We start from the raw sequence: 57422 nt of genomic DNA, 5'->3' as shown, positions 1-57422 counted from the left end.
AGCATCTGAAGGTACGGCTGCTGCAGCGGACGACGCGTCGCGTCGGGCTGACCGCCGAAGGCACGACCTACTACGAGCGCTGCGTGCGGCTGCTCGCCGATCTCGACGACGCGGAAACGCTGTTCGAGGAGGCTGGCGCGTCGCCGCGCGGCGTCGTTCGCGTCGATCTGCCCGAGCGTTTCGCGCTGCATCGCGTGATCCCGGCGCTGCCGGATTTCCACGCGCGCTACCCGGACCTGCGCGTCGTGGTCAGCACGACCGACCGCTTCGTCGACCTCGTCGCGGACGGCATCGACTGCGCGGTGCGCGTCGGCATGCTCTCCGACACGTCGCTGGTCGCGCGGCGCATCGGCGAGATGGCGCAGCTCAACTGCGCGTCGCGCGACTATGCGGCGCGCCACGGGTTGCCGCGTACGCCCGACGAACTGCCGGACCACGTCGCGGTCGGCTATTTCTCGAGCCGCACGGGCCGCGAACTGGACTGGGAATACACGGACATGGACACCGGCGACGTCCACACGGTGAAAATGCGCAGCATCGTGTCGGTGAACAGCTCGCAGGCGTATCTCGCGTGCTGCGTCGCGGGCCTCGGGATGATCCAGGCGCCGCGCGATGGCCTCGAGCCGCTGCTCGCGGACGGCACGCTGGTCGAGGTGCTGCCGGAATGGCAGGCGCCGCCGCTGCCGGTTGCGGTGGTGTTTCCGCACGGCCGCCATCTGGCGCCGCGCGTGCGGATCTTCGTCGACTGGCTCGCCGAGACGCTCGGCGACGTGAGCCGCGCGACCTGACGGGCCGCGTCGCGCGGCCGCCCGTCAGAACTTGTGACGAATCGCGGCGCGCACCGCGAACTGGTTCGAGGACGACGACGGGCCGTCGGTCCCGACCACGTAGCCGCCGTCGGCCGCAGTACCCGTGCGATCGCCGGCCACCTTTTGCCACGCGCCCTGCAGGTAGACGTCGGTGCGCTTCGACAGGCTGTAGTCGGCCATCAGCCCGACCGTGTGGTACTTCGGCTTGATCGACCCGGTCGCCGCATCGAACTTGCCGTCCGTATACACGTACTGCGCGCCGACGTAGAACGCGGGCGTCAACTGATACTTGCCGTTGACCTCGAAGTTGTCGAACTTCGTCGCGCCGAGCCCGAGGCCCGCGAACGTCGACGCCGGCAGATAAACGGTCGACACCGGGTTCTTCACGTCGGTCTTCGTGTAGACGAAGCCGACCGTCGCGGGCCCGAACGTGTAGTTCAGGCCGCCGCCGAAGACCCGCAGCCGCTCGGCGACGAAGTTCGCGTCGTCTGCGGCGATCGCACCCGCACCGCCGGCGCCCGGATGGTTCGCCTGCAGGTACGCGGCCGCGACCTGCAGCCCGGCGAGCGAATACTGCGCGCCGAGGCTGTACTGACGGTTGTTCGAGAAGCCCGTGCTATTGCTGAAGCTGTACGTGCCGCCGACCGACAGCCCGTTCCAGTCCGGGCTCGCGTACTTCACCGTGTTGTTCACGCGGAACGAGTTGTCGGTGTTGTCGTTGTCGAACGGATGCGAGAACAGCGTGCCGCCCCAGTTGCCGTTCGCGGTCAGCGGCGCGAGATAGTCGACGACCGAATCGTACTGGCGGCCGAACGTCAGCGTGCCGAAACGCGACGCGCTGAGGCCGACGAACGCCTGTCGGCCGAACATCCGGCTGCCCTGCCCGAGCCGGCCGTTGTTCACGTCGAACCCGCTTTCGAGCGTGAAGATCGCCTTCAGCCCGCCGCCAAGATCCTCGCTGCCCTTGAGCCCCCAGCGGCTGCCCTGCGCATAGCCGCTCGCGAGCTGGTAGTCGGCCTTGCCCGCGCCGTTGACGCTCACGTTGTTCGTGTAGTTGAAGCCCTCGTCGATCACACCGTACAGCGTCACGCTGTCCTGCGCGAAGGCCGGCGCGGCAAACGCGGCGAGCGCGGCGGCAAAAATGACGTGCTTCCTCATGTCGGATCTCCGGAACCCGGCACCGGGCTGGCATGTGCCCGGCAATTGTTGGTTTGTTGTATGGCTGGTCCGCGCGGCGGACCGCGCGGCGTGCAGCCGCGCGACGACGAAATGGTGTCACGTCGAAATCCGGCCGTCCACCGACGCGCATGCCTGGCGGACAAAGCGTTGCGCCCTTCCAACTGCGTGTCAGGCCGCCCGCCGCGGCTGCCTTGCGGGCCGCGGCGCGGCGGGCCGCCATTCGCGTAAACCCGGACGCGGCCGCATCGGTGGCACAATGCGCATCCATCATCATTTCGTCACGCAGTCATGCTTCACCCCGAACCCCGCGCGGCCCGTTGCCGCCGTGCCTGCGCCCGCGCCGGCCGCGAGGACGCGCGATGACCGCGCCCGCCCGGGCCGGCCGCTATGCCGAACTCGATTTCTTCCGCGGCCTCGTGCTGCTCGTGATCGTCGTCGACCATATCGGCGGCAGCATCCTGTCGCGCGTGACGCTGCACGCGTACGCGCTGTGCGACGCGGCCGAGGTGTTCGTATTCCTCGGCGGCTTCGCGACCGCAATCGCCTACAACTCGCTCGCCGAGCGCCACGACGAATCGGCAGCGCGCCAGCGCTTCATCCGGCGCGCGTTCGAGATCTACCGCGCGTTCCTCGTGACGGCCGGGCTGATGCTGCTGATCACGGCCGTGCTGAACGCGTTCGCGATCGACGGGCCGAACATGCCGACCAACGATCTCGACGGGCTGCTGCACCGGCCGCTCGCCGCGCTGCGCGACATCCTGCTGTTTCGCCGTCAGCCGTATCTGGCGTCGGTCCTGCCGATGTACGCGTTCTTCGCGCTGCTCGCGCCGCTCGCGCTGCCGCTCGCGCGCACGCAGCCGTGGCTGCTGCTCGCGTTCAGCGGATCGCTCTGGTACGCGGCGCCGCACGCGGCGCGCTTCCTGCCGACCGTAGACGGCGTACCGTGGGACTTCAATCCGTTCGCGTGGCAGTTTCTGTTCGTGCTCGGCGTGATCTCGCGCTGCCAGCCCGTCTACCAGACGCTCGCGCCGAAGCCGCAGGGCTGGCTGCTGAGCCTCGCGGCGGTCGCGATCGTCGCGGCGGGCGCGTATTACCGGCTGCGCATCGAGCCGTTCCCGACCGATCCGTCGATCAAGCAGAACCTCGGCGCGCTGCGGCTCGCGAACTTTCTCGCCATCGCGTGGCTCGCCGCGAAGCTCGTGCACCTCGGCTGGATGAAGAAGGTCGCGCACGCGATGCCGTGGATCGGCACGATCGGCCGGCAGGGGCTGCTGTGTTTCGTTGCCGGCACCGGGATCTCGCTCGCGGTCGACTCGGTGCTGTATCAGGCGACCGACGGCTATCTGAACGTGCCGCTCGGGCTCGCCGCCGACGTCGTGGCGATGGGGCTGCTGTATCTCGTCGCGAAACTCTATGCGCCGCTCATCGCGCGGCTGCCGTTCGGTTCGCGGCGCTGACATGCGGCGCCCTCGTCTGCTGCTACGATAGGCGGCGCCTTTTCTGACCCGATTCGCCATGCGTCGACTCGCCGTTCCGCTCGCCCTTGCCCTGATCGCCGGTTCCATCGCCACCGCGCGCGCCACGCCCGTCGCGTCCACCGCGCCATCGGGCGCGGCTGCGTCGTCGATCGCCACGCCGGCCGCGTCGGGCGCGACCCTCAACCCCGGCAGCAGCATCGTGCTGCGCACGTTCCGTTCGGCGTCGCTGCAGCGCGACTGGTCGTATACGGTCTACCTGCCGCCCGGCTACAACGCGGAAGGCGCGCGCTATCCGGTGATGTATCTGCTGCACGGCAACGCGGGCAACGCGAACGACTGGATCACGCAAGGCCGGCTGCAGGCGACCGCCGACACGCTGATCGAACGCCACGAGATTCCGCCGGTCGTGATCGTGATGCCGCAAGGCGGCACCGACTGGTACGTCGATCGCAAGGAGAAGATGCAAAGCGCGTTTCTGAACGACCTGCTGCCCGAAGTCGAGATGCACTTCGCGGTATCGAACCAGCGCGCCGGCCGCGCGATCGGCGGCGTGTCGATGGGCGGCTTCGGCGCGCTGCGCTTCGCGCTGCTCGAGCCGGGGCTGTTCTGCGGCGCGATGCTGCTCAGCCCCGCGATCTACGCGAACGAGCCGCCGCTCAATTCGGCGGCGCGTTACGTCGGCGTGTTCGGCGATCGCCAGTTCGACGCGCGCGTGTGGCACGAGCTGAACTATCCCGCGCTGATGCGCGGCTATTTCGCGCGCACGTGGCGCGTGCCGATGTTCATCGCGGCCGGCGACGACGACCTGACGATCCAGGCCGAATCGAGCCTGCTCTATACGCATCTGCGGCGCGCGCAGAATCCGGCCGAGCTGCGCATCGTCGACGGCGGCCATACATGGGACGTGTGGCGCGGGTTGCTCGCGCCGGGGCTCAAGTACACGCTCGACTGCGTGAAGTAACGCGATGCGGCGCGTGCGCGATACGGCCGCATGCGCCGCGCTGCGCGTCGCCACGCGATGTCAGTTCCACGCGTGCCGCGCGGGCCGCACGCCGTTCAGATAGTAGTTGCCGACCAGATGGTATTTCCAGCGCACCGGATCGTGCAGCGTGTGCGTGCGCGCATTGCGCCAGTGTCGGTCGAGACCGTGCTCGGCGAGTGTCGACTGCGTGCCGGCCAGTTCGAACAGCTTCTCGCCCGCACGCAGGGCGATTTCGGTCGTCAGCACCTTCGCTTCGCCGACCGCGACCGACGCGCGTGCGACGTCGTCGTCGGTCACCGTGTCGCGCGCGCGAATTTCGTCGAGCGTGCGCGCCGCGCGCTCGAGCAGCGCTTCCGCCGCATGCAGCTCGATATGCAGACGGCCGACTTCGCGCAGCAGCAGCGGATCGTCCGACGCACGCTCGACGCCGCTGTCGACCCACGGCCGCGTACGCGTGCGCACGAACGCGAGCGTATCGTCGATCGCGGCCTTCGCGATGCCGGCATCGATTGCCGCCTGGATGATCTGCGATAGCGGACCGTTGAGCGTCGGCTCGTCCGACACACGATGCGCGGGCAGCACATGCGACGCAGGCACGCGCACGCCGTCGAGCACGACAGTGCCGCTCGCGGTCGTGCGCTGCCCGAACCCCGACCAGTCGTCGATCACGGTGAGCCCGCGTGCGGGCTGCGGCACGTAGGCGAGCCACGCGCGCTGCGCATCGTCGAGGCCGAGCACCGGCACGTAATGCGCGAACAGCGCACCGGTCGAGTAGAACTTCGTGCCGTCGACCACATAGTCGTCGCCGTCGCGACGCACGCGTGTCTTCAGATCGAGCACGTGCTTCGTGCCCTTCTCCGAGAAGCCGTTGCCGAACCGTTTGCCGCGCAGCACTTCGCCGAAGAAGTAGCGCTTCTGCGCGTCGGTTCCGGTCAGCGCGATTACGTCGACGAGCCCGAAATGGTTCTGCGGCAGTTGCCCGAGCGACGCGTCGGCTGCCGCGACGATTTTCACGACTTCGGTCAGCGTCAGATGCGACACGCCTGCACCGCCGTATGCCTTCGGCACCGTGATCGCCCACAGCCCCGACTGCGAGAACCATTCGATTTCGTCGTACGGCAGCCGCCGCTCGCGATCGCGATCGGCGGCGCCTGCCGCGAGCCGCTGTGCGAGCGCATGCGCGGCAGCGATCGCCTGGCCATCGTCGGCGATCACGCGGGCGGTCTGCGCGTGCGTATCGGCCGGCGGTTCGTGAATCGTCGCGCTCGTGTCTGACATCGGGCACTCCTGTCGAATCGGGAAAGCCTTCAATCTAGCAGCGCGCGTCGGCACGGCCAACCGAGCGATCGTCGTAACGATATTCGTTCGGATCACAAACGACAGGCTGCCGTCCGCCTGCGCGCCATGACGTCGCAATCGCTGCTCGAGTGTCGCCGCGGCGCGCAGCGCGCGCGTCATGCCTGACGACGATAACGATGTGCGAATCCGTTATTGGAATGCGCGCGGCGCGCTTCCTATACTGGCCTGCCCGGCGCGACCGCGCCGCCTTTCGAGGAACGCCGCATGACTTCGTCGCACATCGACACCGACCTCTCCGCGGGCACCGACTACGACACGCTCGCGCGCCGCTTTCGCCCGATCTTCGACCGGATCGCCGCAGGCGCTGCCGATCGCGAACGCCGTCGCGAACTGCCGCACGAAGCGATCGGCTGGCTGAAGGCCGCGGGCTTCGGCGCGGTCCGGTTGCCGGTCGGCGACGGCGGTGCAGGCGCATCGCTGCCGCAGCTGTTTCGTCTGCTGATCGAACTCGGCGCCGCCGATTCGAATCTGCCGCAGGCGCTGCGCGGACACTTCGCCTTCGTCGAGGACTGGCTGAACGCGCCGCCCGGCCCCGCACGCGCGACATGGTTCGACCGCTTCGCGAGCGGCCAGCTCGTCGGCAACGCGTGGACCGAGGCCGGCGACGTGCCGCTCGGCCGGACCGTCACGACGCTATCGGCCCGCGACGGCCGGCTCGTGCTGAACGGCCGGAAGTTCTACAGCACCGGCAGCCTGTTCGCCGACTGGATCGACGTCTTCGCGCAGCGCGAGGACGGCAGCGACGTGATCGTCGCGGTCGCGACCGCACAGCCCGGCGTGATCCGCGAAGACGACTGGGACGGCTTCGGGCAGACGACGACCGGCAGCGGTACGACGCGCTTCGTCGATGCGGCGGTCGACGCCGACGACGTGATCGACTTCGCACGCCGCTTCAAGTATCAGACCGCGTTCTACCAGCTCTTTCACGTCGCGACGCTGGCCGGCATCGGACGCGCGATCGTGCGCGATGCGGGCGAGCTCGTGCGCGGCCGCACGCGCGTATACAGCCACGGCAATGCCGCGCGCGCGGCCGACGACGCGCAGCTTCAGCAGGTGATCGGCGAGATCGCGTCGTGGGCGTACGGCGCCGAGGCGCTCGCGTTGCGCGCCGCGCAATCGCTGCAGCTCGCGTACGACGCGCACTTCGGCGGCGACGATGCGGCCGAGCTGGCCGCGAACGTTGCGGCCGAAATCGAATCCGCGCAGAGCCAGCTCGTCGTGTCCGATCTCGTGCTGCGCGCAGCGACGCGGCTGTTCGACGCGCTCGGCGCGTCGGCGACACGCAGCGCGACCGCGCTCGACCGCCACTGGCGCAACGCACGCACGGTGTCGTCGCACAACCCGCTCGTCTACAAGGCGCGGATCGTCGGCGACTGGGTGATCAACGGCCGCACGCCGCCGTTCGTCTGGCGTGTCGGCAACGGCACGGATGGCGTCGCGGGAGCGGCGCGATGAGCAAGACCATTCGCTTCAACGCGTTCGAGATGAACTGCGTCGGCCACCAGTCGCCGGGGCTGTGGGCGCATCCGCGCGACCGCTCGTGGCAGTACAAGGATCTCGACTACTGGACCGACCTTGCCCGCGTGCTCGAACGCGGGTTCTTCGATGCGATCTTCATCGCCGACGTGATCGGCTACTACGACGTCTATCAAGGCAGTCACTACCATGCGCTGCGCCAGGCCGCGCAGATTCCGGTCAACGATCCGCTGCAGCTCGCCGCGCCGATCGCGATGGCGACCGAGCATCTCGGCATCGGCATCACGGCGTCGACGACGTTCGAGCATCCGTATACGTTCGCGCGCCGGCTGTCGACCGCCGATCATCACACGAAGGGCCGGCTCGCATGGAACATCGTCACGTCGTACCTCGAAAGCGGCGCGAAGAACGTCGGCGATCGCGGGCTGCGTACGCACGACGATCGCTATGCGGTCGCGGCCGAATACGTCGAGGTGCTGTACAAGCTGTTCGAGGGGAGCTGGGAGGACGGCGCGGTGGTCCGCGATCGCGACGGCCGCGTGTTCACGCATCCGGAGAAAGTGCACGACATCGGCCACAAGGGGCGGTTCTTCGAGGTGCCCGGCTGCCATCTGTGCGAACCGTCGCCGCAGCGCACGCCGGTGCTGTTCCAGGCCGGCGCATCGGGCCCCGGCAAGGCGTTCGCCGCTCGGCATGCCGAATGTGTGTTCGTCGCCGCGCCGACGCGCGCGCAGCTTGCGGGCTACGTCGCCGACATCCGCACGCAGGCCGTCGCGGCCGGGCGCGACGCGCGCAGCGTGCTGATCTACACGCTCGTCACGGTGATCGTCGGCGAGACCGACGCCGAGGCGCAGGCGAAGTTCGACGAATACCGCCGCTACGTCTCGTACGACGGCTCGCTGGTGTTCATGTCCGGCTGGACCGGCATCGACTTCGGTCAGTACGCGCGCACCGATCCCGTTAAGCGCGTCGACACGAACGCGATCGTGTCGGCGGTCGAGCATCTGGCCGGCGGCGATACGACGTGGACGATCGAGGAGCTCGCGGCGTGGGGCGGCATCGGCGGCATGGGGCCCGTCTTCGTCGGGTCCGCACAGACCGTCGCCGACATCCTGCAGGAGTGGGTCGACACGACCGACGTCGACGGCTTCAATCTCGCGTATGCCGTCGCGCACGAGACGTTCGAGGACGTCGTGCGCTATCTGGTCCCGGAACTGCAGCGACGCGGCGTGTACCCGAACGCATACGCGCCCGGCACGCTGCGGGAAAAGCTGTTCGGCGGCTCCGCACGACTGCCGGACACGCATCCGGCCGCGCGCTTTCGCGATCTCGCGCGCAGCGAGCGTGACGCACATGCATCCGTTTGACCGCCGCAGGGCATCGGCGGCCGCGGCCGCCGATGCCGCCGCTCATGCGTGCGGATCCGCATCGATGTCGCGCGCGGTCGGCTCGTAGCGCACGATCAGCAGGAACACGATCGGCGTGATTGCGCTGACCGCCACCACCCAGAACATGTCGGTACCGAGCCGCGCCTGCAGGATCGGCAGTACGAACAGCGCCAACGCCTGACCGATCCCGCACAGCGAGCGGCCGAAGCCGACGCCGGTGCCGCGGATCGTCGCCGGATACGACAGCGTCGGATAGATCATCATCTGCGCGCCGGGGCCGAAGCCTTCCGCGAACAGCCAGGTGCCGAGCATCAGCAGCACGAAGCCGACCGCGAGTGCACCGTGCGGATGCCCGGCCAGCGCGAGCGCGACGAGCGCGACGAACTGCAGCGCGAAGCCGGCGATCGCGACGTGCCGCGAGGGATAGCGGTACGCGAGCCGCATCCCGAGCAGGCCGCCGGTGAACGCGAACAGCACGTTCAGCGCGAGCGACGCGGCAATCGTCTCGAACACGCCCGCACCGAGGAACTGCGACAGGATCGACGGCAGGAAGAACGCGATCGCCGTGTATTCGAACGGGATGCACAGATTCATCACGCTCGCGACGATCGTGCGGCCGAGATACGGCCGCTCGAACAGTGCGCGAATCCGCACCGGCGGCGCGCTCGGCTCGCGCGGCCGGTCCTGCGCTTCGTGCGCGTGAATCCCGTACGACTCGCGCAGAATGCGCGCCGCGTTCGCGAGATCGCCTTGGTTGGCGGCCCACAGCGGCGATTCGTTCATGAAGCGGTTGCGCACGAGAATGATGGCGAGCGCCGGCACCGCACCGAAAATCAGCGACGCGCGCCAGAGCCACCCGGCATGCTCGGCCGGCAACAGAAAGTACAGGCCGAAGATCAGCAGAAAGCAGACCGACGACGCGACGTACCACATCGGGCACCACGCGGCCAGCCGCGACGCCTTGTTGCCGCGGCCGCCGAACTTCGAAAATTCGGCGAGAAACGCCATCGCGACCGGCAGGTCGATGCCGACGCCGAGCCCCATCACGAAGCGAGCGCCGATCAGCACCCACACGTTCGGCGCAAGGCCGGCCGCGATCGCGGCGATCACGAAAAACAGCATGTCGGCCATGAAGACCTGATAGCGGCCGATGCGGTCGGTCAGCCAGCCGCCGAGCAGGCTCCCGAAGATCGTGCCGATCATGATCGCGGAACCGACGAGCCCGGTCAGCGCGGGTGTCAACGCGAACTCGCGCGCGACGTCGTCGATGCCGTACGACAAGGTCGTCAGGTCGTACGCATCGAGAAACACGCCACCGAGCGCGAGCAGCACGATCATGCGCGCGTGGCTGACGGACGCATCCGTCGTGTTGATCAGACGCGCGACATCGCTTGCGGAGCGAATCGGCGCGGAAACCGGCGTGATGGCATTCAGATCGATCGAACTCATTGCACTCCCTCGTTGCACCGGCGAACCGGCGGTATCGGCACCGCGCGATCGGCGCGCATGCGCCGCGCGCGTGTGCGGGCAGCGAAGATTCTGGGCGGTCGGCGTCGGTATCCCAACCGATATAAATCGATAAATTTTTCGGCGTGCACGATAACGGCGCGCGCGTCGCGCTTAGCAGCCGCACGCATGTGCAATCGCGGATTTCTTGGTTATCGCCGCGCCGGCGCTTCGGTACAGTGCTCGGTCATCCTGCCTGTTCGCGGCACGTTGCCGCCCTTCCGGAGATCTCACGATGAAGCTGTCCTGGTTCCGCGCGTGGCAAGCCGCGGCCGCCTTCGCCGTCGCGCTCGCCGCTGTCGTGTCGCCGCGCGCGCACGCGGCCGCCCCCGCGGAAATTCGCGTCGACTACGCGTACTACTCGCCCGAAAGTCTCGTGATCCGCCATTTCGGCTGGCTCGAAGACGCGTTCAAGGCCGATCGCACGCCGGTGCGCTGGGTACTGAGCCTCGGCAGCAATCGCGCACTCGAATACCTGAACAGCGGCGCGGTCGACTTCGGGTCCGCCGCGGGTCTCGCATCGCTGCTCGCTCGCGCGAACGGCAATCCGATCCATGCCGTCTATGTGTTCTCGCGCCCCGAGTGGACCGCACTCGTCGTACGCAAGGATTCGCCGATCCGCTCGCTGGCCGATCTGAAAGGCAAGAAGATCGCCGCGACGCGCGGCACCGATCCGTTCCTGTTCACGCTGCGCGCCTTGCATACCGTCGGCTTGACGCGCGACGACGTGGAACTCGTGAACCTCCAGCATCCGGACGGCCGCACCGCGCTCGCGAACGGTCAGGTCGACGCGTGGGCCGGCCTCGATCCGCATATGGCGGCCGCGCAGCTCGACGACGGCGCGCGCCTGCTGTATCGCAACGTCGCGTTCAACACGTATGGGCTGCTCAATGTGCGCGACGCGTTCGCGCGCCAGTATCCGGAGGCCGTCACGCGCGTGCTGCAGGTCTACGAGCGCGCGCGCGAATGGATCGTCGCGCATCCGGACGAAACCGCGCGAATCGTCGCCGACGAATCGAAGGTGTCGCTGCAGGTCGCGACGCTGCAGCTGCAGCGCAACGATTTCGGCGACCCGGTGCCCGGCGAGCGCCAGCGCGCGGCGCTGAAGGCCGCCGCACCGGTCCTGACGGCCGAACAACTGATCAAGCCGGGCGTCGATCCCGCGAAGATCGTCGATACGCTGATCGATCCGGCGTTCGTGCGCCCGCTCGCCACCGCGTCGCACTGACATGTCGCGGCTCTCGCCTACCGTCGCGCGCGACGAAGCGCTCGTCCGCCGCCCTTGCGCGCCGCCGCGTGCGCCGTGCCGCGACCCGTTGCGCGCATGGCGCATCGCCGGCATCGCGCTGCCGTTCGCCGCGCTCGCGCTGATTGAGTTCGGCGTGCGGCGCGGCGGGTTGCCGGCCAATCTGGTGCCCGCGCCGAGCGAGATATTCGATACGCTCGCGCGAATGGGCGCGGCGCGCGTCGCGCGCCACGTCGGCGCGAGCGCGTTGCGGGTCGCCGCCGGCTTCGCGATCGGCGCGTCGCTCGCGCTCGTCGTCGGCGCGGCGATGGGCGTGAGCCGGCGCATCGACGCGCTGCTCGAGCCGACGTTCCAGGCGCTGCGCGCGATCCCGTCGCTCGCGTGGGTGCCCGTCCTGCTGCTCTGGCTCGGCATCGACGAAGCGCCCAAGATCACGCTGATCGCGATCGGCGCGTTCTTCCCCGTTCATCTCGCCGTGGTCGCCGGGATACGCAACGTCGATCGCAAGCTGATCGAGCTCGGCGCGCTGTACCGCCTGCGCCCGCTCGCGCTGTTCCGCCGGATCCTGCTGCCGGCCGCGCTGCCGCAGATCGTCACGGGCCTGCGCACGGGCCTGAGCCTCGCGTGGATGTTCATGGTCGCGGCCGAGCTGATCGCGGCCACGCGCGGCCTCGGCTTTCTGCTCAGCGACGGCCGCGAAACCGGGCGCCCCGATCTCGTATTCGGCGCGATCCTGCTGCTCGCGCTACTCGGCAAGCTGACCGACGGCGCGATGCGGCGTATCGAGCTGCACTGGCTCGACTGGCGCGACGCGGCCGCCGGCACGTCGCGGGACGCATCGCGATGAGCGCGCGCCTGCCGTCGCCCGATGCGGCCCGCGCGACCGATACGCCGCTGCTCGACCTGCGGATCGCGCACAAGTCCTACGGCGACCGCCCGATCCTCGCCGACATCGCGCTGCAGCTCGCGCACGGCGAGATCGTCTGTATCGTCGGCCCGAGCGGCTGCGGGAAGAGCACGTTGCTGCGGATCGTCGCCGGTCTCGATACCGCGTTTCGCGGCCGCGTGACGCTCGACGGCGTCGCGCTCGCCGCACCGTCGCCGCGTATCGGGCTGATTTTCCAGGAGCCGCGGCTGCTGCCGTGGCTGTCGATCGCCGACAACGTCGGCTTCGCGGCCGGGCCGCGCGGCGGACGTGCGCCGAGCGTCGCACGGCTGCTCGACGAAGTCGGGCTGGCGGATGTCGCGCAGCAGCTGCCGGCTACCTTGTCGGGCGGGATGGCGCAGCGCGCGGCAATCGCACGCGGGCTGTTCGGCGAACCCGATCTGCTGCTGCTCGACGAACCGTTCAGCGCAGTCGACGCGATCACGCGGATGCGCCTGCAGCGGCTGCTGCTCGACGTCGTCCGCCGACGCCGGATGGCGGCGATCGTCGTCACGCACGATCTCGACGAAGCGTTGTATCTCGGCGATCGCGTGCTGCTGCTCGCGCCGAATCCGGGCCGGCTCGACGACGCGTTTCGTGTCGATGTGCCGCGGCCGCGCGACCGCGGCGATCCGCGGCTCGGCGCGCTACGTGTGAGGCTGCTGCATGCGTTCGCGCGTTTCGACGAAGCTGCGCAGTTCGCCGACGACGCGGTTCGAGCGTTCGCATCGGGCATCCGCGCCGACTGAATGACGACGAGCGCAATTGCGCCTGACGCAGCGGATCCGTTTGCGCGCGATCGCCGGGCAGCCGCGTCACGCCGAGTTACGCATCGTCGAGGGCGGCCGTACATCGGACGTGCGGCGCGGGCTGCTCGGGCAGGGCTTGACGTCTGCGCTGGCGTGCGTGAAGCGAGACGGGCAGCGCTGGCCGCCCGTTTTTCATCGCGCCCGACGTCGATCGGCCATGCGCCGAACTGCCCATCCGGATAATGCCGGCCGCCGCGGCGCACCGCGGCGTCACGGTGCCGATATCGTGTCTGCCCGGCTCACAGCCACGTCCCGCCCTGCCGCTCGCTCGGCGTCTGTTCGAGCGCGTCGAAATCATGAATCCAGTCGAGGTGATGCAGCACGCGATCGCGCTCGGCGAGACGCGCATTGCGCGCCTGCGCGGCGGGCCCGTCAGGCAGATGCAGCACGTCGGCGGCAGAGATCGATGCGTACTGCACCTTGCGCGTACGACCGCGGCGCAGGCGCTCGTAGGCTTCCTGCGCTTCGCGCCAGTTGCCGGGCCCGGCCTTTGCCAGTTGTGCCGCCAGCACGACCGCATCCTCGATCGACTGGTTTGCGCCCTGCCCGTGGTGCGGCACGAGCGCATGCGCGGCATCGCCGATCAGCGTCACGCGTCCGCGGCTCCAGCGACCGAGCGGCGGCCGATGGAACAGGCCCCAGCGCTGACTGATCGGCACGGCGGTAATCATCTGCACGACCGCCGGATGCCAGTCGCGGAACAGTCGCAGCTGCTCGCCCTCTTCTGCCGGCATGACCCAGTCGCGCGACGGCCACGGCGACGGGTGGCGCTCGACCAGCAGGAAGTTCTGATCGCCTTTGTCGCCGATCGGATAGTGCAGCAGATGCCCGTGCGGCCCGATCCAGAACTGGATGGTCTCGGGATCCGGCAGCAGGTCCATGCGTTCGGCCGGCACCACGCCGCGAAAACCCGAGCAGCCCGAATACAGCACGTCGTCGTAACCGAGCATCCAGCGCCGCGTGATCGAGCGCGCACCGTCTGCGCCGATCACGAGATCCGCCTCGACGCGACGGCCGTTGTCGAAACTCAGCGTGACGTGATCCGGATGCTGCGCGAGATCGACGAGACGATGGCCGAGATGGATGCAGTCGAGACCGACCGCCTTCGACAGCACGGCCTGCAGATCGGCGCGATGGACGCCCCAGTACGCGCCGCCGAATTGCCGCCGATAGCTCGGCTCGCCGCGATGATGGCCGATCACCGCGCCGCTGCGTCCGTCGCGATAGACGAGAGCCGGAATCTCCGCACATACCGCGTCGAACTGCGGACGCAATCCCATGCGTTCGTAGAAGCGCGTCGCGTTGGCCGACAGCGCGACGGCCGCGCCGACTTCGCGCAACTCGCCGGTCTGTTCATAGAGCTGCGCGTCGATGCCGTGCTCGCGCAGCGCGAGCGCCAGCGTCAGGCCGCCGATGCCGGCGCCGACGATCGCGATCGTCAGATTCGTCTGCATGATGAAGGTGTCTCCGATATTCAGATTGTGGGTTCCGCAGGGATGCGGCGGACGCTGCGGTCAGGTCGAACGCAGGCGTCGTACCGGTATTGTCGGAAGCAGGGTTTCATCCCACAATAAAATGCAGGGAATCCGCTTCATCACTGAATGAAATAATCGGGAGCCACGCCAACCATGGAACTGAGCGACCTCGACCTCAATCTGCTGTTGCTGTTCCAGCGGCTGATGCAGGAACGGCGCGTGTCGACCGTCGCCGAGCAGATGAACATGAGTCAGCCGGGCGTGAGCAACGCGCTTGCGAAGCTGCGTCGACGGCTCGGCGATCCGCTCTTCGTGCGCGGGCCGGGCGGTGTCGTGCCGACGCCGTTCGCGCTGCGTCTGGCCGAACCCGTTTCGCACGCGCTCGCGACGCTGCACGCCGCGCTCAATCCCGAGACCGGCTTCGACCCGCAGCACGCCGTGCGCACGATCACGATCGGCATGACCGATATCGGCGAAGTCGTGTTCCTGCCGGCGTTGCTGGAACGCCTCTCGCAGACGGCGCCCGGCATCGTGCTGAACACCGTGCGCAACACGAGCGTGAACCTCGGCGACGAAATGGCCGAGGGCCGCGTCGACCTCGCGATCGGGCTGCTGCCGCAACTGCAGGGCGGCTTCTATCAGCGCAGGCTGTTCGATCAACGGTATGTGTGCCTGTTTCGGCGCGGGCATCCGCTCGAGGCCGCGCCGCTCACGCTCGACGCGTGGCGCGACGCCGGGCATCTGGTCGTGGTGTCGGCCGGGACCGGCCATGGACAAGTGGACGAATGGCTGAAGCGGCGTCGCGTGACGCGCAACGTGCGGCTGACGGTGCCGCACTTCATGAGCGTCGGCTATATCCTGCAACGCACCGACCTGATCGCGACGGTGCCGGAGCATCTCGCGCTGCAGCTCGCGACGCCGTTTTCGCTAAGCTGGCGTGCGCTGCCGGTGACGCTACCCGGCGCACCGATTCATATGCTGTGGCACGCGCGGGTGAATCAGGACGAGTGCAACCGCTGGCTGCGTGACGTCGTCGTCGAGTTGTTCGCGGAGGCCGGCGTGCGGCAGCGGAAATCGGGACCGGCGCGAAAGAAATAGGCGCGTGTACGATGTCGCGTCATAGGCGACGGGATCTTGCGACGACGTCGCGTGCGTCCGCGCCATCCCTCTTCAACCAGCAGGAATTCAAGCCATGTCTGTCTCGAAGCAATTCGCAGCCGTCACGGGCGCCGGATCCGGCATCGGCCGCGCAGCGGCCGTCGCGCTCGCCGGCGCGGGATTCACCGTCGCGCTGATCGGACGTACGGAAGCGTCGTTACGCGCAACGCAGGAAGCGATTCGCGCGGCGGGCGGCGACGCGCACGTGTTTCCCGCCGACGTCACCGACGAAGCGTCGGTCGACCGCGCGTTTGCGCAGATCGCGCAGCAGTTCGGCCGGCTCGACGTGCTGTTCAACAATGCCGGACGCAATGCGCCGCCCGTTTCCCTCGACGCATACGAGCTCGACGTCTGGAACGCCGTGGTGGCAACCAACCTGACCGGCGTGTTCCTTTGCGCGCGGGCGGCCTGGCGCATCATGAAGGCGCAGACGCCGCAAGGCGGCCGCATCATCAACAACGGCTCGATCTCGGCGTACTCGCCGCGCCCCGAGACGATCGCCTACACGGCCACCAAGCATGCGGTGACCGGAATCACGCGGTCGCTGGCGCTGGATGGCCGCGCGTACAACATCGCCTGCGGTCAGATCGACATCGGCAATGCGGCGACCGCGCTCACGGAACGCATGACGCAAGGCGTGCCGCAGGCGGATGGCAGCATGGCGCCGGAGCCGCGCATCGACGTCGCGCATGTCGCGAACGCGGTCGTGCAGATGGCGAGCCTGCCGCTGGACGCGAACATTCTGAACATGACGATCATGGCGACGGCGATGCCGTTTGTGGGGCGTGGGTAGGCATCGTGGCGGCGCCGGCCTTTCCTGCGAGCAGTTCTCATAGGCTCAACCGTCTCGTTCAACAACCCCCTCAAACATCCGCATCCGGAATCCGCGCCGACTGAATGACGACCAGCGTATCGCCCGCCTCGATCCGGCATGGCGGATCTTCGTAGAACGACTGGATCTTCCCGCAGCGATCGAGGCCGACGACGATCGCGCCCGGCACCATGTTCGTCATGCAGCCGACCTCGTGCGGCAGCGCCTCGCGCTCGACCAGCGTCGCGCGCCCGCGCGTCGACAGCATGTCGTTCACGAACGGCACGATATAGCGGCTATGCACGGCATCGGCCAGCAGCAGCGCGCCGATCTTCGTCGACGACACGATCACGTCCGCGCCGGCCTGCCGCAATTGCCGCTGATACAGATTCTCCTGGATGCGCACGACGATCTTCGTCTCGGGCGCGATGCTGCGTACCGACAAGGTCAGCAGAATCGCGGTCGGATCGTCGGTCACCGAGATGATCACGGCTTTCGCCGCGCGCACCTGCGCCTGGCGCAGCAGATCCTCTTGCGCGGGATCGCCGAGCAGCCCCGTCACGCCGAGCGCGGTCGCCGCTTCGAGCGCCTGCTGCTGCGCATCGATCACGATGATCGTCGAGGGCTCGACGCCGCTTTCGAGCAGCTCGCGCACCGCGATCGACCCGGACAGCCCGTAGCCGCACACGACGATGTGATCGGTCAATTGCTTTTGCAGCCGTTTCATGCGGAATTCCTCGATGACGCGCTGGATCACGAACTGATACGCCGTGCCCAGAAAGATGAACCAGATGACGATGCGGATCGGCACGATGAAGAACGCATCGATGAGCCGCGCACGCGCGGTGACGGGTACGATGTCGCCGTAGCCGACCGTCGCGACCGTCACCATCGTGAAATAGACGAGATCGGCGATGCTCATCGGCGTGCTTTTCGTCGAATCGCGCAGCCCGTCGCGATCGAGATACAGCGCGAAGAACGCGAGCACGCACAGCAGCAGCACCGCGCCGAGGCGAAACAGCAGCGTGCGGCGCGGCGACGTCGCGGGACGCGTAAACAACGTGCGTGTGCGCGGCGCCTGCCACGGATCGCGCGCGCGGCGCAGCCGCGAACGCAGTGAACGCAGTGAACGACGCTGGGCGGAAGGCGAAGCCAACGGGAAGTCTCCTGAACGATGCGGGCTCGATTCTACGATGCGGCGGCGCGCACGCGTCCGTCACAGCATGCTGCGCGGCGGCACCATCGTGCCGTCGACGAAACGGCGCGCGCGAAACGCCGACAGATCGAGCGACGGTGCGCCCGTGTCGATCCATTCGGCGAGCAGCCGCCCGACGATCGGCCCCATCGCGAAGCCGTGACCGCAGAATCCCGTCGCGATGGTGAGGCCCGCCGGCGTGTCGGGTGCGTCGATCACCGGAATCCCGTCCGGCAGCACGTCGATCAGCCCGGCCCAGGCCTCGACGATCTGCGCATCCTTCAGCACGGGGAAGATCGCCTTCAGCTTTTCGAGCGCGCGCGGCGCATGCGAACGGTTCGGTTGCGGCAACGGATCGCGCGGCTCGATCGCGTCGAGGCCGCCGCCGAGCCGCGCAAGCACGTCGCGCCACGCGGCGCCGTTCAGATGCAGACGGAATTTCTCGCGCTGCGACCAGAACGCCGGCCAGAACAGGCTAAGCCCGCGCAAGTGGCCGAGCGTCAGATCGACGTCGACCTGCATGTCGTCGGCGAGATTGATCGCGCCGTTCTTGCGCTGCCGGATGCCGAGGCCATGCCCCCAGATCGTCGACGCGGATACCGGCGGCACCACATTGGTGCGCATGCAGGTGCCGCGCACCGCCTGCTGCGGCAGCCGGATGCCGACGCCGTCGAGCAGCCGGAAACTCGTCGCGCCGGCCGCGCAGATCACGCGCCGCGTGCGGATGGTGCCGCGCTCCGTGGCCACGCCGGTCACCGCGCCGCCGCCCGTCTCGATCGCGGTCACGCCGCAGCCTTCGAAGAAGCGCGCGCCGGACTCGATCGCGCGCGCGGCGAACGCGGCGGCCACGCGGCGCGGTTCGGCCTGGCCATCGCTTTCGGTATAGAGGCCGCCGAGCGTGCGCGCATCGGTCGACAGCCCGCGCACGCGCTCGTCGATCTGCGCGCGCGTCAGCGTGCGCGTATCGAGCCCGTGCTCGCGTGCGACGGCGAGCCACGCCTGAAACGACTGCCAATCCGTTTCGTTGTCCGCAATATAGAGACAGCCGCCTTGCCGCCATTCGAGATCGAAACCGAGCGTTTCCTCTAATTTTTCCCAGATGCGCATGCCTGCCATCATCAGCGGCACTTCTGCCGATTCGCGCCCCTGCTGCCGCACGAAGCCCCATGCGCGCGTCGACTGCTGCCCGGCGATGCGCGACTTGTCGAGCACCACGGCCTTCAGGCCGCGCAGTCCGAGGTAGTACGCGGCCGCACACCCCATGATGCCGGCGCCGGCGATCACGACGTCGGCTTCGGTCGGAAACGGCGCGTCGGCGCGCGTGAGCGCATCGTGCAGCGGGTAAATTGTCGTCATTATTTCTTGTTCGGTAGGAATGTCCGGCTAACGCATGCCCGGCCGTAATGCCGGGATACACCTTTCACAGAAACGCACCGATCTGCACAAGGAGCGAAAGCCATTTTGCGGTAAAGTTATCTTTTCTGCGCGTGGCCGGTCGGCTCGCCACTGGACATCCGTCAGGACTGTCCGCCGAGACCGCCGCAAGGCGTCGTTCTGAACGTCATTCGATTCGACCCGATCCGCTCCCGTAGCATGACCACCGAAGCAATCACCACGGACTCCCTCGCGGTTGCCGAGCGCGTGCGCGAGCTGATGACCCGCAACGGCATCGGCAAGCGCCAGCAGACCACCGAGCTGTGCCGCATCCTCGACCTGAGTTTTTCACAAGGCCACCGCAAGCTGCGCGGCAGCAGCCCGTGGACACTCGCGCAGATCAAGAAAGTCGCCGAAGCGTACGGCGAACCGGCCGCCCAGCTGTTCGGCGCCCAGACGCTCGACCCCGGCATGGTCGGCGCGTGCTCGCAAGACGCGATTCTCTATGCCGGTGTCGCCGAGATCCCGTGCACCGCATGGATCGGCGCGCCGCTCGAAGCCGGCGCGCGCCCCGAATTCGTCGCGTACGAACAGAACGGCCGCTGGCGCGTGCTGCGCCACACCGGCGTGTTGTACCAGAACGCGTACGACGTGCACAAGATCGAAATCTATCCGCGCCGTGCGGAAAGCGACAAGCTCGTCGTCGCGGTCATCGATCCCGATCGCGTGAGCGCGACCGAGCTGTGCCGCTATCTCGAGCGCCAGGGCTTCGCGACGGCGTCGTTCGACGGCTTGACCGCCTTCGTCGATGCGCTGCAGGGTCAGGCGTTCGACGCGGTCGTCACCGAGTGGCTGTTCGACGACTGCACGGCCGCGACCGCGATCAAGGCCGTGCGCACCTCCGACAATCCGGGCGCGCCGATTTTCGTGCTGACCGGCGATCTGCTGACGGGCCGCGCGAGCGAAGCCGACATCAGCGAAGTGATCCGTACGTTCGACGTCGTCTGCTACGAGAAGCCGGCGCGCATGGCGATCCTCAGCGCCGATCTCGCGAAGCGGCTCGCACGCGGATAACACCGCACACGGCGGCCGCCCGCGGCTTCGTCAGTACAATAGCCGGACCCGTTCACGCGACGCCGGCATCCGCCGCCCGACTCCATGGCCCGCCTCATCCCCGACGACTGGAAAAATCTCGCCGCGACCGGCGCTGCCGAACGCGAACGCGAAACGCTCGCCGCACTCGAACACGCGCTGCCCGACGGCTACACCGTCTACCACGGCGTGCACTGGACGCGCGCCGACCAGGGTTTTTCGGTGTTCGGCGAGACCGCGTTCGTCGTCGTGAGCCCGGCCGGCCGCGTGCTGCTGATCGAACTGAAGGCCGGTTTTCTGCGCGAGACGCCGAAAGGGCTCGTGAAGGTGTATCTGCAGACCGAGCGCAACGTCGCGATCCAGCTCGCGCGCACGCAGGAAACGCTGCATCGCCGGCTGACGGCCGCGTTCGGCGCCGGCGTCTACGGGATCGACGCGCTGCTGTATTGCCCGGACTACGCGATCCGCCAGACCGCGATCGCCGGCGTCGCGGCCGACCGCATCGTCGACGCGTCGCGCAAGGCGCAGCTCGCGCAGGTGATTTTGCAGATCCTGCCCGAAGACGAAACGCCGCTGCCGAACGCCGCCAGGATCCACCACTTTCTCGCCGACGAGCTGGCGCTGACGCCCGACACGAGCGCGCTCGTCGGCCAGGCCGGCACGCTCGTCACGCGGCTGTCGGGCGGCCTTGCCGCGTGGGCGCGCCAGCTCGAGTTCACGCCGTTCCGGCTGCGCGTGACGGGCACCGCCGGCTCCGGCAAGACGCAGCTCGCCGTGCAGGCGATGCGCGATGCGGTCGCGGCCGGCAAGCGCGTGCTGTACGTCTGCTTCAACCGGCCGCTCGCCGACTACATCGCGCGGATCGCGCCGGCGGGCGCGACGGTCGCGAACTACCACCAGCTGTGCGACTGGGTCGCGCGCGACGGCGGCTATGTGCCGGACTTCCAGGCGCCCGGCGCGTTCGAGCAGCTCGAAGCGCGTTTCGCGCAGACGCCGATCGCCGGCCGCTGGCGCTTCGACGTGCTGATCGTCGACGAAGGACAGGATTTCCACGCGTCATGGGCCGCCGCGCTCGAGCGGCTGCTCGCCGCGGACGGCGCATGGTGGTGGCTCGAGGATCCGCTGCAGAACCTGTACATGCGCGAGCCGGTCGCGCTGTCGGGCTGGGTCACGCTGAAGGCGCTGACGAACTACCGCAGCCCGCGCGACGTGCTCGAATTCGTGCGCGACATCGTCGGGCGCGTCGAACCGCTCGCGAGCGAACTGCGCTCGGGCAGCCCGTTCGACGGGTCCGATCCGTCGGTGTCGGCATACGGGGAACCGGACGCGTCGGCCGACACGCTCGCCGACGCCTGCATCGACGCGACCAAGCGCGCGATCACGCACGCGCTGTCGCTCGGCTTTCGCAAGCAGGACATCGCGGTGCTGTCGTACCGCGGCCGCGAAGGGTCGGTGCTCGCGCCGCTCGACCAGCTCGGCCCGCACCGGCTCAAGCGCTTCACCGGCACGTACGACCTGTTCGGCAACCCCGAGTATCGCGACGGCGACGTGCTGCTCGATTCGATCCATCGCTTCAAGGGACAGTCGGCGCCGTGCGTGATCCTCACCGAGGTCGACTTCGCGTCGCTCGACGCGCGCGCGGCCCGCAAGCTGTTCGTCGGCGCGACGCGCGCGACGATGAAGCTGCTGATCGTCGCGTCGGCGCGCGCCGCCGCGCAATTGACGGCCGCCTGACGCGGCCGCGTGCGCCGGCTCAGGCGACGCGGAACGCGCCGACCGCGCGCCGCAAGCCCTCGGCCTGCTCTTCGAGCGACGCGGCGGCAGCCGCCGCCTGCTCGACGAGCGCAGCGTTCTGCTGCGATACCTGATCCATCTGCGACACGGCGCGATTGACCTGCTCGATGCCGTCGCGCTGCTCGTTCGACGCGGCCGCGATCTCGGTCATGATGCCGGCGACGCGCGCGATCGCCTGCTGAATGTCACGCATCGTTTCGCCCGCGACGCCGACGAGCCGCGATCCGTTCGCGACGCGCTCGACCGACTCGCCGATCAGCGTGCGGATTTCCTTCGCCGCGGACGCCGAGCGCTGCGCGAGCGTACGCACCTCGCCGGCGACCACCGCGAAGCCGCGGCCCTGCTCGCCCGCGCGCGCGGCTTCGACCGCGGCATTCAGCGCGAGGATGTTGGTCTGAAACGCGATGCCCTCGATCGTGCCGATGATGTCGGCGACCTTCTGCGAACTCTGGTCGATCTCGCCCATCGTGCCGATCACTTCGCCGACGACCGTCGCGCCGCGCGTCGCGATCTCGCGCGCGTCGTCGGCGCAGGCCTGCGCCTCGAGCGCGTGATCGGCGTTCTGCTTCACGGTCGCGGTCAGTTGCTCCATGCTCGCCGCAGTCTGCTGCAGCGCGGCCGCCTGTTCCTCGGTGCGTTGCGACAGGTCCGTATTGCCGGCCGCGATCTGGTGCGTCGCGGTCGAGATCGCGTCGGAGCCGTGCGCAACCTGCCGCACCGTATCGGCGAGGCTGCGCTGCATGCCGGTCACGCCCTTCACGAGTTCCGCCATCTCGTCGCGCGACGTCCAGCGCACTTCCGACGTCAGGTCGCCGTCGGACAGCCGGCGGAAATGCATGAGCAGCCGGTTGACCGGCTGCGTGATCGCGAAGTGCAGGCCGATCGCGCAGCCGAGACACGCGGCAACGCCGAGCGCGATGCCGGCGATCGCGCCGGCGCGCAGCCAGTCGTAGCGCGTTTGCGCGGCGTCGTAGACGGCGCGGCCGCGTGCGGCCTGAAACGTGTCCAGCGCATCGGTCGCGCGCGTCAGCGCGACCGACAGCGGCGGCGCGACCGACATCATCAGCCGGTCCGCGTCGTCTCGCCGGCCTTCGCGGATGGCATCGGCGAGCGGCGTCAGCGCCTGTCCGATCAGCGCCTGGCGCGCGGCGTCGAGCCGGCTCGCGAGCGGCGCTTCGTCGGCATCGTGCGGCATCGCCGCGTACGCGCCCCATGCGGCATTCGCCTTCGCGAGGTAGTTCTCGGCCTTCGCGACGAGCTCGGGCAGGTCGGGCGCCTCCGGATGCAGCACGGCGCGATCGAGCGTGGTGCGCACGATCGTCAGGTTCAGCGTGGCGGCCGCCAGCGCGGTCTTTGCGGCGAGCTGGCGCGTGTACGCCTCGTCGAGTGCGCGGTTCGAGCTTTGCATGCCGGCGAGGCCGATCAGCCCCGACACGACGAGCAGCCCCGCGACGAGGCCGAGCGTGGAAAAGATGCGGGTGCGGATCGAGAAACGGGAAAACAGGGCGTTCAGATTCATGACGGCACGGGATCGAGAAAAGCGCCGCGACCGGCGGACGCGGCACTCTGGATTACGGTTCGCCTTCAGAAAACTTGAGTCCGGCCCCGTTTCGCCCTGATCTCGATCAATTTGGCAAGTCGGCAACGCACCGTTACGACTGCAACAATTCGAGGGCAAGCAGAAATTGACCAGTCATCTATCGACGACTATATTTCGAGCAACTTCCTGCCATGGCAGATAATTCAATGCAAACCGATATCCTTCCCTCGCCGTCCGTCGACACCGTCGCGCGCCGCGATGCGCCGACGGCGCCGATCATGGCGGCGCTGCTGCTGGTGATGCTGTTGTCCGCGCTCGATCAAACGATCGTGTCGACCGCGCTGCCGACGATCGTCGGGGAACTCGGCGGGCTCGACCGGCTGTCGTGGGTCGTGACCGCGTACCTGCTGTCGTCGACCGTCGTGCTCCCGCTCTACGGCAAGCTCGGCGATCTGTACGGCCGCAAGATCGTGCTGCAGGTCGCGATCGCGCTGTTCCTCGCGGGATCGGCGCTCTGCGGGATCGCGCAGGACATGACGCAGCTGATCGCGCTGCGCGCGCTGCAGGGCCTCGGCGGCGGCGGCCTGATGGTCGTCACGATGGCTGCGATCGGCGATCTCGTCCCGCCCGATCGCCGCGCACGCTATCAGGGGATGTTCGGCGGCGTCTACGGGCTCGCGACGATCGTCGGGCCGCTGCTCGGCGGTTTTCTCGTCGAGCATCTGTCGTGGCGCTGGATCTTCACGATCAACCTGCCGCTCGGCTTTCTCGCGCTCGCCGTGATCGGCATCGCGTTCCGGCCGCATACGGCGCACGTGAAGCACCGCATCGACTACATGGGCGCCGCATTCCTCGCGACCGCCCTCACCTGTGTGATCCTGTTTACCAGCGAAGGCGGCTCGTTGCTGCCGTGGTCGTCGCCGCAGCTCTGGATGACGCTCGTGCTCGGGCTCGTCGCGATCGGCGGGTTCGTGTACGAGGAACGGCTCGCGGCCGAGCCGATCATGCCGCTCGAGCTGTTCCGGCATCGCACCTTCGTGCTGTGCTGCGCGATCGGCTTCGTCGTCGGCGTCGCGCTGTTCGGCTCGGTCACGTTCATTCCGCTCTATCTGCAGGTCGTGAAAGGCTCGACGCCGTCGCAGGCCGGCATGCAGCTGCTGCCGATGATGGGCGGGATGCTCGCGATGTCGGTCGCGAGCGGCCGGCTGATCGCGCGGCTCGGCTCGTACCGCGCGTTTCCGATCGCCGGCACGCTGATCGGCGGCGTCGCGATGGTGCTGCTGTCGACGCTGTCGCTCGACACGCCGCTGCACACGATGTACGCATACATGGCACTGCTCGGCATCGGCCTCGGGATGGTGATGCCCGTGCTCACGCTCGCCGCGCAGAACACCGTCGCGTTCCGGCACATGGGCGTCGCGACGTCCGGCGCGACGCTGTTCCGCTCGATCGGCGGCTCGATCGGCGTCGCCGCGTTCGGTACGCTGTTCTCGCACGGCCTGCGCGCGCGGCTGATCGATGCGCTGCCGGCCGGCACCGAGCTGCCGACCGCGCTCGGTCCCGGCACGCTCGGGGAGCTGCCCGAGACGGTCCGCAGCGCATACCTGCATGCGTTCGCCGGTTCGCTGCATGTCGTCTATCTGGCCGCGGCGACGGTGATCGCGATCGCGTTCGTGCTTGCCTGGTTCGTCGAGGACGCACCGCTGCGCACGCGCGGCTGACGGATGCGGCGGCGCCGCTTCGCACGGCCGCCGACACCCGGGCCAGCGCCGCGCCCGCCGATCGCGCAGCAGGCGCCGGTGCCGCCCGCTTTACCTGCCGGCCGCGCGCCCGCATAGTAGCGGTTTCGTCCGATCCGACTTCGCCATGTCCGCTGCTCCCGCCTGTACCGTCCGCGACGCGACCGACGCCGATCTCGCCGCGATCCAGGCGATCTACGCGCATCACGTGCGCCACAGCGTCGCGTCGTTCGAGGAAGTCCCGCCCGACGTCGCCGAACTCGCCGCGCGCCGCGACGCGGTGCTGCGCCACGGGCTTCCGTATCTCGTCGCCGAATGCGACGGCCGCGTCGCCGGCTATGCGTATGCGACGCCGTACCGCCCGCGGCACGCCTACCGATACACCGTCGAAGATTCGATCTACATCGACGACGCGCAGCGCGGCCGCGGCATCGGCCGCGCCCTGCTCGCCGCGCTGATCGCGCGCTGCGAGGCGGGCCCGTGGCGGCAGATGATCGCGGCGATCGCGGACGGCGGCACCGGCGGCTCGACGTCGCTGCATCGCGCCTTCGGCTTCGCGCCGGCCGGCACGCTGCAGGCGGTCGGCTTCAAGCACGGCCGCTGGATCGACATCGCGCTGCTGCAGCGCCCGCTCGGCGAGGGCGCGGCCACGCTGCCCGCCTCGCCCGCGCAAGGCGCGTCGCGCTAGAATGGCCGCATGCCGAAACAGACTCCTCCTCCGTCCGACACCGCCGCCGACGAAACCCGCAACGAGTACACGGTGGACGAACTCGCGCGCGTGTCCGACACGACCGTGCGCAACGTCCGTGCATACCAGGATCGCGGGCTGCTGGCGCCGCCCGAGAAACGCGGGCGCGTCGGCATCTACGACGATACGCACGTCGCGCGCCTGAAGCTGATCAATCATCTGCTCGCGCGCGGCTATACGCTGTCGAACATCCAGGATCTGATCAAGGCGATCGACGAAGGCCACGACCTGCGCTCGATCCTCGGCCTCGAAAACGCGATCGGCGGACGCTGGTCGCACGAACGCCCGAAAACCTATTCGCTCGCCGCGCTCGCGCAGATGTTCGGGCCGCAGACGCCCACGCAGCTCGCGCGCGTGACCGAACTGGGGCTGCTCGAGCGGCGCGGCATGTCGTTCGTCGCGAAGAGCCCCGCGCTGCTCGAAGCGGCGGCCGCGATGACGAAGGAAGGCATTCCGCCGCGCGAACTGCTCGACGTGATCAGCCTCGCGCGCCCGCACTTCGACGCGGTCGCGCGGCTGCTCGTCGATCTCGTCGTCAAGCAGCTCGACCGCTACGATGCGGGCACGCTGCCGCCGGCAACCGACGTGCCGGCGCTCGTCGACGCGATCTGGCGTCTGCGTCCGCTCGCGGCCGTATTCGTCGAGGCGGAGATGAACCGCGCGCTCGAAAACGCGGCCAGCGCGTACCTCGGCGGCCGCGTCGCGACGATTCTCGATCGCAAGCTCAGCGACGAAGCCGCGCGGCAGGCCGGTGCGCCCGAGGCGCACGGCAGCGGCGGCAAAGCATAAGCGCGCCGCTTTCATATTCATATCGGCATTGCTTCGTTGGCGGGCGCGAACGCCCATGCGACGATTCTTCCACCCGAGCGGCATGCCGCTCTCCGAAGACGTCACGCATGGAGTTCGTTCGATGATTCGTTTCCCCCGCTGGATCGCCCGCACCGTCGCCACCGCACTCGTCGCACTGTCGGCCGCGTCCGTCTGCGCGCCGGCGAGCGCCGGCCAGGTCGTACGCATCGGCTATCAGAAGGCCGGGCTGCTCGCGATCATCCACGCGCAGCATTCGCTCGAAGCCCGGCTGAAGCCGCTCGGCTACGACGTGCAATGGTTCGAGTTTCCGGCCGGCCCGCAGCTGCTCGAAGCGCTGAACGCGAACGGCATCGACTTCGGCTATACGGGCGCGCCGCCGCCCGTGTTCGCACAGGCGGCCGGCGTGCGCTTCGTGTACGTCGGCGCGGAACCGCCGGCGCCGCACAACGAGGCCGTGTTCGTGAAGGCCGATTCGCCGATCCGCTCGGTGGCCGAGCTGCGCGGCAAGCGCGTCGCGCTGCAGAAAGGCTCGAGCGCGAACTACCTGCTGCTCGAAGCGCTGAACAAGGCCGGCGTGCGCTACGACGAGATCCGCCCGGTCTACCTGCCGCCCGCCGATGCGCGTGCCGCCTTCGAAAGCGGGCACGTCGACGCGTGGGCCGTCTGGGACCCGTATTACGCGGCCGCGCAAAACGCGCTGAAGATCCGCACGCTGTCCGACTACACGGGCCTCACGCCGACCAACAACTTCTACGAAGCGACGCGCGATTTCGCGCAGCAGCATCCCGACGTGGTTGCCGCGATTCTCGCGCAGGCGCGTGAGACCGGTGCATGGGTGAACAGTCATCCGGCCGAGACGGCCGCGCTGATCGCGCCGACTGTCGGCATGCCGGCGCCGCTCGTCGAAACCTGGATCAAGCGCGTGCCGTTCGGCGCGGTGCCGGTCGACGAGAAGATCGTCGCGGTTCAGCAGCGTGTCGCCGATGCGTTTCTCGCGGCGAAGCTGATTCCGCAGAAGCTGAACGTCGCCGACAATGCGTGGATCGACCGCCGCGTCGCGGCCGCGCTCGCCGCGAAGTAGACCTGACGCGTGCCGACGGGCGGCACGACGCGCTCGCGAGCGCCCGGCGGCGGAAACCGGCGCACTAGAACGATTCGCCGGTTTCGGCCCGGCCGTTGTTGCGGATAATGGCCGTCGATCCACGCGTCGGCGCTACCGGCTGCCGCCACGCGTCGACAACGACGATCCGGAGACCGCGCTTGCTCGCCACGCTTCCCGCCACCTATCGCCGACTATGCCCGCTGGCCGTCGCCGCCGCGCTGCTGTACGGCGTGTCGCTCGCCGCTGCGCCGTATCGCGGACAGTTCGCCGCAAAAGCCGCGATGGGCATCCTGCTGCTGGCCGCCGGCAGCACGCTGCGCGCACCGCGCGACCGCGCGTGGCTCGTCGCGGCGCTCGCGGCCGCCGTGCTCGGCGACGTGCTGCTCGCGCTGCCCGACTCGCCGTTCACGTTCATGGGCGGCCTCGGCGCGTTCCTGCTGACCCATCTGTGCTACTGCGCGATCTTCTTGCGCTGGCGTGCCCGGCCGCACGGCGGGCGCGTGGCGGCGCTCGTCGTGCTCTGGATCGCGGCGCCCGCGTTCTATGCCGCGTTCTTCCCGCATCTCGGCGAGCTCGCGGTGCCGGTCGTCGTCTATATGCTCGTGCTCGGCGCGATGGCGAGCTTCGCGCTTGCCGCCGATACGCATGCGCCACTCGTCGCGATCGGCAGCCTGATCTTCGTCGGCTCGGATACGCTGATCGGCGTCGAGCGCTTTCTCGGCAGTTTTCCCGGCATCGGCCCCGCGATCTGGGCGCTCTATGCGCTCGCGCAAGTCGTCATCGTGACCGGGGTTTTCCATGAGGCGACCGCCCGAACGGTCCGTCCCTGATTCCGTTTCAAACAGCCATCCCGCCCGTTCTCCCGCGAAACCGCGGCCGTTTACCGGCCTACGCCGGGCGTCCGCGCGCTTTCCGCAGTGCGGAAAGCCGTCCGTTCCAAACCGCGCAGCGCCTTGCCGGGCGCGGCTTCCGGCCCTTAGAGCGGCACTTCTAGTGGCTTGCGATTTCCCGGCTCACCCACTATCGTTACATCAACCAATGTAACATTAAAAAATGAGCCCAATCGGAGACACCCGGATGAATGCTCGCACGTTGCCTTTCGGCCCGCCCGGCCATGACGGCCCGGACGAAACCATCGACATCGCCATCATCGGCACCGGCTTCGCCGGGCTCGGGATGGCCATTCGCCTGCGGCAGACGGGCGTCACGGATTTCGTCGTGCTCGAGAAGGCGGCCTCGGTCGGCGGCACGTGGCGCGACAACCACTATCCCGGGTGCGCCTGCGACGTGCAATCGCACGTCTACTCGTTCTCGTTCGCGCCGAATCCGCGCTGGACGCGCATGTTCGCGCCGCAGCCCGAGATCCGCGCGTATCTCGAAGACTGCGTGCAGCGCTTCGGGATCGGCCCGCATCTGCGGATGAACCACGAACTGCAGCGCGCCGAATACGACGAGCGCGCGCAGCGCTGGCGTCTGACGTTCTCGAACGGCAAGCGGCTGTCGGCGCGCGTGCTGGTGTCCGGCATGGGCGGCCTGTCGCGCCCCGCGCTGCCGGCGATTCCGGGCGTCGAGGATTTCCGCGGCCGCGCGTTCCACTCGCAGCAGTGGGATCACGCGTATCCGCTCGAAGGCAAGCGCGTCGCGGTGATCGGCACCGGCGCGAGCGCGATCCAGTTCGTGCCGCAGATCGCGCCGCGCGTGAAGTCGCTCGCGCTGTTCCAGCGCACGCCGCCGTGGATCATGCCGAAGCCCGACCGCAGCCTCACGCGGTTCGAACAATGGCTGTTCCGCACGCTGCCGTTCACGCAGAAGCTCGTGCGCAGCGGACTCTACTGGATGCTCGAATCGCGCGTGCTCGGCTTCGCGATCCATCCTGGGCTGATGAAGAACGTGCAGAAGCTCGCGCTGCGCCATATCCGCAAGCAGGTGCCGGACCCGGCGCTGCGCCGCGCGGTCACGCCCGACTACACGCTCGGCTGCAAGCGCGTGCTGATCTCGAACGACTATTACCCGGCGCTGTCGCGCAGCAATGTCAGCGTCGTGACGACCGGCATCGCGCGCATCGAAGCGGACGCGGTCGTGACGACCGACGGCACGCGTCATGAGGTGGACTGCCTGATCTACGGCACCGGCTTCCAGGTCGCCGATCCGTTCCCGCGCGGCGCGATCGTCGGCCGCGGCGGCCTCGACATCGTCGATGCATGGCGCGACGGCGCGCACGCGTATCTCGGCACGACGCTGCCCGGCTATCCGAACTTCTTCATGATCGTCGGCCCGAACACCGGGCTCGGTCACAACTCGATGGTGTTCATGATCGAGTCGCAGATCGAATACATCCTCGGCGCGCTGCAGGCCATGCACCGCGAGCGCGCCGATGCGATCGAGGTGCGCCCGACCGTCGAGGCGCAGTTCAACAGCGAGCTGCAGCGCAAGCTGAAGAAGGCGATCTGGTCGACGGGCGGCTGCAAGAGCTGGTACCTCGATCCGCGCACCGGCAAGAACACGACGCTGTGGCCGGGCTTCACCTGGCGCTTCCGCCAGGCGACCGCGCACTTCTCGATCGCCGATTACCACGCGTATCGCGCGCCGAACGATGCCGCGCACGCGGCCGCGGCGCCCGCCCCTCGCGCTTCCGCTTCGGCCGAAGCAGCCTGACCCGGACAAGGAGCAAGGACATGAAAGATTTCGCCAACAAGGTCGCGGCCATCACGGGCGCCGGCTCCGGAATGGGCCGCTCGCTCGCGGTGCAGCTTGCGCAGGCCGGCTGCCACGTCGCGCTCGCGGACAAGAACGGCGTCGGCCTCGCCGAAACCGAACGGATCGTCCGCGCGATCGCGCCGAACGTACGCGTGAGCTCGCGCGTGCTCGACGTCGCCGATCGCGACGCGATGTTCGCGTGGGCCGACGATACGGCGCGCGAGCACGGCAAGGTCAACCTGATCTTCAACAACGCGGGCGTCGCGCTGTCGAGCACGATCGAGGGGATGGACTACGCCGATCTCGAATGGATCGTGAACATCAACTTCTGGGGCATCGTGCACGGCACGAAGGCGTTCCTGCCGCATCTGAAGGCCGCCGGCGAGGGCCACGTGATCAACACGTCGAGCATCTTCGGCATCTTCGCGCAGCCCGGCATGAGCGCGTACAACGCGACCAAGTTCGCGGTGCGCGGCTTCACCGAATCGCTGCGGCAGGAACTCGACATGATGAAGTGCGGCGTGTCGGCGACTTGCGTGCATCCGGGCGGCATCCGCACCAACATCGCGCAGTCGAGTCGGATCGCGAAGAACATGGTCGGCTTCATGATCGAAAGCGAACAGCAGGGCAAGGACGACTTCGAGAAGTTCTTCATCACGAGCGCCGACGATGCCGCGCGCACGATCCTCGCCGGCGTGCGCAAGAACAAGCGCCGCGTGCTGATCGGCCGCGACGCGAAGGCCGCCGACTGGATGGCGCGGATCCTGCCGGCCGCCTATCAGGCGCTCGTCGTGCTCAAGTCGCGTCAGGAGGCCGCGAAGGCGCGCCGCCGCGCGGCACGCTTCGGCACGCCGGCAAGCGCCCCGCTCCACGCCACCTACAACAACGCAGGCAATCAAGGAGGAAAACAGTCATGAGCACTCCGCAAATGATGCCGGTGCGGCGCGACGTCCGCTTCGCGCTGCCGCCCGAGCGCGCGCGCGACTGGCACGTGCAGGGCGTGCCCGTCACGCATTTCATGAACGCGCTGTCGCTGCTGTTTCCGGCCGGCGAGCGCTTCTTCATGGATTCGGTGCGCAACTATCGCGACCGCATCGACGATCCGGAGCTGAAGAAGCAAGTGCTGGGCTTCATCGGACAGGAAGCGATGCATACGCGCGAGCACATCGAGTACAACGATCTGCTGCAGGCATCCGGTCTGCCGGCGCACAAGCTCGACAAGCGCCTGTGGACGATCCTCGGCTGGTTCAAGAAGGTGCTGCCGCATTCGATGCAGCTCGCGATCACGATCGCGCTCGAGCACTACACGGCCATTCTCGCGAACCAGCTGCTGTCCGGCCACGAGCATCGGATCGACGGCTCCGTCGAAGGCTATCAGCAGATGTGGATGTGGCACGCGATGGAAGAGACCGAGCACAAGGCCGTCTCGTACGACGTGTGGAACGCGGTGATGAAGCCCGGCATCGGCCGCTATCTGCTGCGCACCGGCACGATGCTGATCACGACCGTGATTTTCTGGACCATCGTGTTCGACTTCCATGTGCGGCTGATGCTCGCGCATCGTCGCCGTCACGGCAGGTTCGGCGGCATGTGGCGTCTCGTCAAGTATCTGTACGGGCCGAAGCACGGCGTGTTTCCGAGCATCGCGCGCGAGTGGCTCGACTATTTCCGGCCGGGCTTCCATCCGTGGGATCACGACAACCACCAGTATCTGCAGGGACTCGACACGCTGCTCGCGAACATCGACGCGACCAACGCGCGCTATGCGGCGCAGGCCGCGCCGCGTCGCGTGCCGCTGCATCCCGTCGCGCAGGCATGATGCGATGGCGCGCGATCGCGACATGCTGACCGTCCGCTCCGGCGACGTGAAACTCGCCGTCTACGTCAGCGGCCCGCGTCGCGCGCCGCCGCTGATTCTCGTGCACGGCTATCCCGATTCGGCCGCCGTGTGGGCGCCGATTCGCGCACGGCTTGCCGGGCGCTATCGCGTGATCGCGTACGACGTGCGCGGCGCGGGGGCGTCCGATGCGCCGCGACACCGCGCCGACTACGCGCTCGCGCGGCTCGCGGACGACCTGAAGGCGGTTGCCGATGCGACCTGCGGCGACCGTCCGTTTCATCTGGTCGGCCACGACTGGGGGTCGATCCAGTGCTGGGAGGCTGTGACCGACCCTGCGTTTCGCGGGCGGATCGCGTCGTATACGTCGATCTCGGGCCCGTGCCTCGATCACGTGTTCCGCGCGAGGATGCGGCTCAAGCAGAGCCTGAAATCGTGGTACATCGCGTTCTTTCATCTGCCGATCGTGCCGTCGCTGGTCTGGCGACTCGGCGGCGCCGCGCTGTGGCCGCGTTGGCTGCAGCTGACCGAACGCGTGCGCGTCGAACGCGATCCGTCGCAATTGAAGAATGCGCTGAACGGGTTGCAGTTGTACCGCGCGAACTTCATCGCGCGCGCTAGCAAGCCGCGCGAGCGGTATGCGCAGGCGCCGGTGCAGATTCTCGTGCCGGTGCGCGACCGCTACGTGACGCCCGAGATGACGGTCGATCTCGATCGCTGGCTTGGCGAGCATGTGCGCGAGGAAATCGACGGGGCCCACTGGATCGTGCTGCGCGATCCCGACCTGATCGCGTCGCGGATCGACCGCTTCGTGTCCGCACACGAAGGCAAGACCGCGCCGTCGCCCGCGGCCGCCGCTCAGCCGGGCGTCGGCAGACGCCTGAACAGCGTCTCGTAGTCGATCACGAGGCCGTCGTCGTCGACGTCCATCTCGGCCTTGAAGTTGCGGAAGATGCCTTCATAGCGGTAACGCCGGCCCGGCTCGATGCAGGTGTACGCCTGCTCGACGCGCGTCGCGGTCAGGTCGGGCACCGACACGTAGACGACATCGATCGGCTGCCGCTCGCCGCGCGCGAGCGCGAGGCGGCCGATCGGCAACGCATTCGTAAACGGCGTCGCCGCGATATCGATGTCGATGCAGCCGTCCAGCGCGGGCAGCGCCTCGCCCGCTCCGTCGCGCCAGTGGCCGGCGCCGTCGCCGTGCAGCTCGAGCGTACCGCCGCCCATCACCTTGAGCACCGCGCAGGTCACGCGCCATCGCGGATCGCAGACCAGCCGATACGCGAGCCCGTAGGCCCGGCCGTACCGCTGGCCGACCACCGCGCTTTCGACGACGATACCGTCGTCGCTCCGCTCGAACGTCAGATGTTCGATGCCGTCGCCTTCGAGCGACGCCCAGCGCACCGCTTTCGTCATTCCGCCTCCTCGCACGCCCCACGGTGGGGCATCGCGCACAAATTCCGACTATCCAGAATTCCCTATTCCGGTGCACGGGATTGTGTCCTATGCTCGCGGCTCGTCCTGCTCCGCCGCCATCATGTTCACCGCACACTCTGCCACGCCGTCGATCGATCTGCGCATCCTGCTGCGCAGCATCGGCCAGATCGTGTTGCAGGCGAACGCGCTCACGGGCGCGCTGCTGCTCGCGGCGCTGGCGCTGACCGACCCGCGGCTCGCGTGCGCGGCGCTGCTCGGCGCGGCCGCCGCCAATCTGACGGCGGTGCTGACGGGCGCGCGTCGCGACGATCTCGAACAAGGGTTGCACGGTTTCAACGGCGCGCTCGCCGCGCTGGTCGCCGCCGTGTTCGCGCCCGATCCGCTGCTCGGCGTCGCGCTGTCGCCGTTGCCCGCCATCGGCGCGGCACTCGTGCATCGCGCGATGCGCGGGCCGCTCGCGAAATGGCGGCAGTGTCCGTATTCGAGCCCGTGCCTCGCGGTGTCCGCGCTCTGGCTGCCGTTTTTTATTGCGACGCAGCATGCGGATGGCGCGATCGGCGGCGCGGCGCCGACCTGGTCGGCCATCGGCCCCGCGCTGCTCGCCGGCGTCGCGCAGACCACGTTCGCGCAGGGCGCGTGGGCCGGCGCGCTGATCGTCGCGGGCATCGCGGCCGAGTCGCGCCGCGCGGCTGCATTCGCACTGGCGGGCGCGGTCGTGTCGACCGTGCTGCTGACCGCGCTTGGCGCCGACGCGGCATCGCTGACGAACGGCCTGCTCGGCTTCAACGGCGCGCTCGCCGCCCTCGCGCTATTGCGGCGCGGCTTGCGCGCGGCGCTCGCGGCCGCCACGCTGGCCGCGCTGATCCAGTGGCTCGCGATGCGCGCCGGCCTCGCCGCGCTCACCGCGCCGTTCGCGCTCGCGTCGTGGATCACGGTCGCCGTCGCGCGGCGCTTTACCCTCGGAGAAGCCGATGTCGTCATTCGCACACCGTCCTGATGCCGTGAAGCCCGGCGGCCCGATCTCGGACGCCGAACGCCGCCTGCGCGTGGACCTCGCAGCCGCGTACCGGCTCGTCGCGCTGAACGACTGGGACGACCTGATCTACACGCATCTGTCCGCGACCGTGCCGGGCGAGCCCGGTCATTTCCTGATCAACCCGTTCGGTCTGGCGTTCGACGAAGTCTGCGCATCGAATCTCGTGAAGATCGACCTCGCCGGCAACCGGATCGGCGACGGCGAGCACGCGGTCAACGTGACGGGCTTCGCCCTGCATGCGGCCGTGCATGCGGCACGCCCCGACGCGGTCTGCGTGATGCATCTGCACAATACCGCCGGCATTGCGGTGTCGATCCAGCGCGACGGGCTGCTGCCCGCGTCGCAGCATGCACTGCGGTTCCACGGCGATCTCGCCTACCACGACTACGAAGCACTTGCGTTCTCTCCGGCCGAGGGCGCGCGGCTGACCGCGAGTCTCGGCGCGAAATCCGCGATGCTGCTGCGCAACCACGGCACACTGACGGTCGGCCGCACGGTCGCCGAGGCGTATGTCCTGATGGATACGCTGATCAAGGCCTGCGACATCCAGCTGCGCGCACAGGCAGGCGGCGGGCCGCTCGTGCTGCCGGAGCCGGCCGTCGCGGACCGCACCGCCGAGCAATTGCGCGACGGCGGCGCGATCGAAGGCGAACTGGAATGGCCGGCGTTGCTGCGGCGGCTCGACCGGATCGATCGGTCGTATCGCGATTGAGCGCGGCGGCGGCGGCATCCCGCGGAATCGATTTTTTCAAACCCAACCGGAGGTTTTTCCATGCCGACTTTCAATATCCAGTTGTTCGAGGGCCGCACCGTCGAGCAGAAGCGCCAGTTCGTCGAAGCGATCACGCGCGTGACGTGCGAAACGCTCGGCTGCGAACCTGGCTCCGTCGATATCATCCTGACCGATGTGAAGAAGGAAAACTGGGCGACCGGCGGCAAGCTGTGGAGCGAGCCGCGCTGAGCAGCGTTCCGAAATCAGCGTGTGTTCGGTGTCTTGGGCACACGCTAGGCCGATACCCGTTTTCCTTCTCGGCAATGTCATCGGCAAGCCGAATTGGCTGAAGCCGGCCGGCTGCCTCTACCGGTAGCCGCCGATTCGGATTCCGGCACGGCGTCAACCGCTGCAATGCGTTGGCGGGATGCTAAACAGGACGCGTAAATGATCTCCGACAAGCAAGTCGCAAGCGCTCTGAACGACATGATCCTGCAAATGGGAGCCGACCTGGATCGATCCCTGCTGACGGTTCAGGCATCATGTCCGGAATCGGAGTTCGTCGCCTATCGCGAATTCGTCTCGCAAGTAATGAGCACGATGCTGACCGACTTCATGAATCCGCTCTACGCGCGGCATCCCGACCTCAAGCCGCCCGAACTGACTTGACGGTCGCTGGCCGAGTGATGGTGGGCGAAGCCGAGACTCGCAAGAACCCGGCCCTGCCCCGCCGCCGCGACCGCCACGCCCACCGCACACAGCGCACGCCGCACCCGTTGTGCACCCGCACATCGCGTTGTCACGCAATCGGCGCATAATGCCGGGCAGACGCAGCAGCAACCGATGGCTCCACCCGACGAGGAGATCGCCATGGAAGCGAAGAACGAGGAAGTCGTCGCCCACCTGCTCTCCGACGTCGTCGAATTCGCGCGCGCGCGGCTGCCGGAAACGACGTTCCGCATCGTCGAGCCATTCCTGCGTCACTACTACGATTTCGTCGACGCGGACGATCTGCAAAACCGCAGCATCGCCGATCTCTACGGCGCCGCGATGGCGCACTGGCAGACCGCGCAGAAATTCGTCCCGGGCAGCGAGCGGCTGCGCGTCTACAACCCGATCCTCGAACAGCACGGCTGGCATTCCGATCACACGGTGATCGAGATCGTCAACGACGACATGCCGTTCCTCGTCGACTCGGTGACGATGGCCGTCAACCGCCTCGGCCTCGCGCTGCATTCCGCGCTGCACCCGGTATTCCGCATCTGGCGCGGCGGCAACGGCACGATCGAGCGCGTCGACGCCGGCGGCGCAACGCCCGACGACGGCCGTTCGCAACTCGCCTCGTTCATCCACTTCGAAGTCGATCGCTGCGGCGACGCCGCGTTGCTCGACACATTGCGCGACGACATCGGGCGCGTGCTCGGCGACGTACGCGCATCGGTCGAGGACTGGCCGAAAATCGTCGAAATCGCGCGCGCGACGATCAAGGACATGAAGACGCGCGAAGCGACGGCCGAGGACATCGAAGCGCGCGCGTTCCTCGAATGGATGCTCGCCGATCACTTCACGTTCCTCGGGCAGCGCGACTACGCGCTCGTGTCCGAGGGCCCCGGCTTCGCGCTGCGCGGCATCGAAGGCTCGGGCTTCGGCATCCTGCGGGAATCGCTGCGCTCGCCGGGCGCGCCCGACGTGACGCCGCTGCCGCCGGCCGCCGCGGCCATCATCTCCGGCGCATCGCCGATCTTTCTGACGAAGGCGAATTCGCGCGCCACCGTGCATCGGCCCGGCTATCTCGACTACGTCGGCGTGAAGCTCGTGGGCGCCGACGGCAAGGTGAGCGGCGAGCGCCGCTTCCTCGGGCTCTACACGTCGACCGCTTACATGGTGTCGAGCGCGGAGATTCCGATCGTGCGCCGCAAGTGCGCGAACATCGTGCGGCGCGCGGGCTTTCTGCCGAAGGGGCATCTCGGCAAGTCGCTCGTGACGGTGCTCGAAACCTATCCGCGCGACGAGCTGTTCCAGGCCGACGAGGATCAGCTCTACGACATTGCGCTCGGCATCCTGCGGCTGCAGGAGCACCAGCGCACGCGGTTGTTCGTGCGGCGCGACCGCTTCGACCGGTTCGTGTCGTGTCTCGTGTTCGTGCCGCGCGACAAATACAACACCGACCTGCGGCGGCGCATCGCGAAGCTGCTCGTCGATGCGTACAACGGCGTGAACGTCGAGTTCACGCCGCTGCTGTCGGAATCGGCCATCGCACGCATTCACTTCGTCGTGCATGCGGAGCCCGGCACGATGCCCGACGTCGACACGCGCGAGCTCGAAACGCGGCTCGTGCAGGTCACGCGGCGCTGGCAGGACGATCTCGCGGACGCGCTGCTCGACGCGTTCGGCGAGGAGCAAGGCAACCGTCTGCTGCAGCGCTACGCCGACTCGTTCCCGGCCGGCTACCGCGACGACTATCCGGCGCGCACCGCGGTGCGCGACATCGAGCTGATCGAGCGCGTGAAAACATCGGGCCAGCTCGCGATGAACCTGTACCGGCCGATCGAGGCCGGGCCGCGCGCGTTCCGCTTCAAGGTCTATCGCGCGGGCGAGCCGATCGCGCTGTCGCGCAGCCTGCCGATGCTCGAGCATCTCGGCGTGCGCGTCGACGAGGAGCGTCCTTACCGCATCCAGACGCAGGATGCGGCGCCGGCATGGGTGCACGACTTCGGGCTCGAGCTCGCCGACGATACGGAGTTCGACATCGAACGCGTGAAAGGCCTGTTCGAGGATGCGTTCGACCGGATCTGGAGCGGCCGGATCGAGAACGACGATTTCAACCGGCTCGTGCTGCGCGCGCATCTGAGCGCGCGCGAGGTCACGATCCTGCGCGCGTACGCGAAGTACCTGCGACAGGTCGGCTCGACGTTCAGCGACGCCTATATCGAACGCGCGCTGACCGGCAATCCGGCCATCGCGCGGCAGCTCGTCGAGCTGTTCGTGCTGCGCTTCGATCCGCGCATCGGCGACACGCGCGACGTGCAGGCCGAACGGCTGCTGAAAGCGATCGAGACCGCGCTCGATCAGGTGCCGAACCTCGACGAGGACCGCATCCTGCGCCAGTTCCTCGGCGTGATCAACGCGACCGAGCGCACGAACTACTTCGTGCACGACGCGAACGGCGAGCCGAAGCCGTACCTGTCGTTCAAGTTCGCGCCGGCGCGCGTGCCGGGGCTGCCCGAACCGAAGCCGATGTTCGAGATCTGGGTGTATTCGCCGCGCGTCGAAGGCGTGCACCTGCGCGGCGGCCGCGTCGCGCGCGGCGGGCTGCGCTGGTCCGACCGGCGCGAGGATTTCCGCACCGAGGTGCTCGGGCTCATGAAGGCGCAAATGGTGAAGAACGTCGTGATCGTGCCGGTCGGCTCGAAAGGCGGCTTCGTCGTGAAGAACCCGCCGCCGCCGAGCGATCGCGAAGCGTGGATGCGCGAAGGCGTCGCGTGCTACCAGACGTTTCTGCGCGGGCTGCTCGATCTGACCGACAACCGCGTCGGCAACGCGATCGTGCCGCCGCGCGACGTCGTGCGCCACGACCCCGACGATCCGTATCTCGTCGTCGCGGCCGACAAGGGCACGGCCACCTTCTCCGACTACGCGAACGCGATCTCGCACGAGTACGGGTTCTGGCTCGACGACGCGTTCGCGTCGGGCGGCTCGGTCGGCTACGACCACAAGAAGATGGCGATCACCGCGCGCGGCGCGTGGGAATCGGTGAAGCGGCACTTCCGCGAGATGGGCGTCGACACGCAGACCACCGATTTCACGGTGGTCGGCATCGGCGACATGTCCGGCGACGTGTTCGGCAACGGGATGCTGCTGTCGCCGCATATCCGGCTGATCGCCGCGTTCGATCACCGGCACGTGTTCCTCGATCCGACGCCCGACCCGGCGACGAGCTTCGCCGAGCGCAAGCGGCTGTTCGCGCTCGAACGCTCGAGCTGGGCCGATTACGATCCGGCCGCGATCTCCGCGGGCGGTGGCGTCTATCCGCGCACCGCGAAGACGATCCCGCTGTCGCCGGCCGTGCAGGCCGCACTCGGCATCGACGCGCACGCGCTGCCGCCGACCGAGCTGATCCGCGCGATCCTCCAGGCGCCGGTCGACCTGCTGTACAACGGCGGCATCGGCACCTACGTGAAGGCGACGCACGAAACGCATCAGCAGGTCGGCGACCGCGCGAACGACGCGGTGCGCGTCAACGGCGCGGACCTGCGCTGCAAGGTGGTCGGCGAAGGCGGCAATCTCGGCTTCACGCAGTTCGGCCGCATCGAGTTCGCGCAGCGCGGCGGGCGGATCAACACCGACGCGATCGACAACTCGGCCGGCGTCGACTGTTCGGATCACGAAGTCAACATCAAGATCCTGCTCGGCCTCGTCGTCGCGGACGGCGAGATGACGGAGAAGCAACGCAACGCGCTGCTCGCCGAGATGACCGACGAAGTCGCGCTGCTCGTGCTGCGCGACAACTACTATCAGACGCAGGCGCTGTCGATCGCCGGCCGCTACGGCGTCGAGCTGCTCGATGCGGAAGCGCGGCTGATGCGCTGGCTCGAACGCGCGGGGCGCCTGAACCGCGTGATCGAATTCCTGCCGACCGACGACGAGATTGCGGAACGGCAGGCCGCGAAGCTCGGTCTCACCTCGCCGGAGCGCGCGGTGCTGCTCGCGTACAGCAAGATGTGGCTCTACGACGCGCTACTCGAATCGGACTTGCCCGAAGACCCGCTCGTGGCCGCGATGCTCGTCGACTACTTCCCGCAACCGCTGCAGCAGCGTTTCAGCGAGCCGATGCGTCGCCATCCGCTGCGCCGCGAAATTCTCGCGACGCATCTGACCAATGCGCTCGTGAACCGCGTCGGCTGCACGTTCGTCCATCGGCTGATGGAGGAAACCGACGCGAAGCCGGGCGACATCGTGCGCGCCTGCATCGTCGCGCGCGACGTGTTCGATCTCGATGCGGTGTGGCGCGACATCGACGCACTCGACAACCGCGTCGCCGACGACGTGCAGGCGCGGATGTTCGTCGACGTCGCACGGCTGCTCGAACGCGCGGCGCTGTGGTTCCTGCGGCATCTGCATACGGGTGCGGGGGCCGGCGACGGCATCGCCGCACTGCTCGCGCGGTGTCGCGACGCGGTCGAGCGGCTCGCGCCGCAACTCCCCGCGCTGCTGCCGGCGGACGACCTCGACGCGCTGTCCGCGCGCCGGCGCGTGCTGACCGACGCCGGCGTCGATGCGGCGCTCGCCGCGCGTGTCGCGAGCGGCGACATCTCGGCCGCGCTGCTCGACATCGCGGACGTCGCGGCCACCTCGAATCGCGAACTCGAACTCGTCGCGGGCGTGTACTTCGCGCTCGGCACGCTGCTCAACTACGGATGGATCGGCGAGCGTGCGGCGTCGCTGCCGACGCCGACGCACTGGGACATGATGGCGCGCGCGGCAGCGCTCGCGGAAGTCGCGCGGCTCAAGCGCACGCTCGCGACGAGCGCGCTGGCGGAATCGCCGGAGTCGACGTCGCCGGAAACGATCGTCGCTGCGTGGCGCGTGCGCCGCGAAGCCGCGCTCGAACGTTACGGCCAGTTGCTCGCGGAACTGCGCGCATCGGGCGGCGCGAGCCTCGCGGTGCTGCTCGTCGTCGTGCGCGAGATGGCCGTGCTCGAGCGCGCGTAGCGTTTATACGGTCGCGACCAGCAACTCTTCCGCGTTGTTCGGCGGCCGCAGGCCGTCCGCACGCCCGGCGAAATAGCGCCGAGTCAGATCGGCGGCCGATACGTGCCCGGCCGTCGAGAAGCCCGCCTCGAGTGCGAGCGCGCGGATGTCGGCCGGCATGAAGAAACTGATGAACGGCGTGCCGCTCGCGCGCGCGCCCTTGTCCGCCATCTCGAGACCGGGTCGCACGTCGGGATCGGCGTGCTGCAGCGGCATCAGGAACGTCATCGCGAACGTGGTGCCGCGCGCGAGCGTCGCGACTTCCCGCAGCGTCGCCGCATTTGCTTCGCGCGTCAGATACATGCTGACGCCGGTCGACACGACGACGGCCGGCTTGCCCGGATCGAAGCCCGCATCGACGAGCGCGTCGCGCCACGAGCGGCCTGCCTCGAAATCGACGGGCACGAAGCGCAGCCAATCCGGCACGCCGAAGCCGAGTTCGTTCAGCCGGCGGCGCTTCCATGCCTGCGGGCCCGGCCGGTCGACTTCATAGACGGTCACGCGCGCCGCCATGTCGGGGCGGCGCTGCACGAAGCTGTCGAGCCCCGCGCCGAGAATCACGTACTGACTCGCGCCATGCGCGGCCTGCTCGACGACGAGATCCTCGATGAAACGCGCACGCGCGACGATCGATGCGCGAAACGGCCGCGTGAATTGCGGATCCATGTCGCCGCGCTGCTGCCAGTCCGGCCCCGGCGCGAGCAGCTGCAGCCCCACTTCGTCGGCGAGCACGTGCGGCGGCGCATCGCATTCGACATGCAGCGCGCGCCAGAGCGCGACGCGCGCGGCGGTGCTGTCGGGGCCCTGGTCGACGGTGTCGTTCATCGCCGCGCCCTCACGCGTTCGACTGGCCGGGCCGCCCCGGCGCCTGCAGTCGCCATACGCGACCGTCCGGATCGCGCACCGTCATCTCGCGCGTGCCCCAGTGCGTGTCCTCGAACGGCGTGACGACGTCGACGATCGGCTGCGGCCGCACGGCCGCCTCGTCGGGCACCTTCAGCACGACCTGCATGTCCGTCTTTTCGCCGGGCGGCACTTCGGCGATGAACAGATACGGGCCGTCGCCGTTGCGAAGCTGGCCCGACTGGTGATCGGTTTCGAATTCCAGCGTAAAGCCCAGCGCCTGGAAGAACTTCGCCGATTTGCCCCAGTTGTGCGTGGTCAGGAAAACGGCTTCGATTCGCTCGGACGACATGTCATTCCTCCGTGGTGGACGCGTCCGCCGGCGGCGGCGCGGCGAGATACGCGCGCAATGCGTCGGCTACCAGCGCCGACAGCGACTGTTCCGTTTCGATTGCGCGATGCTTGACCTGCCGGATCAGACTCAGCGGCAGATACACGTTGAACTGCTTCACTTCTTCGTCGGTCATGGTGCTAGTATGCTAGCAAACTAGGAAAAGTCAAATGCCCGTGGCGGGTGTCCGCGTGGCATGCAGCTCGCGCGAAACGCGGCGCGCACCGTCGCCTCGCGCCGCGTGCAGGACGGCGCCGTCGTTCATGCGTCACGCACGCGGGCCGCCGCGCGCACGAACAGCGCGTCAAGATCGAAGCCGGTGGTATCGATGCCGATCGTGTCGCGCAGGCACGCGGCCCACGCGGCCCGATCGTCGAACGTGACGGTCTGCGCTGCGCCCGTCGCGTCGCGTACGCTCAGCACCGTGTTGAACAGCGTCGCCTGCCCCTCGGGCAGCACGCGGCAGGCGATCAGGTCGTTCACGAACAGCGACTCGGGATAGGTCGACGTGAACCAGTTCGCGGCATCGTAATCGACCCACTCGGCCGGCTTCAGCGCGAAGCGGTACATCGTCTGCCAGCCGTCGCGCGTCTCGCACTGCATGTCGAATTCGTCGTCGCCGTGCGCGTCGATCCGGAACGCGCCGTGCGGCGTCGTTTGCCGCTCGCCGGGCGCGAACCGCATCGGCGCGGTCAGCGTCGCGGTGCCGAACCCGACGTCCGCGAACCACACCGTGCCGTCAAGATCGACGCGCAGCAGCATATGCGTCTTCGCCGTCGCGACCTCGGGCGGCCGCATCCAGCGCACGCGCGCGATCAGCGGCGTCACGCGAAAGCCGATCGTCGTGAGCGCCGTGTAGAACAGCTTGTTGAGTTCGAAGCAGTAGCCGCCGCGACCGCGCTCGACGAGCTTGTCGACGACGGCCGGCAGGTCGAGCGCGACGCGCGTGCCGGTCAGCGGATCGAGGTTCTCGAACGGAATCGCACGCGGATGCCGCAGATGCAGCGTACGCAGCACGTCGAGCGTCGGCTCGGCGGGGCCGTCGTAGCCGATACGCGCAAAGTAGCGCGCGAGGTCGAACGAATCGGTCATGGGACTGCACCAAGGAGGGGAATGCGCCACGATAGCATCGTGCGAAATCCCCGTGGTGCGCGAAACGACCGTTCGGCGACGCACGCCGCGATCGGGCGGCGGGCCGCGCCTCGCGCTACGGCAGCAGCTTCAGCGCCGAGGACGCGACCGACGGCACCGAAATGCCCTGGCTCGTCGCGAACTGCACGGCCTGGCTCAGCGTCGTCGCGAGCGACTGCAGCTGACCGGGCGCGCTCTGCGCGATATACGACGCGGCCTGCAGGTTCTGCGGATTGAGCCCGGCCTGCAGCAGCGACGCCGGATTCGTCGAGCCGAGGCCGCCGAGCGCGGGCTGCAGCTGCGAGTACTGCGTGAGCCCTTGCCCGAGCGAGGCGAGGCCGTTGCTGAACGCCTGCTTGTCGACCGCGCCCTGTGTCGCGCCGCCGCTCGCGAATGCCTGATCGAGCGCCTGCGACACCGACTGCTGCGCGCCGCCCATCTGCGACAGCGCGGCCGGCGTCAGCGCATCGCCGTTGCCGAGCACGGCCGCCGCCTGCTGCGCCTGGCCCGCCGCACCGCTGAGCCCCATCGCCGACGCGAGCGACGACTGGCCGGCGAGCACCTGCCGGTTCGCGCCGACGTAAGCCTGCAGCAGCTGCGCGACGCCGCCCTGCGCGGGCGCCGCCTGCTGCCCGCCGCCGAGCAGCGACGAACCGATCGACTGCAGATCGAGCTGCGCATGGGCGGCGCCGCTCAGCAGCATGCCGAAGGCGATGCCGGCGAAGGCGAGATGTCTGCGCGCCGCGCGGATGTGTTTCATACGTTGTCCTCGTGCCCGAATGGTGGAGCCCGATATTGTCGAAGCGCGTCGCACGCGATCGCAACGACTGAAACACATCGAAACGAATCGGACGGCACGCGCGCGTGCATTGATCGGAATCGACCGCGCGAAATCAAGCCTTGCGTCGCGATTCGTTCCTTTTCCGCATCAATGCGCATGCTTGCGCGTCGCCGCGATTGACGCCGCCCCCGCCGTTTCTTACGATTCGCCCCGCTTCGCGCTGCTGTGTCCGCACCGCGCGCGGTTCGTCCACCGTCCGTCCCGCAAGGAAAATCATGCCGCCCGTTTCGCTGCCCGGAACCTCGCCCGCCGCCCTGTCCGTTCGCGTTCCGCGTCGCCTGTGCATCGCGGCGCTGGCCTGCACGGCGCAGCTGCTCGCGGGCGCCGCCGCCGCACAGCAGGCACCGGCCGCCGCCGCCGCGCCGACCTCGCCCGTGCCGGGCGCCGAGGCAGACAGCCTCTGGACGCGCGACACGCTGCTCGGCGACATCGGCGGCCTTCGTCCATGGCTCGGCAAGTACGGCGTCACGCTCGCGGCGACCGAAACGAGCGAGCTGCTCGCGAACCTGCACGGCGGGCTGGAGCGCGGCGTCGGCTATCACGGCGTCACGACGGTGACGCTCGGGCTCGACACCGAGAAGGCATTCGGCTGGAAAGGCGGCAGCTTCAACGCGAGCGCATTGCAGATCCACGGCCGACAGTTCAGCCCGAGCCATCTCGGCACGTTGAACACCGCGAGCGGCACCGAAGCCGACGCCGCCACGCGCCTGTGGGAGCTCTGGTATCAGCAGTCGCTGCTCGACGATCGCGTCGACGTGAAGATCGGCCAGCAGGCCGTCGATCAGGAATTCCTGACGAGCACGTACTCGGCGACGTTCATGAACACGATGTTCGGCTGGCCCGCGCTGCCGTCATACGATTTGCCGAGCGGTGGCCCTGCGTACCCGCTGTCGGCGCTCGGCGTGCGCGTGCGCGCAAAGCTGACGCCGTCGCTGACCGCGCTGGCCGGCGTGTTCGACGGCGATCCGCTCGGCAACAATCCGGACAATCACAGCGGCACCAATTTCAACCTGCACAACGGCGCGCTGTTCATCGGCGAACTGCAGTACGCGATCAATCAGGACGGTGCGGCCGGCGGCGCGGCGAAGTCGGGCGCGCTGCCCGGCACGTACAAGCTCGGCGTCTGGTATCACAGCGGCAGCTTCGCGGATCAGCGCGACGACACGGCCGGCCGTTCGCTCGCCGGCGCCGATTCGACCGGCATCGGCCGGCCGCATCGCGGCGACTACAGCGTCTATGCGGTCGCCGATCAGATGGTATGGCGCGCCGGCCCCGACAGTCCGCGCAGCGTGGGCGTGTTCGCACGCGTGATGGCGGCGCCCGGCGACCGTAACGTCGTCAGCGCCGCCGCGAACCTCGGCGTCGTGCTGAAAGCGCCGTTCGCCGGCCGCGACAACGATTCCGCCGGCCTCGCGCTCACCTACGTGAAAGTCGGCCGCCATGCACGCGCGCTCGACGAGGATGCGCGCGCATTCGGCGGTGCGCCGTACGGCGTGCGCGGCAGCGAAACCGCGCTCGAAGCGACCTACAACTACCAGGTCGCGCCGTGGTGGCAGATTCAGGCCGATGCGCAATACACGTTCAATGCGGGCGCAGGCCAGAATCCGGACGATCCGCGCGCGCCGCTGCACAACACGTTCGTGCTCGGCGTGCGCACGACCATCACGTTCTGACGGCGGCCCGCGCGCACGCGCGGCGTGCGGCCTGCGCGCGGCCGACCGCGAACCGCCTCATCGCGTCACGCGGCCATCCACGCCGGCAGCCGGCGACCGACCCAGTCGGCCGCGCGCTCGTAGCCGCGCGCAAGCTGCAACACGGCGAGATCGGCGCGCGGACGCCCGATCAGCTGCATCCCCATCGGCAGCCCTGCCTCGTTGAAGCCGACCGGCACGCTGATCACCGGGCAGCCGGCCAGCGTCCACGGGACGACCGTTTCCATCCAGCGATGATAGGTGTCCATCGCGCGCCCCGCGATTTCGTTCGGCCAGCGCTGCTCGACGTCGAACGGAAATACCTGCGCAGTCGGCGCCGCGATGAAGTCGTAGCGATCGAAAAAACGCAGCACGGCCTGATGCCACGCGGTGCGCTCGACGCTCGCGTCGAACACCGCGGCGCCCTGCATCGCGAGCAGCCCTTCGACCTCGTAGATCGCTTCCGGCTTCAGCAGCGCACGGCGCGCCGGGTCGCGATAGTGCGCGAGCAGCCCGCCGCCCGACAGCAGATGCCGATGCGCGAGCCACAGGCGCCAGATGCGCTCCGGCGCGAATGCGGGCAACGCCGCATCGACGTCGCAACCGATGTCGCGCAGCGTCGCGAGCCCCTGCTCGCACTGCGCGAGCACGCCGGGCTCCGTCGCGAGATAGCCGTTCCAGTCGCCGACCCAGGCGATGCGCGTGCCCTTCACGTCCGCCTCGAGCGGCTGCCCGAACACGGCCGGATCGTCGGCGAGCGACAACGGATCGTTCGGATCGTAGCCGGCCTGGATCGCGAGCAGTTGCGCGACGTCGCCGACCGTGCGGCCCATCGGGCCTTCGATGCCGAGCTGCTGCATGTAGACGTCGACGCCCGGCCAGCGCGGCACGCGGCCCTGCGACGGGCGGAAGCCGTAGATGTTGCAGAACGCGGCCGGATTGCGCAGCGAGCCGCCGAAGTCGCTGCCGTCGGCCACAGGCAGCATCCGCGATGCGAGCGCGGCGGCCGTGCCGCCGCTGCTGCCGCCCGCGCTCTTCGTCAGGTCGTACGGATTGCGCGTCGCGCCGTATACGTCGTTGAACGTGTGCGAACCGAGGCCGAACTCCGGCGTATTGGTCTTGCCGATGAAGATCGCGCCGGCCGCGCGCATCCGCGCGACGCCGACCGAATCGGCCTGCGGCACGTGATCGCTGAAGATCCGCGAGCCGTAGGTCGTCACGAGCCCCTTCGTCATCGCGAGATCTTTCGGCGCCTGCGGCATCCCGTGCAGCCAGCCGTGATATTCGCCGCGCGCGAGCGCCGCGTCCTTGTCCGCGGCTTCGCCGAGCAGCGCGTCGCGGTCGCGCAGCGCGACGATCGCGTTCACGGCGCCGTTCACGCGCTCGATGTGATCGAGATACGCGCGCATCGTCTCGACGCACGACACGGCCTTGCTGCGGATCGCCGAGGCGAGCTCGCCGGCCGACAGGCGCACGATCGGGTCGACGGTGATGGAAGCGGGAGCGAGAAGCTGCGGGGCGCCGTGCGGCATGCGGGTCTCCTGAAATCGAATGGGAAGCCGGACCGTATCGTGACGGCCGCGCGTCGCGGCGGGCGCGGCGCGCCGGTCGTCGTCGCTCTACTCTACGCGACGCGCGCGGCGCGACCTCCGATATTTTCCACGGACATTCATCGAGAATCCGACTGAATCGGCGCAGCAATCGAGCCGGTCGCCATGCCGGGCAGCCGATCGGTGAAATCGTTTATGCGCATAAAGTTAAATTTCTTATATTTCCAATAAGCGCAACACGATCGTCAGCGTTGACGACATTTTTACGCGACCGTGCGGACTTTTTAGACCGCTCGCTGCGATCGCGCATTACGCTGAAAGCCTGTCGATTACGGGATACCGTCGATGCTCAAGCTGCTGGTTCCGGTCGGTCATGCTCCCCGTTCGCTTCAGGCGGTTCGCCATGCGGCCTTCCTCTACCGCGAACGGTGCGCGTCGGAAGTCGTGCTGGTCAACGTCCAGCCGCCGCTCGAGGCCACACGGCTCGAGGCGTTTCATCCGCTGTCGCGGCTGCGGTCGATCGAGGAAAAGTTCGCGAACGACGACCTCGCGAGCGCTCGGCGGATCCTGCAGGAAGCCGGCGTTCGCTACAGCGTCGTGCAGAAAGTCGGGCCGGTGGCCGCGTCGATCGCGGCAGCAGCCGCCGAGACGGGCTGCGATGAAATCGTCGTCGTGGCGCCGAAGCGTGATCCGTTTCACACCGTCATGTCGATGTTCAGACGCAGCGTGATAGACCGCCTCATGCGCATCTCGAACGTGCCGATCACGACGGTGCGATGAGCGTCGCGGTGCGCCGGATTGGGGAGCGCGTAGTTCGCGCCGACGTCTGACGCGCTGCATCGCGAACGAGACTGCCGGCGCACGCGTGCCGATGCCCGCGATGCCGGCGGACCGACTCCGGTCGGCCGTTGGCCGTCGCGCAATGCGCGCCGTCGCGCTTACTTGATTGCCTTGCGCCAAAACACGAGATAGGTCGCCGCGGAAGACGCGAGCAGCAGGATCGCCCACAACGGCGCCATGCTGATCAGGACGGAAGTGACGTTAAGCATTTGGATTCCTCACTGTTCGATAGCGATAGGTTGGACACGTACACGCTCGACCGGAACCGGAGCGCATACGCTTACCGCTTGTCGCCCACTGCGTTCGGTCAGCGCATGAGCTCATGCTATCGCCGCGACCGGCAATACGACCGTCTCGCGCTTCCCGCACTCTGATATTCGTCAAACTGGCGTCGATCTCCGCGCCCTTGCGCGCCGGCTCCGCTACCCGCGAGCCGCCGTAGCGAAAAAACGGCCGGCGCAAGGCACCGGCCGCGCCCTTTCAACAGACGTTTACCGGGGGAAGCCCCAAGTGCTCGGCGTGGTGCGTCCGCGTTACGCTTGGACCATAAGGAGACGAACCATGAGACGAGCCGTACACATCGCATTTTTCGCGCTGCTGGTTTATCTGATCGGCGATCGCGCGATGCTGCACGCGCAAGGCCGCGACGCCGGCCCGGCCGCGTGTGCGGAGCGGGCCGAACAGGTGCGGTACGACGCGCTCGGCCGCGGCTTCGGCAGCGCCGCCGCCGACAGCCAGCGCGAAGCGTTCATGTCGGGCTGTCTCGTCACCGGGCGTGCCGATCAGGACGTCGCGATGGCGGCTCGCTGACGCCGCACGCCGACCGGCGTCGGCCGGCCGGCACGCTCCCACGCCTCCCGCCGACGATGCAAAGCGACGGCGACTGCGCTCGCCGTCGTCGTCGTCTTTTCCCGCCGCACTGCCCGTTCAACTGAATCCGCGACGATCACGCCGTGCGCCTTGTCCGGCGCGCTCTGCTTCCTGAAAACGCCGCCCGTACCATTGCCCGCCGTGCGCGCGGGCACGGGAATTGCGCCCCGATTGGCCCCTCTCCACGGGCCGCGATCATGAACGACACCGAGTCCAGCAATCCGCCGGCGGATCGCCCTCACGCCGCAACGTGGCTGCGACGCCTCGGGCCGGGACTCATCACCGGCGCTGCCGACGACGATCCGTCCGGCATCGGCACGTACTCGCAGGCCGGCGCGCAATTCGGGTTCGAACTGCTGTGGTCGCTGCTGCTGACCTATCCGCTGATGACGGCCATCCAGCTCGTCAGCGCGCGCATCGGCCGCGTGACCGGCAAGGGCCTCGCGTCCAACATGCGCACGCACTATCCGCGCTGGCTGCTGTATGCGACCGTCGCACTGCTGCTGATCGCGAACGTGATCAACATCGCGGCCGACCTGTCGGCGATGGGCGCCGCCGTCGACCTGCTGCTGCACGGCCCGCAACAGCTGTACGTCGTCTGTCTGGGCGGCGTGTCGGTGCTGCTGCAGATCTTCGTTCCGTACGAACGCTACGCGCGACTGCTCAAATGGATCGCGCTGGTGCTGCTCGCGTACGTGGCGGTGGCGCTGATCGTGCCCGTGCCCTGGAGCGAAGTCGGTCGCGCCCTCGTGCGGCCGCACGTGCAGCCAAGCGCGGCCTACTTCACGACCGTCGTCGCCGTGCTCGGCACCACGATCAGCCCGTACCTGTTCTTCTGGCAGGCATCGCAGGAAGTCGAGGAACTGGAGGCCGCGCCGCACGCGCACTCGCTGCGCCGCGCGCCGCATCAGGCACCGGCGCAATTGCGCCGCATCAGCGTGGACACGTGGGTCGGCATGGGCGTATCGAATCTGATCGGGTTCTTCATCACGCTGACGGCGGCCGCCACGCTGAACGCGCATCACATCGACGTCAAGACGTCCGCCGATGCCGCACGCGCGCTCGAACCGCTCGCCGGACACTTCGCCTACGTGCTGTTCGCGCTCGGCATCATCGGCACCGGGCTGCTGGCGCTGCCGGTGCTCGCCGGATCCGCTGCGTATGCGGCGGCCGGCACGTTCCGCTGGCGCAACAGCCTCGCGCTCGAGTTCGGCGTCGCACGCGAGTTCTACGCGGTCATCGCGCTGGCGATCGTCGGCGGCATCGCGATCACCTTCATGCATTTCGATCCGATCCGCGCGCTGTACTGGAGCGCCGTGATCAACGGCGTCACGGCCGCGCCGATCATGGTCGTGATGATGCTGATGGCCGGCAGCACGCGCATCATGGGCGAATTTGCGGTGAAAGGCCCGCTGAAATGGGGCGGATGGATCGCGACGTTCGCAATGGCGATCGCCGCGCTCGGCGTGTTCGTGCCGGGCTAGGCCGCGCGCGCTCGGCGCTCGACAGACGACATCAAGACGGAGGGGATCGTGCCCGGGAAGGCCAGAAAAACCGCGCGATCGGCGCTGCCTGCCAGCGACGCGCGCGCGCAGGTTCTCGCGAGCCTGCGCAGCCGCAAGATGGCGCGCTCGATCCACACCTTCACGCGCGGCAGCGCCGAGCGCTTCTATGCGTGGCTCGCGGAGCACCGGTCGGGCGCGGTGCCCGAGGGCCCGGCCGTCTGGATCGGCGGCGACTGCCATCTGGGCAATCTCGGCCCCGTTGCGGACAAAACCGGCGAAGTCGCGGTGCAGATTCGCGATCTCGACCAGAGCGTGATCGGCAACCCGGCGCACGACCTGCTGCGGCTCGGCTTCTCCGTCGCGACCGCGGCGCGCAGCTCCGATCTGCCCGGCATCATCACGTGGCGAATGATCGAAGCGCTGATCACCGGCTACGAGCAGGCGTTCGATCCTCGCCGACGCAACGACGGCGAGGGCGACGCGCGTCCGGCCGCCGTGAAGATCGCGATGAAGGCCGCGTTGCATCGTTCGTGGCGCAAGCTCGATCGGCAGACGATCCGCGATGCCGCGCCGCGCATTCCGCTCGGCAAGCGCTTCTGGCCGCTGTCCGACGACGAGCGCGCCGCGATTCACGCACTGTTCGAATCGGCCTCGGTGTCCCCGATCGGCGCGGCGCTGAGCCCCACCGCGCGCAGCAACGCGAAGATGAAAGTGCTCGACGCCGCGTATTGGGTCAAGGGCTGCAGTTCGCTCGGGCGGCGGCGCTTCGCGGTCATGCTCGATATCGACGACGGCTGTGCGGACGGCCACCCGCCCTGCCTGATCGACATCAAGGAGGCCGCGGCCGCCAAGGCGCCGATGCATCGCGGCGCGCAAATGCCGCGCGATGCGGCCCAGCGCGTGGTCGAAGGTGCGCGCCATCTGTCGCCGATGCTCGGAAGCCGGATGTGCGCGGCGCGCCTCGACGGGCATTCGGTCGTGATTCGCGAACTGATGCCGCAGGATCTGAAGCTCGAAGCGGAACGGCTGTCGGAGGACGATGCGATCGCGGCCGCGCGTTATCTGGCGCGCGTGATCGGCCGCGCGCATGCGGCACAGATGGACGGCGCGACGCAACGGGCATGGCGCGCGGCGCTGCGCAGCCAGCATGCCAAGACTGTCGACGCGCCTTCATGGCTGTGGCGCAGCATCATCGAATTGATGGCCACGCACGAAGAAGCTTATCTCGAACATTGCCGGCGCTACGTGCTCGGCACGACGCTCGGCTGAGCGGACGGCACGCATCGCTCGCGGCCCGCGCGATCAACGGCCGTCGTTCGTGCGAATCACGAGTTCGTCGAAACCGGTGCGCGCGTCCGGTTCGCGGGAGAAGCGATGCTCGGGCAACAGCGCGAGCAATATCTCGGCGGTCGTCCGCACGATGCAGCCGTGCGCGACGTGGCCGCCCGATACGTGGCCGTGCGCGTCCGACACCGACATATGCAGATGCGCGCCGTGCGGCGAGACGGAGCCGGCCAGCGTGAGGATTTCCAGATCGCCGCGCAGTTCGGTCGGCGCGTCGACGCCGGCGAAACGCAACTGCGCGGCGTCGAGACTGCCGATGCCCTGCAGCACGAAGGCCGCGTGCGCGCCGAGCCGCCGCAGCGCGTGCTCGATGGACGCGCGCAGATCGTCGCCGGGGGAAAGACGCAGAGGATGGGCTTGCATCGTCGATACCTGCGAAAGGAAGGCGTCGACCAAGCGTACGTTCGACGCTGCGATCGGGCAAGTGCGCCGCCCGAGTACATACGGCAGCGCATGGGCGCGAGCAGCGGAGCGACGTGACACCGATACGGCGACCGCCGTTCGCCGCGCACGCTCGCGAGTGCGCGAACGCAACGACGCTAGGACCAGGCCCGGACCTTTCGCGTTTCGTGCGGCAAGCCGGCCATCGCGGCCGGCTGCGCTTACGCCTCGAGCGCTTCGAGCACCTTGCCCTTCGTCTCGATCCCGACGAAGTACACGGTAACGGCCGCAATCAGCGGCACCGCGCCGAGCAGATAGAACGCCGGGCTCAGATCGCCGCCAATGATCGCGTGCGGCACGATCATCGGCGCCGCGAACGATGCGATCTTCAGCCACGCGCTGCCGAGCCCGCAGCCCGACGCGCGGATGCTCGTCGGATACTGCTCCGGCGTATAGACGTACGCGGTAATGAAGCCCGACGCCATCAGACCGAGCGACAGCGAGCAGAACGTCGCGACGACGTAGACCGACGATGCGTGATAGATGCCCGCGAGCGCCAGCGACAGTGCGCACAGCACGAACGACCAGACGATCACCGGCTTGCGGCCGAGCTTGTCGACGAGCAGCGCCGACGCGAGCGAACCGAGCACGCCCATCACCGAGCCGATCACCGCGAGATTCAGCGCGAGCTGCAGCGGTGCGTGATAGAAGTTCTTGTAGATGGTCGGCAGCCACGTCGACAGCCCGTACTGGATGAACCCGCAAGTCGCCCACAGCGTCGCGATCGCGAGCGTGCGCTTGCGGTACGCGCGGCTGAACAGGTCGAGCATCCGGCGCTTCGGATGCTGGCGCACCATTTCGTCGAACGCGGCCGTCTGCGTGACGGGCGGCAGCTCGCCGCGCACCGACGTCTCGAACGCGCTCACGGCGCGGTCGGCTTCGGCCAGCCGCCCGCGCGACGCGAGCCAGCGAGGCGACTCGGGCACGACGTGCGTGAGCACGAGCGCCAGCAGCAGCGGCAACCCGCCGACGAAGTACATGATCTCCCAGCCGAAGCGCGGCACGAGCCACGCGCCGAGCGCCATCGACACGAGCAGACCGATCGGGAACACGATCTCGTACAGCAGCACGAAACGGCCGCGGCCATGTGCGCGCGTGATCTCGTTGATGTAGGTCGCGGCGACCGGCAATTCACCGCCGAGCCCGAGCCCCTGCAGGATCCGCAGCAGCACGAATACTTCGAACGTCGGCGCGAAGCCGCAGGCGATACTCGTGATGCCGATCACGGCCGAGCTCCACGCGATCGCCTTCACGCGGCCGTGCTTTTCCGCGAGTGCGGGAAACAGGAATGCGCCGATCAGCTGACCGATCGCGCCCGATGCGATCAGCATGCCGATCTGCGTCGGCGACAAGCCCCACTTGTGAATCAGCAGCGGCAGCGTCGCCGCGATCGTGATCACGTCGAAGCCGTCGAAGAACGTCGCGGTACCGATCAGTATGCGCGCGCGGATTTGCATCGCATTGGCCGGAAGCCGCTCGAGCCGCGCGATGATCGCGCCGGGCGTGGAGGCGGCAGCTTCCATCGCGGCCCGACCGGCCACGACGTTGTCGAAAGTGCTCATGCGGGAACTCTCCTGGATCTCGTGTGGGTCTGGCCGCTCAGGCAAGCGCCTTGGTCGTGTCTGCCAGGGCTTCCCTATCCACTGCCCGGCCCTGGTTCATCCACTTGCGCGCGAGCTTCAGTTCGCGCGCGTTGTTGATGGCGACGACACCTCTCACATGCCCGTCGCCGAGGAAAAACAGCGTTGCGCGGCGCGCGGCGAGATCGCCGCGCACGACGAGCTGCGCATCGGCCGGCAGATCGCCGAGGATCTGCAGGTTCACGTCGTACTGATCGGACCAGAACCAGGGAATCTCGGCGTACGGTGCGCGCACGCCGAGCACCGCCTTCGCGGCCGCGATCGCCTGGTTCTGCGCATTGGCCCACGATTCGAGCCGCACGCGCCGCTTCAGCCAGCCGTTGTGATGATTCGCGACGTCGCCGCACGCGAAGATCGCCGGGTCGCTCGTCGTGCCGAACTCGTCGACGACGATGCCGTCGTCGACGGCCAGCCCTGCGTCGCTCGCCAGCGATGCGTTCAGCGCGAGACCGATGCCGGCCACCGCGAAATCGGCGTCGATCGTCGTGCCGTCGGTGAGCGTCGCGCGCACTTTCGACGCGTCGTCCGGTTGCGCGTCGAGCGATGCGAGCGCAGCACCGAGCCGCACGTCGACGCCGTTCGCGCGATGCAGGTCGCAGAGAAAATCCGACACGATCGGCGGCACCGAGCGGCCGCACAGCCGCGGCGCGCCTTCGACGACGACCGCGTCGACGCCGAGCTTGCGCGCGGTCGCCGCGACTTCGAGGCCGATCCAGCCGCCGCCGATCACGAGCACGCGCCGGCTCGCGCGCAGCTTCTCGCCGAGCGCGGCCGCCTCGTCGAGTGTGCGCAGGTAGTGCAGGTTCGACGTATGGACGACCGCGTCGGGCAGCCGTCGCGACGTGCCGCCGGTCGCGATCACGAGGCGGTCGTATTCGGTCTCGCGACCGCTCGCGGTCTTCACCACGCGCCGCGCGCGGTCGATCGATTCCGCGCGTTCTGGCTGCCAGGCCTCGACGTTCAGTGCGTCGAACTCGTCCGGGCGCACGACGCGCACGGTCTCGATGTCCGCGTCGCCGGCCAGCACGGCCTTCGATAACGGCGGGCGCTCGTACGGCAGATGCGGCTCGTCGGCGATCATCACGAGACGGCCCGCATAGCCTTCCGCGCGCAGCGTCTTCAGTACCCAGCCGGCCGCCTGCCCGCCGCCGATCACGACGATCGTGCGCGGCGCATCGGTGTTCGCGTCGGTCATGATTTGCGCTCCGTCATGAACTTGCCTTCCGGCGCCTTGGCGTCCTTCTGCCGGCGCGTGTTGCCGTCGAGGCCGCCGTCGACCGCCCACTCGGCGAACACGGTCGGGCCCGGCTCGAATTCGCGCGGCTGCCAGTCGGGCGTCAGCACGTCTTCGTCCGCGTAGTACTCGATCAGCCCGCCGGCCGGATTCTGGAAATACCAGAAGTACGCCGACGACACCGGATGACGGCCGGGCCCGAGCTGCGTCTGCCACCCGCAGCGGTCGATGTGCATGCCGCCGCCGAACACCTCGTGGATGTCGCGCACGGTGAACGCGACGTGGTTCAGGCCGCGCTTGCCGTTCGGCAGCGCGAGCAGGAACAGGTCGTGATGGCCGCCGTGCGGCGCGCAGCGCATGAACGCACCGCGGCCCGGATAGCGGTCCGAGGTCTCGAAGCCGAGCAGGTCGTGATAGAAGCGCTCCTGCTCGTCGAGGCAGTTCGTGAAGAACACGACATGCCCGACCTCGACCGGCTCCGCGCGCGCATAGACGGGGCTCGGCTGGTCGACGCGCAGCGCCTTGCCCCATACGTTCGACGGCGAACCGGTGATGTCGAGCGCACGCTTGCGCGTGACCTCGATGCGGATCGCCATCCCGTTCGGATCGATGCAGCCGATTGCATCGTCGTGCGCGTAGTAGCCGGGCTGGCCGGCGAGCTTGCCGCGCAGCGCGCCGAGTTCCGGCTGCGTCGCGACGCCCCACGTGACCTCGCGCAGCGTCGGGCCGCTCTCGAACGCGGGCGGCAGCGCCGGATCGTCGGCCTTCACGACGCGCACCGTACAGCCGTTCATCGTCTCGAAGCGCGCGTGCGTCGCGTCATGCGCGACTTCCTTCAGTCCCCAGTCCGCGAAAAAGCGGCGGCACGTCGCGAGGTCGTCGACGCCGTACGTGATCTGCTCGATACCCAAGATGGTCATTGCGTGATTCCTCTTCGCTCAGTTCGCCCACGGCAGCGGCGCGTCGTTCAAGCCCCAGTACAGGCTCTTCTGCTGCATGTACTCGCGGATCCCGAGGCGGCCCTTCTCGCGGCCCATCCCGCTCTCCTTCCAGCCGGAGAACGGCGTCGAGATCGAGAACAGCTTGTACGTATTGATCCACACGGTGCCCGTCTCGAGCGCGCGCGCGACGCGCCACGCACGCTTGTAGTCGCGCGTCCAGATGCCGGCCGCGAGGCCGAACACGCTGTCGTTCGCCTGCTCGATCAGCGACGCCTCGTCGTCGAACGGCATCGCCACGAGGACGGGCCCGAAGATTTCCTCCTGGCAGATGCGCGCGCGATTCGACAGGCCTTCGAGGATCGTCGGCTGATAGAAGAAACCGTTCTCGCGCCCGTCGCCGGTCGGCCGTTCGCCGCCGCAGAGCAGCCGCCCGCCCTCGTCGAGCCCGAGCGCGACGTAGCGTTCGACCGACTCGCGATGCTTCGCGGTGATCAGCGGCCCCATCTGCGTGTCGGGCCGCGCCGGATCGCCGACGCGCAGCTTGCGCGCGCCGTCGACGAGCCGCTTCATGAACGCGTCGTACACCGAGCGCTGTACGAAGAGCCGCGAGCCCGCGATGCACGCTTCGCCCGACGAGCTGAAGATGCCGTACAGGACGCCGTTGACCGCATGATCGAGATCGGCGTCGTCGAACA

Annotated in this window: 50 protein-coding genes (2 of these 50 only partly in view); 31 read left to right on the top strand and 19 right to left on the bottom strand. The window is 68.5% G+C overall.

Going from position 1 to position 57422, the window contains the following annotated elements:
• Positions 1 to 788 carry the 3' portion of a LysR family transcriptional regulator gene (locus tag BCR55_RS25210; RefSeq protein ID WP_006403266.1) on the top strand. 124 nt of this gene lie to the left of the window's left edge, so 788 of the gene's 912 nt are visible here — the last part of the coding sequence; its start codon lies off the left edge, out of view; it ends in the stop codon at positions 786 to 788.
• Between the two features lie 24 nt (positions 789 to 812).
• On the opposite strand, the gene BCR55_RS25205 is transcribed toward BCR55_RS25210, so the two are convergent.
• Positions 813 to 1967 (bottom strand): porin, encoded by a 1155-nt coding sequence (locus BCR55_RS25205; protein ID WP_006403265.1) that lies wholly within the window; start codon positions 1965 to 1967, stop codon positions 813 to 815.
• Between the two features lie 380 nt (positions 1968 to 2347).
• On the opposite strand from BCR55_RS25205, the gene BCR55_RS25200 reads away from it, so the two are divergent.
• A complete protein-coding gene (locus BCR55_RS25200; protein ID WP_006403263.1) occupies positions 2348 to 3445 on the top strand; it encodes an OpgC domain-containing protein in 1098 nt (365 codons plus the stop codon).
• A 58-nt stretch (positions 3446 to 3503) separates the two neighbouring features.
• The gene (locus BCR55_RS25195; RefSeq protein ID WP_006409767.1) at positions 3504 to 4427 is read left to right on the top strand and encodes an esterase family protein; all 924 of its coding nucleotides are present in this window, start codon (positions 3504 to 3506) and stop codon (positions 4425 to 4427) included.
• A 60-nt stretch (positions 4428 to 4487) separates the two neighbouring features.
• Here the strand turns inward: BCR55_RS25195 and BCR55_RS25190 are convergent, their stop codons facing one another.
• Complete coding sequence (locus BCR55_RS25190) at positions 4488 to 5726, bottom strand: SfnB family sulfur acquisition oxidoreductase (RefSeq protein WP_065496406.1); 1239 nt, start codon at positions 5724 to 5726, stop codon at positions 4488 to 4490.
• Between the two features lie 285 nt (positions 5727 to 6011).
• Between BCR55_RS25190 and BCR55_RS25185 the strand changes: the two genes are divergently transcribed.
• Positions 6012 to 7262, top strand: coding sequence for a monooxygenase (locus tag BCR55_RS25185; protein ID WP_065496404.1), 1251 nt, complete (start codon positions 6012 to 6014; stop codon positions 7260 to 7262).
• The gene (locus tag BCR55_RS25180) at positions 7259 to 8650 is read left to right on the top strand and encodes an LLM class flavin-dependent oxidoreductase (protein WP_065496402.1); all 1392 of its coding nucleotides are present in this window, start codon (positions 7259 to 7261) and stop codon (positions 8648 to 8650) included. Before BCR55_RS25185 ends, BCR55_RS25180 begins: the two co-directional genes overlap by 4 nt.
• A gap of 42 nt (positions 8651 to 8692) precedes the next feature.
• Here BCR55_RS25180 and BCR55_RS25175 read toward each other — a convergent pair whose 3' ends face one another.
• Positions 8693 to 10120 carry an MFS transporter gene (locus BCR55_RS25175; RefSeq protein WP_039217573.1) on the bottom strand — a complete coding sequence of 476 codons (1428 nt, stop codon included), beginning with the start codon at positions 10118 to 10120 and terminating at the stop codon, positions 8693 to 8695.
• A 292-nt stretch (positions 10121 to 10412) separates the two neighbouring features.
• Between BCR55_RS25175 and BCR55_RS25170 the strand changes: the two genes are divergently transcribed.
• The 3 genes from BCR55_RS25170 to BCR55_RS25160 are packed head-to-tail and all read left to right on the top strand — an operon-like array spanning position 10413 to position 13097.
• Positions 10413 to 11405: an aliphatic sulfonate ABC transporter substrate-binding protein gene (locus BCR55_RS25170; RefSeq protein ID WP_065496400.1), complete on the top strand. Its 993-nt coding sequence runs from the start codon at positions 10413 to 10415 to the stop codon at positions 11403 to 11405.
• Position 11406: 1 nt separating this feature from the next.
• Complete coding sequence (locus tag BCR55_RS25165) at positions 11407 to 12270, top strand: ABC transporter permease (protein WP_065496398.1); 864 nt, start codon at positions 11407 to 11409, stop codon at positions 12268 to 12270.
• On the top strand, positions 12267 to 13097 hold the full coding sequence (locus tag BCR55_RS25160) for an ABC transporter ATP-binding protein (RefSeq protein ID WP_053298443.1): 831 nt from the start codon (positions 12267 to 12269) through the stop codon (positions 13095 to 13097). Before BCR55_RS25165 ends, BCR55_RS25160 begins: the two co-directional genes overlap by 4 nt.
• A gap of 299 nt (positions 13098 to 13396) precedes the next feature.
• Here the strand turns inward: BCR55_RS25160 and BCR55_RS25155 are convergent, their stop codons facing one another.
• Entirely contained in the window at positions 13397 to 14611 is a 1215-nt protein-coding gene (locus BCR55_RS25155; protein WP_065496396.1) for an FAD-dependent monooxygenase, read from the bottom strand.
• Between the two features lie 174 nt (positions 14612 to 14785).
• Between BCR55_RS25155 and BCR55_RS25150 the strand changes: the two genes are divergently transcribed.
• Complete coding sequence (locus tag BCR55_RS25150) at positions 14786 to 15730, top strand: LysR family transcriptional regulator (protein ID WP_065496394.1); 945 nt, start codon at positions 14786 to 14788, stop codon at positions 15728 to 15730.
• A 94-nt stretch (positions 15731 to 15824) separates the two neighbouring features.
• Entirely contained in the window at positions 15825 to 16583 is a 759-nt protein-coding gene (locus BCR55_RS25145; protein WP_065496392.1) for an SDR family oxidoreductase, read from the top strand.
• Between the two features lie 70 nt (positions 16584 to 16653).
• On the opposite strand, the gene BCR55_RS25140 is transcribed toward BCR55_RS25145, so the two are convergent.
• Complete coding sequence (locus BCR55_RS25140; protein ID WP_006403250.1) at positions 16654 to 17757, bottom strand: TrkA family potassium uptake protein; 1104 nt, start codon at positions 17755 to 17757, stop codon at positions 16654 to 16656.
• A 60-nt stretch (positions 17758 to 17817) separates the two neighbouring features.
• Entirely contained in the window at positions 17818 to 19152 is a 1335-nt protein-coding gene (locus BCR55_RS25135) for an FAD-binding oxidoreductase (protein ID WP_065496391.1), read from the bottom strand.
• A 237-nt stretch (positions 19153 to 19389) separates the two neighbouring features.
• Between BCR55_RS25135 and BCR55_RS25130 the strand changes: the two genes are divergently transcribed.
• Positions 19390 to 20244, top strand: coding sequence for a helix-turn-helix domain-containing protein (locus BCR55_RS25130; protein ID WP_006396823.1), 855 nt, complete (start codon positions 19390 to 19392; stop codon positions 20242 to 20244).
• 84 nt (positions 20245 to 20328) lie between these two features.
• Positions 20329 to 21996, top strand: a complete 1668-nt coding sequence (locus BCR55_RS25125) for an ATP-binding domain-containing protein (protein ID WP_006409761.1) — start codon at positions 20329 to 20331, stop codon at positions 21994 to 21996.
• A gap of 19 nt (positions 21997 to 22015) precedes the next feature.
• Here BCR55_RS25125 and BCR55_RS25120 read toward each other — a convergent pair whose 3' ends face one another.
• On the bottom strand, positions 22016 to 23575 hold the full coding sequence (locus BCR55_RS25120; RefSeq protein WP_065496390.1) for a methyl-accepting chemotaxis protein: 1560 nt from the start codon (positions 23573 to 23575) through the stop codon (positions 22016 to 22018).
• A gap of 227 nt (positions 23576 to 23802) precedes the next feature.
• Between BCR55_RS25120 and BCR55_RS25115 the strand changes: the two genes are divergently transcribed.
• The 9 genes from BCR55_RS25115 (at position 23803) to BCR55_RS25075 (ending at position 33427) form a co-directional block, all read left to right on the top strand.
• Positions 23803 to 25317 (top strand): MDR family MFS transporter, encoded by a 1515-nt coding sequence (locus BCR55_RS25115; protein ID WP_065496388.1) that lies wholly within the window; start codon positions 23803 to 23805, stop codon positions 25315 to 25317.
• Positions 25318 to 25462: 145 nt separating this feature from the next.
• A complete protein-coding gene (locus BCR55_RS25110; protein ID WP_006396819.1) occupies positions 25463 to 26023 on the top strand; it encodes a GNAT family N-acetyltransferase in 561 nt (186 codons plus the stop codon).
• A gap of 9 nt (positions 26024 to 26032) precedes the next feature.
• Positions 26033 to 26872, top strand: coding sequence for a MerR family transcriptional regulator (locus tag BCR55_RS25105; RefSeq protein WP_012216835.1), 840 nt, complete (start codon positions 26033 to 26035; stop codon positions 26870 to 26872).
• A 121-nt stretch (positions 26873 to 26993) separates the two neighbouring features.
• The gene (locus BCR55_RS25100) at positions 26994 to 27974 is read left to right on the top strand and encodes a sulfonate ABC transporter substrate-binding protein (protein ID WP_035487582.1); all 981 of its coding nucleotides are present in this window, start codon (positions 26994 to 26996) and stop codon (positions 27972 to 27974) included.
• Positions 27975 to 28153: 179 nt separating this feature from the next.
• Positions 28154 to 28825, top strand: a complete 672-nt coding sequence (locus BCR55_RS25095; RefSeq protein ID WP_065496761.1) for a lysoplasmalogenase — start codon at positions 28154 to 28156, stop codon at positions 28823 to 28825.
• Positions 28826 to 29072: 247 nt separating this feature from the next.
• Complete coding sequence (locus BCR55_RS25090; RefSeq protein ID WP_006403243.1) at positions 29073 to 30650, top strand: NAD(P)/FAD-dependent oxidoreductase; 1578 nt, start codon at positions 29073 to 29075, stop codon at positions 30648 to 30650.
• A gap of 20 nt (positions 30651 to 30670) precedes the next feature.
• The gene (locus tag BCR55_RS25085) at positions 30671 to 31609 is read left to right on the top strand and encodes an SDR family oxidoreductase (protein WP_006403242.1); all 939 of its coding nucleotides are present in this window, start codon (positions 30671 to 30673) and stop codon (positions 31607 to 31609) included.
• Entirely contained in the window at positions 31606 to 32511 is a 906-nt protein-coding gene (locus BCR55_RS25080; RefSeq protein ID WP_006403241.1) for a metal-dependent hydrolase, read from the top strand. The genes BCR55_RS25085 and BCR55_RS25080 overlap by 4 nt, the downstream gene beginning before the upstream one ends.
• Positions 32512 to 32515: 4 nt before the next feature.
• A complete protein-coding gene (locus tag BCR55_RS25075; protein ID WP_065496759.1) occupies positions 32516 to 33427 on the top strand; it encodes an alpha/beta fold hydrolase in 912 nt (303 codons plus the stop codon).
• Here the strand turns inward: BCR55_RS25075 and BCR55_RS25070 are convergent.
• Entirely contained in the window at positions 33388 to 33945 is a 558-nt protein-coding gene (locus tag BCR55_RS25070; protein WP_065496386.1) for a putative glycolipid-binding domain-containing protein, read from the bottom strand. The genes BCR55_RS25075 and BCR55_RS25070 overlap by 40 nt on opposite strands.
• Before the next feature lie 121 nt (positions 33946 to 34066).
• Here BCR55_RS25070 and BCR55_RS25065 point away from each other — a divergent pair, with 121 nt between their 5' ends.
• The 5 genes from BCR55_RS25065 to BCR55_RS25045 all read left to right on the top strand — a co-directional run bounded on the left by BCR55_RS25065 (position 34067) and on the right by BCR55_RS25045 (position 41426).
• Complete coding sequence (locus tag BCR55_RS25065) at positions 34067 to 34963, top strand: urea transporter (RefSeq protein WP_065496385.1); 897 nt, start codon at positions 34067 to 34069, stop codon at positions 34961 to 34963.
• Entirely contained in the window at positions 34938 to 35714 is a 777-nt protein-coding gene (locus tag BCR55_RS25060) for a class II aldolase/adducin family protein (RefSeq protein WP_065496384.1), read from the top strand. Before BCR55_RS25065 ends, BCR55_RS25060 begins: the two co-directional genes overlap by 26 nt.
• A gap of 60 nt (positions 35715 to 35774) precedes the next feature.
• Positions 35775 to 35963: a 4-oxalocrotonate tautomerase gene (locus BCR55_RS25055; RefSeq protein ID WP_006411948.1), complete on the top strand. Its 189-nt coding sequence runs from the start codon at positions 35775 to 35777 to the stop codon at positions 35961 to 35963.
• 198 nt (positions 35964 to 36161) lie between these two features.
• Positions 36162 to 36383: a hypothetical protein gene (locus tag BCR55_RS25050; RefSeq protein WP_035955116.1), complete on the top strand. Its 222-nt coding sequence runs from the start codon at positions 36162 to 36164 to the stop codon at positions 36381 to 36383.
• Positions 36384 to 36584: 201 nt separating this feature from the next.
• On the top strand, positions 36585 to 41426 hold the full coding sequence (locus BCR55_RS25045; RefSeq protein WP_065496382.1) for an NAD-glutamate dehydrogenase: 4842 nt from the start codon (positions 36585 to 36587) through the stop codon (positions 41424 to 41426).
• Between the two features lie 3 nt (positions 41427 to 41429).
• Here the strand turns inward: BCR55_RS25045 and BCR55_RS25040 are convergent, their stop codons facing one another.
• From BCR55_RS25040 to BCR55_RS25020, 5 genes are all read right to left on the bottom strand, one after another.
• Entirely contained in the window at positions 41430 to 42290 is an 861-nt protein-coding gene (locus tag BCR55_RS25040; protein ID WP_006403233.1) for a class I SAM-dependent methyltransferase, read from the bottom strand.
• 10 nt (positions 42291 to 42300) lie between these two features.
• Positions 42301 to 42660 (bottom strand): glyoxalase/bleomycin resistance/extradiol dioxygenase family protein, encoded by a 360-nt coding sequence (locus BCR55_RS25035; protein ID WP_006403232.1) that lies wholly within the window; start codon positions 42658 to 42660, stop codon positions 42301 to 42303.
• 1 nt (position 42661) lies between these two features.
• On the bottom strand, positions 42662 to 42835 hold the full coding sequence (locus BCR55_RS25030) for a ribbon-helix-helix domain-containing protein (protein WP_006403231.1): 174 nt from the start codon (positions 42833 to 42835) through the stop codon (positions 42662 to 42664).
• A gap of 125 nt (positions 42836 to 42960) precedes the next feature.
• Positions 42961 to 43791, bottom strand: coding sequence for an arylamine N-acetyltransferase (locus tag BCR55_RS25025; protein ID WP_006403230.1), 831 nt, complete (start codon positions 43789 to 43791; stop codon positions 42961 to 42963).
• 115 nt (positions 43792 to 43906) lie between these two features.
• Positions 43907 to 44590 carry a hypothetical protein gene (locus tag BCR55_RS25020; RefSeq protein WP_006403229.1) on the bottom strand — a complete coding sequence of 228 codons (684 nt, stop codon included), beginning with the start codon at positions 44588 to 44590 and terminating at the stop codon, positions 43907 to 43909.
• Positions 44591 to 44886: 296 nt separating this feature from the next.
• Between BCR55_RS25020 and BCR55_RS25015 the strand changes: the two genes are divergently transcribed.
• On the top strand, positions 44887 to 46344 hold the full coding sequence (locus BCR55_RS25015; protein ID WP_065496380.1) for a carbohydrate porin: 1458 nt from the start codon (positions 44887 to 44889) through the stop codon (positions 46342 to 46344).
• Between the two features lie 65 nt (positions 46345 to 46409).
• Here BCR55_RS25015 and BCR55_RS25010 read toward each other — a convergent pair whose 3' ends face one another.
• Positions 46410 to 47894 (bottom strand): amidase, encoded by a 1485-nt coding sequence (locus tag BCR55_RS25010; RefSeq protein ID WP_053298426.1) that lies wholly within the window; start codon positions 47892 to 47894, stop codon positions 46410 to 46412.
• A gap of 363 nt (positions 47895 to 48257) precedes the next feature.
• Between BCR55_RS25010 and BCR55_RS25005 the strand changes: the two genes are divergently transcribed.
• The 4 genes from BCR55_RS25005 (at position 48258) to BCR55_RS24990 (ending at position 52396) form a co-directional block, all read left to right on the top strand.
• Positions 48258 to 48692, top strand: coding sequence for a universal stress protein (locus tag BCR55_RS25005; protein ID WP_006410811.1), 435 nt, complete (start codon positions 48258 to 48260; stop codon positions 48690 to 48692).
• A gap of 621 nt (positions 48693 to 49313) precedes the next feature.
• The gene (locus BCR55_RS25000) at positions 49314 to 49562 is read left to right on the top strand and encodes a hypothetical protein (protein ID WP_006403221.1); all 249 of its coding nucleotides are present in this window, start codon (positions 49314 to 49316) and stop codon (positions 49560 to 49562) included.
• A gap of 257 nt (positions 49563 to 49819) precedes the next feature.
• Entirely contained in the window at positions 49820 to 51106 is a 1287-nt protein-coding gene (locus BCR55_RS24995; RefSeq protein WP_065496373.1) for an NRAMP family divalent metal transporter, read from the top strand.
• 48 nt (positions 51107 to 51154) lie between these two features.
• Positions 51155 to 52396 carry a DUF2252 family protein gene (locus tag BCR55_RS24990; RefSeq protein WP_065496371.1) on the top strand — a complete coding sequence of 414 codons (1242 nt, stop codon included), beginning with the start codon at positions 51155 to 51157 and terminating at the stop codon, positions 52394 to 52396.
• A gap of 33 nt (positions 52397 to 52429) precedes the next feature.
• Here BCR55_RS24990 and BCR55_RS24985 read toward each other — a convergent pair whose 3' ends face one another.
• The 5 genes from BCR55_RS24985 to BCR55_RS24965 form a co-directional block, all read right to left on the bottom strand.
• Complete coding sequence (locus BCR55_RS24985) at positions 52430 to 52834, bottom strand: PPC domain-containing DNA-binding protein (protein WP_053298495.1); 405 nt, start codon at positions 52832 to 52834, stop codon at positions 52430 to 52432.
• A 239-nt stretch (positions 52835 to 53073) separates the two neighbouring features.
• Positions 53074 to 54474: an MFS transporter gene (locus BCR55_RS24980; RefSeq protein WP_065496366.1), complete on the bottom strand. Its 1401-nt coding sequence runs from the start codon at positions 54472 to 54474 to the stop codon at positions 53074 to 53076.
• A gap of 37 nt (positions 54475 to 54511) precedes the next feature.
• On the bottom strand, positions 54512 to 55747 hold the full coding sequence (locus tag BCR55_RS24975) for an NAD(P)/FAD-dependent oxidoreductase (RefSeq protein ID WP_065496364.1): 1236 nt from the start codon (positions 55745 to 55747) through the stop codon (positions 54512 to 54514).
• The gene (locus tag BCR55_RS24970; RefSeq protein ID WP_065496361.1) at positions 55744 to 56706 is read right to left on the bottom strand and encodes a VOC family protein; all 963 of its coding nucleotides are present in this window, start codon (positions 56704 to 56706) and stop codon (positions 55744 to 55746) included. The genes BCR55_RS24975 and BCR55_RS24970 overlap by 4 nt, the downstream gene beginning before the upstream one ends.
• 18 nt (positions 56707 to 56724) lie before the next feature.
• A protein-coding gene (locus BCR55_RS24965) for an aldehyde dehydrogenase (RefSeq protein WP_006403213.1) crosses the window boundary here: on the bottom strand, positions 56725 to 57422 show its 3' end. 793 nt of this gene lie beyond the right edge of the window; only the last 698 of its 1491 coding nucleotides appear in the window; its start codon lies off the right edge, out of view; its stop codon occupies positions 56725 to 56727.

This window comes from Burkholderia sp. CCA53 (assembly GCF_001685525.1).
Classification (GTDB): domain Bacteria; phylum Pseudomonadota; class Gammaproteobacteria; order Burkholderiales; family Burkholderiaceae; genus Burkholderia; species Burkholderia multivorans.
This window is presented reverse-complemented; position numbering and strand designations above follow the sequence as displayed.

Coding starts and splice junctions, on each gene's coding strand:
- BCR55_RS25205 (WP_006403265.1), bottom strand. CDS start 1,967: ATGAGGAAGCACGTCATTTTTGCCGCCGCGCTCGCCGCGTTTGCCGCG.
- BCR55_RS25200 (WP_006403263.1), top strand. CDS start 2,348: ATGACCGCGCCCGCCCGGGCCGGCCGCTATGCCGAACTCGATTTCTTC.
- BCR55_RS25195 (WP_006409767.1), top strand. CDS start 3,504: ATGCGTCGACTCGCCGTTCCGCTCGCCCTTGCCCTGATCGCCGGTTCC.
- BCR55_RS25190 (WP_065496406.1), bottom strand. CDS start 5,726: ATGTCAGACACGAGCGCGACGATTCACGAACCGCCGGCCGATACGCAC.
- BCR55_RS25185 (WP_065496404.1), top strand. CDS start 6,012: ATGACTTCGTCGCACATCGACACCGACCTCTCCGCGGGCACCGACTAC.
- BCR55_RS25180 (WP_065496402.1), top strand. CDS start 7,259: ATGAGCAAGACCATTCGCTTCAACGCGTTCGAGATGAACTGCGTCGGC.
- BCR55_RS25175 (WP_039217573.1), bottom strand. CDS start 10,120: ATGAGTTCGATCGATCTGAATGCCATCACGCCGGTTTCCGCGCCGATT.
- BCR55_RS25170 (WP_065496400.1), top strand. CDS start 10,413: ATGAAGCTGTCCTGGTTCCGCGCGTGGCAAGCCGCGGCCGCCTTCGCC.
- BCR55_RS25165 (WP_065496398.1), top strand. CDS start 11,407: ATGTCGCGGCTCTCGCCTACCGTCGCGCGCGACGAAGCGCTCGTCCGC.
- BCR55_RS25160 (WP_053298443.1), top strand. CDS start 12,267: ATGAGCGCGCGCCTGCCGTCGCCCGATGCGGCCCGCGCGACCGATACG.
- BCR55_RS25155 (WP_065496396.1), bottom strand. CDS start 14,611: ATGCAGACGAATCTGACGATCGCGATCGTCGGCGCCGGCATCGGCGGC.
- BCR55_RS25150 (WP_065496394.1), top strand. CDS start 14,786: ATGGAACTGAGCGACCTCGACCTCAATCTGCTGTTGCTGTTCCAGCGG.
- BCR55_RS25145 (WP_065496392.1), top strand. CDS start 15,825: ATGTCTGTCTCGAAGCAATTCGCAGCCGTCACGGGCGCCGGATCCGGC.
- BCR55_RS25135 (WP_065496391.1), bottom strand. CDS start 19,152: ATGACGACAATTTACCCGCTGCACGATGCGCTCACGCGCGCCGACGCG.
- BCR55_RS25130 (WP_006396823.1), top strand. CDS start 19,390: ATGACCACCGAAGCAATCACCACGGACTCCCTCGCGGTTGCCGAGCGC.
- BCR55_RS25125 (WP_006409761.1), top strand. CDS start 20,329: ATGGCCCGCCTCATCCCCGACGACTGGAAAAATCTCGCCGCGACCGGC.
- BCR55_RS25120 (WP_065496390.1), bottom strand. CDS start 23,575: ATGAATCTGAACGCCCTGTTTTCCCGTTTCTCGATCCGCACCCGCATC.
- BCR55_RS25115 (WP_065496388.1), top strand. CDS start 23,803: ATGCAAACCGATATCCTTCCCTCGCCGTCCGTCGACACCGTCGCGCGC.
- BCR55_RS25110 (WP_006396819.1), top strand. CDS start 25,463: ATGTCCGCTGCTCCCGCCTGTACCGTCCGCGACGCGACCGACGCCGAT.
- BCR55_RS25105 (WP_012216835.1), top strand. CDS start 26,033: ATGCCGAAACAGACTCCTCCTCCGTCCGACACCGCCGCCGACGAAACC.
- BCR55_RS25100 (WP_035487582.1), top strand. CDS start 26,994: ATGATTCGTTTCCCCCGCTGGATCGCCCGCACCGTCGCCACCGCACTC.
- BCR55_RS25090 (WP_006403243.1), top strand. CDS start 29,073: ATGAATGCTCGCACGTTGCCTTTCGGCCCGCCCGGCCATGACGGCCCG.
- BCR55_RS25085 (WP_006403242.1), top strand. CDS start 30,671: ATGAAAGATTTCGCCAACAAGGTCGCGGCCATCACGGGCGCCGGCTCC.
- BCR55_RS25080 (WP_006403241.1), top strand. CDS start 31,606: ATGAGCACTCCGCAAATGATGCCGGTGCGGCGCGACGTCCGCTTCGCG.
- BCR55_RS25075 (WP_065496759.1), top strand. CDS start 32,516: ATGGCGCGCGATCGCGACATGCTGACCGTCCGCTCCGGCGACGTGAAA.
- BCR55_RS25070 (WP_065496386.1), bottom strand. CDS start 33,945: ATGACGAAAGCGGTGCGCTGGGCGTCGCTCGAAGGCGACGGCATCGAA.
- BCR55_RS25065 (WP_065496385.1), top strand. CDS start 34,067: ATGTTCACCGCACACTCTGCCACGCCGTCGATCGATCTGCGCATCCTG.
- BCR55_RS25060 (WP_065496384.1), top strand. CDS start 34,938: ATGTCGTCATTCGCACACCGTCCTGATGCCGTGAAGCCCGGCGGCCCG.
- BCR55_RS25055 (WP_006411948.1), top strand. CDS start 35,775: ATGCCGACTTTCAATATCCAGTTGTTCGAGGGCCGCACCGTCGAGCAG.
- BCR55_RS25050 (WP_035955116.1), top strand. CDS start 36,162: ATGATCTCCGACAAGCAAGTCGCAAGCGCTCTGAACGACATGATCCTG.
- BCR55_RS25045 (WP_065496382.1), top strand. CDS start 36,585: ATGGAAGCGAAGAACGAGGAAGTCGTCGCCCACCTGCTCTCCGACGTC.
- BCR55_RS25040 (WP_006403233.1), bottom strand. CDS start 42,290: ATGAACGACACCGTCGACCAGGGCCCCGACAGCACCGCCGCGCGCGTC.
- BCR55_RS25035 (WP_006403232.1), bottom strand. CDS start 42,660: ATGTCGTCCGAGCGAATCGAAGCCGTTTTCCTGACCACGCACAACTGG.
- BCR55_RS25030 (WP_006403231.1), bottom strand. CDS start 42,835: ATGACCGACGAAGAAGTGAAGCAGTTCAACGTGTATCTGCCGCTGAGT.
- BCR55_RS25025 (WP_006403230.1), bottom strand. CDS start 43,791: ATGACCGATTCGTTCGACCTCGCGCGCTACTTTGCGCGTATCGGCTAC.
- BCR55_RS25020 (WP_006403229.1), bottom strand. CDS start 44,590: ATGAAACACATCCGCGCGGCGCGCAGACATCTCGCCTTCGCCGGCATC.
- BCR55_RS25015 (WP_065496380.1), top strand. CDS start 44,887: ATGCCGCCCGTTTCGCTGCCCGGAACCTCGCCCGCCGCCCTGTCCGTT.
- BCR55_RS25010 (WP_053298426.1), bottom strand. CDS start 47,894: ATGCCGCACGGCGCCCCGCAGCTTCTCGCTCCCGCTTCCATCACCGTC.
- BCR55_RS25005 (WP_006410811.1), top strand. CDS start 48,258: ATGCTCAAGCTGCTGGTTCCGGTCGGTCATGCTCCCCGTTCGCTTCAG.
- BCR55_RS25000 (WP_006403221.1), top strand. CDS start 49,314: ATGAGACGAGCCGTACACATCGCATTTTTCGCGCTGCTGGTTTATCTG.
- BCR55_RS24995 (WP_065496373.1), top strand. CDS start 49,820: ATGAACGACACCGAGTCCAGCAATCCGCCGGCGGATCGCCCTCACGCC.
- BCR55_RS24985 (WP_053298495.1), bottom strand. CDS start 52,834: ATGCAAGCCCATCCTCTGCGTCTTTCCCCCGGCGACGATCTGCGCGCG.
- BCR55_RS24980 (WP_065496366.1), bottom strand. CDS start 54,474: ATGAGCACTTTCGACAACGTCGTGGCCGGTCGGGCCGCGATGGAAGCT.
- BCR55_RS24975 (WP_065496364.1), bottom strand. CDS start 55,747: ATGACCGACGCGAACACCGATGCGCCGCGCACGATCGTCGTGATCGGC.
- BCR55_RS24970 (WP_065496361.1), bottom strand. CDS start 56,706: ATGACCATCTTGGGTATCGAGCAGATCACGTACGGCGTCGACGACCTC.